This is a genomic window from Streptomyces sp. NPDC028368 (genome assembly GCF_055565615.1).
Window position 1 is genome coordinate 734,022 of sequence record NZ_JBVHTY010000001.1, and the last position, 57,671, is coordinate 791,692.

The following is a 57,671-nucleotide window of genomic DNA, read 5'->3' on the forward strand; positions in this document are numbered from 1 at the left end:
CCGCCAGGTCCGTTTCACGGGGCACAGTCGTAGAGGGTGAAGCTTCCGTCCGAGATGCGGCCGTAGGCGCGCGGCGGGATACGAGTGCAGTTCCGCTTCACCCAGATCGTTGCCGGTGTGGACGGGCGGCGGGTGGTCAGTAGGGCGTAGCGGAGTTGGTGGGTGGAGACCAGGGTGGTCAGCCGCTGGGCGGTCGGATACGGGGTCAGGCCTGTGAAGCCGCCCATGACCAGCATGGGTTGGGAGGTGGCGCGCAGCAGCGGCTCAGCGCCGTAGGCGGCTTGGGTGGCGAGTAGATACCTCTCCCGGGAACGGTGCGCCGTGAGGTAGTTCAGCAGTGCGGCGTCGCGCACGGACGGGGTGTTCAAGGCACCGGTCCCGATCTTGGTCCGGTGGTGGCGCATGTCGAGGTAGCCGGCTCCGACCGGTCCGGCCAGCGGCGACATCGGTGAGCCGGCGTACCGCGGATCCAAGCAGGAGGTAGCCCAGACAGCCGGGGCGAGCAGCGTGGACGCCAGGCCTGCCGCCAGGGCGCTGTGCACCGCCCGCCGCGTGCTGCGCGGCCCGCAGGACCACAGGCCGACGGTCCCGCACAGGCCGAGCATCAGCACCATCGGCAGCAACCAGGGCGCGAACCCCCTGTGCGGACCGTCAATCACCACAGCCCACAGCGCGGTCAGCCCGACCGCGGCGGGCAGCGCCGCCCGGCGCCGGCCGCCGGCGCGGTATCGGTCCCAGAAGAGGGCCGCTCCGCCACCGGTCAGCGCTGCCACGGCCGGGGCGAGAACGGCGGTGTAGTAGCCGTGGTTGCCGTTGGAGGTGCTGAATACCACGACGTGCACCGTCAGCCAGCCGCCCCAGAGCAGGAACCCCACGCGCGGCCCGTCGGTGCGCGGCTGCCCCGCACGCCACAACAGGCCCAGCACCAGGGCCAGTGCGGTGAGCGGCAGAAGCCAGGCGATCTGCGGGCCTACGACGTGGTTGACCAGCATGGTCCAACCGGTGTTGCCGGTGGTGCGGCTGGCGGCGGTGCCGGCGACGGCGCCCAGCGCGTGCGGGTCCTGGCCGAAGCGGCTCAGCCCGTTGTAGCCGAAGACGAGGGTGAAGGGGTTGTTGTTGGAGGTCCCGTCGAGGTAGGGGCGGTTCGCGGAAGGCGTCGCCCACACCAGCAGCAGCCAGGAGCAGGAGACGACGAGTGCGGTGATCCCGGCGAGCAGCAGCCGCCAGGTCCGGTCCAGCCGGGAGCCGGGCGCTGCCAGTTGGTAGACCGCGGCGAAGACGGGAAGGACCAGCCAGGCCTGGAGCATCTTGGCCTGGAAGGCGAGACCCACCCATGTTCCGCAGACGAGCAGCGGCAGCAGCTTCCCGGTGCGGAGCGCCTTCTGCAGCGATCCCGCCGCGAGGACGAGCAGCAGGACGAGCAGGGTGTCCGGGATGGTGTGCCGGTTCAGCGCGACGGTGATGGGGGTGAGGGTGAGTACCAGCGCGGCGAGCAGCCCGGCCAGTGGGCCGGCCCAGGCGCGGACGATCCGGTGCAACGCCCAGACGGCCGCTATGCCCTCCAGCACCTGCGGCAGTGCTGCCGCCCAGTCGTACGGCCCGAAGAGCTTCACGGAAAGGGCCTGCGGCCACAGCGCACCGGGGATCTTGTCCAAGGTGATCCAGCCGCTCGGGTCCAGCCCGCCGAAGACGAAGGTGTGCCAGTTCGCCGCCATCGACCGCACGGCCGCGCTGTAATAGGGGTGGACCCCGGCTTGGCCGATGCCCCAGGCGTAGAGCACCGCGGCCATCGCCAGGATCAGCAGCAGCGCCCACAACTCCCGTTTATCGGCGCCCTGTTGAAACAGCGCGGCCCACCTGCCTCCGCTCGTCCGGTGGGCGCGGTCGCGGTGGCGGTCGGTGGAGTCCCGGGTGACGGGGGTGGTGGCCATGGCGGGGCCTCTCAGGGGCGTCAGGCTGGGGGCGATCGGGGAGCGTCAGGCTGGGGACGATGAGGGGGCGGCGGGTTCACAGGCGGCGGGCCATGCGCAGCCCCTGGGCGTAGAAGCCGTCGCCGTCGAGCGTCGCGCGGCCGGCGAGGTCGCCCATGGTGGGTCCGTTGGCCCTGGAGCGGCTGGAGTAGAAGCGCGGATGCCCGTTGTCGTCCGGTCCCAGGTAGATGCCGCAGTGGTCGATACCGTGCGGCCGGCCGATGTCGATGGCGAAGAAGACCAGGTCACCGGGTTGCAGCGGGCTGATGTCGGCAGGCCGGCGGCCGGTGTTCGGGATCAGCAGCACGCCCGGGGCCCGGCCGGCGATGGCGTAGGCCCGGCGGGGCAGACCGGCCCCCGGCATGTTGGTGGAGTGCATGGGGTATCCCATGCGGTACCCCCAGACCAGGCGCATGAAGCCGGAGCAGTCCACGTCTCCGTAGCGCGCCTCCTCCGGGTCCTTGCGGGTGCCGTCCGGGAAGGTCCAGGGGGTGCCGAGGTAGTCGTAGAAGTCCGACTTCTCGTCGCGGGAGTGGAACGACTCCGGCGACTGCCCGGAAACGCGCGGCCCGAAGTGGGCCTTGCCCGCGTAGCGCAGGCCGGCTGCGGTGCGGCGGTCGGGTGCCCCGTCGCCGTACTGGAAGGCCACGCCGAAGACGTCCGGGCTCCGGTCGGCGAGGACCTTGGGGAACCACTCCCGGAACCACCGCGTGTGCTGCTTGCCCTGCCGCCATCCGTCGGGCATCAGCCGTACCCAGGCGTTGCCGCGCACGACCGCGCCGGTGGTGCGCGGTTCGCTCCAGGTACGGGGCGGGCCGGCCAGCAGTGCGGTGCGCGCGCCGTCGGTGAAGGTGGCCAGCACGCGGCCGTCGGCGGCGCGGACCACCGTACGGGCAGGCGTCCGGCGGCGCTCGAAGCGGTAGCCGCCGGTCGGCACGGGGAAGTCACCGTGCGGTTCGCCGGGATCGGGATGGTGGACGCGGTGCCGTGCGTAGGCGCTGACCACTCCGGCGGTCGCGGCCAGGCCGGCGACGCCGCTCAGGACCTGACGGCGGCTGGGACCGCGGCGCGGGGTGGGGTCGGTGCCCATGGTGACCTCCTCGACGTGCGGATGGGCGGCGGACGGTCCGGCTCGGTCAGCCGGTGGGCAGTGCCCCCAGCAGTAGTCCGGCGACGAGCACCACATACGTGCCGAGGGTCACCGCGGTGGTGGAGATCGCGGTGGCCGCCAATGGTTGGCGGACCAGCTGATAGGCGATCAGGCCGGGCACGATGAAGCCCAGGGTCTGCGTGGTGTACAAGAACGGGAACTCGTGCTGGAGCGCGAGCATCACCGTGGCCTGCAACACCACCGCACACAGCACCACGGCGGCGAACAGTCGCTTCCCGTAAAGGATCACCTGGCGCTGCAGGACCTTGGTCGCGGCGAAGGTGAGCGCCGTGACGCCGATCATCAGTGCGGCCCGCTCCACGTCCGTGACGAGGGTCAGCGCCAGCCAGCCGGGGGTGATCATGCCGCCGGGAGAGAGATTGGTGGTCAGATAGCACACCAGCGAGAAGACCAGTCCGAGGGCGATCCCCAGCGCGGCTGTCTCCGGAGTGACGATGACGGGGATCACAGCGGCTTCCTTGTCGGGTCGTGGGGGGCGTTGTGGCCGGCGGAGGCGGGATTCGGGAGATGCGCGGCGGGCTCCGGGCCGTTCAGCGGCGCCACCCAGCTGTACGGCTCCAGCTCGGGCGGGTGCGCGACCCCGAGCGGTTCGCCGGTGCCGTCCGCGGGCAGCTCGCCGAGGTGCTCGAGGAACAGTTCGCCCTGGCCGTGGATGTTGCCGATGGCCACCAGTGAGGAGTCCGGGCCCAGTTCGGCGAGGAGGGCGTGGGTCAGCTCGGCCGCGTCCCGCCGGTCGCCGCCCAGGTCCACCACGCGCCCCGATGACCGGCCCGGGGGGATGCCGTCGCGGGCGCTCTTGGTGGGGTGCCCGATCAGGAAGACCGTCTCCGGGTTCAGATCGGGGATGATCGCCCCCATCTGCCCGTTGCGTTCCACCCGGTCCGGGCGGCAGTTGATGACCACGTTGAGCGGGCGGCGGATCGCGCCGAGCTCCTCGAGTTGACGGATGTTCATCAGCGTCGACTCGGGATCGTTCGCGGCGAAGACATTGGCGAAGCGCAGCCGCTTGCCGTCCGGTGTGCGATAGCGCTCGACGGAGAGCACGCCGGGATCCGGCGGCGCATCCCACATACCGCGCAGCGCGGTGTCCCGGTCCACGCCGAGCAGCTCCGCCACCGCCAGCGCGATGGCGACGTTCTCCTTGAAGGTGAACCAGCTGAACCCGCGCAGCTCCTCGTCGGTGACCGACTCAGGGTCGACCGCGATCAGACGGCAACTCCGCTTGTCCGCCTCTTCCTTGAGGATGTGCAGCCGCTCGCGCTCGGCGGTGACACAGACCCCGCCGACCGGCATCGACCGGCAGAGCGAGCGGGCCACGTCGTCCAGCGTGGGACCCATCTCCTCCAGGTGGTCCTCGCGGACATTGCACAGCACACCGATGGTGGAGCGGATCAGCTTCTCCTGGTTGACCTCCTGAAGTGCGGGCATCACCGCCATGCACTCGATCACCAGCGCATCCGGCCGGTACGCCGCCGCGCGCCGGACGATGCCGATCTGTTCCACGACATTGGCGATGCCGAACTTGCGGTACACCGGCTCCTCGGTGGCGTCCGGGTGGATGAACCGGGCCGCGGTGCCGGTGGTCTTGGCAACGGTGACCAGGTCACCGCCGCGCAGCGCCCCCGCGCACAGCCGGGTGATGGAGCTCTTGCCGCGAATACCGTTGACCAGCACACGGGTGGGGATCTGCGCCAGCGCCGCGTAGTGGCGCCGCTGTTCCAGCACGCCGGCGACCAACAGCACCGCACAACTCAGCAGCAGCACAACATAGAGGAAAAGCACGTCAGTTGATCCTTTACGGCTCCGGTGCAGTTCCGCACCGGGACGACTGAGCAGGGGCAGAGAACAGGTCGGTTCCATCGCCACGACCCCGGTCCGCGAGTGCCTGCCGGAGCAGTTCCAGACTGCGGGTCACCGACCCGCACTCGTCGTGGTGGACCGGGTACAGCACTGTGCGGCGGTCGCCGCCGGCCAGCCGCTCCGCGTATCCGGTGAGGGCGCGTAGCGGTCTGACCACCACGATGTGCAGCCAGCTCAGGCAGGCGATGCCGGCGCTCAGGGCGAGCAGGCCGGCCAGCATGGTGCGCGCCTGGACCTGATATGCGGTCAGTTTGAGTGCCGCGGCGGGCTCCGCCGAGACCAACCGCCAGCCGAGTCCGGCGGCATGCCCCGTCTGCGCCAGTGGCGCGGCGGCCGCGACCGACGGGCCGGCACCCGGCGTGGTTTCCGCATGCACTACGGCCGACACCGGGCTGCCCGCACTCCCGGGTGCCGACTCGGTCTTGGCCACCAGGCGGGTGAAGTCCTGGCTGGGCAGCGGCTGGAAGGCTTGGAAGCCGACGCTTGCGGCGAGCACCCTGTGGTGTTGGTCGGTGAGCCAGACACTGCCGAGCCCCGGCCGGGACAGCAGACTGTTCAGCGCGTTCACATCGATCTCGGCGAAGAGTACGGCCGGGGCTGCATCCTTGGCGGTCTTGGCGTTCTTGGCCGACGGGATCTGGGCGTAGGCGGCGATCGCGGGAATCCTGCCCGAGGTGTTGACCTGGGTGATTCCGCTGCCGGTTGGCGCATGGACGAGGGTGCGCAGCGGCTCCTCGCCCACCCGGGTCACGATGGCGCCGGCGCGGTCCAGCACATACAGCGAGCGGTACTTGGCATGGCCGGTGAGCGTACGCCGCAAAACGTCCGCAGCCCGCTCCCGCGGCTGCCCGGAGATGTCCGACGCCACCGCCGCGAGGTCGGTGTAACTCCGGCCCAGGGTCTGCCGCACCCGATCGGCGGCGGCCTCGGTGCGTGCCTGCTGGTCGGCAACGGTGGCGGACGGTACGGCTTTGCCGGCCTGCACACGGTTGACCAGGAACATCAGCGGCACCCCCCAGGCGGCGATCAGCAGTACGCAGGCGAGAACCACGGACCGGACACCGGGGCGCCGACGCACCGACAGCACAGGCTCCGGTGCCGCCTCACCGAGCAGTTGGCGGCGTATCGACTCCAGTGCCCCGCCGGCCCTGCCCAGCTCCCCGAACGCGGGAACCGGCACCGGCCGCGCCAACTCCTCCCGCGCCTCCGGGATCTCCGAGGCGCCCTTGGCCAGCCGCGCGGCGGACAGATGGAGCCGTAGCAGCGGACGCTGCACGGTGACCCACAGCGCCACGGCGACCGACACGGCGATCACCACCAGCGCGCCTGCGGCCACGAGGGCGAACCACGTGTGGTCGGGGCCGCCCTTCGCCGGAGGCACGTCCCTGTACGTGAGGATCGTCAGCCCCAGGCCGGAGGTCTCCTCCTTACCGTCCGCCGCGGCGAGCGATGCCCAGCCGGCCACCCTGCGCAACCCGTCGTGGCTGTCACCGAGCAGGCTTCCGGAGGCGTCGACGGTGCGTGGAGCGGTGTTCGCGGCGCGCTCCACCGCGGCAAGCAAGGCATGGTCGCCGGCGCCGGACGCCCCGGCCCGGCCACCGGCGGCAGTGGTGGCGAGCACTTTCCCGTTCCGGTCGACCAATTGACCGGTGCGCCCTTCCCCGTACACCTGAGGGGCGAGGACCTTTTCGGAGACGACCAGCAGGAATACGCGCTCGCCACTCCCCTGGTTCTCGTCCAGATCCTGTGCCTGGTCGGCGTTCTCGTCCTTGTTGTGCCCCGCAGCGGGCATGGCCACCCGGGCGAAGAACAGCAGCCGGGTGCCGGCGTTCCCCGCAGTGACCAGCCGGGGCATGACGTCTCCGGTACGCGCCAGGGCGGGCACGTCCACCCCGGTCAACGGCACCGGTTCGCCGCTGACCGCCAGCCGCTTTCCGGTGTTCGGGGCGAGCAGGGCAGCGCCCTGTACGGAACGTCCGGCTGAAGGCCGGGCCGGCAGAAGGGACTTCATCGCCTGCGCCGGAGTGCTGCCGGCGGCGGGCGCGAACGACGCCGCGGAGCGGCGCAGGGCCGCGGCTCTGGCGTTGACGGAGGTGGCGACGGAGGTGGCGGCATCGGCGGCGATCTGGCGTTCCGCGTCGCTCACGGCCTGGGGTACGTCCCGTTCGCGAACGGTGCCGAGGCCGAGCGCGGAGAACGCGGCGACCGCCAGCAGAATGCAGAGCAGCGCGGCGATCGGCGGGCGGACGCCTCCGAGTAGGGGCATGTCGGCGCGGCGTCGGGTGCGGTGTCGACGGGGCGCGCGGGCAACCGGGTGCAGGGCAGGCGTCCTCTCGGCACAGGGAATCCGTGGAGAGACTCGCGGCATGAGCAAGTCCTCTCACGATAAAATCACAAAATCGTACGCACTTCGTTCTCGCATACGGGCGCAGGTGCAACCGTTCCGCCCAACCCGGGCCGGAGCGAGGTCGCTTGTACGTCTCCCCCATCCGAAGCCAGGGTGTCGGCGTGCAGCCAAGGCACCGCCGCATCACCGACCGCCCGTGGCCGGCAACTCCCCGTACACGCAACGGGCGTTGTGGCGGCCGGGCGCGATCCGGTTTCGGAACACCGCTACGATGAGCGGCTATTCGCCGGTCACGTTTGCGATCGCCATCATGGAGAGGGCTGCCCATGAAACACGCACGGAGAAAACCCCGCAGCCGGTTCCGTGACCGGATCGCCGGTACCACGGGAGCGCTGGCCGTCGTCCTGGGCGCCGGGATCGGGTCGGCCGGCGCTGCCGACAAGACCAGCGCGGCGCCCACGGCCAAAGAAGCGCCCTTGGGCACGCCGGACACCTCGGGCCCGCTGACGCTCCCCGCCCCGAGCGGGCACTACCGGGTCGGAACGGCCAACCTCCACCTGCTCGATAAGAAGCGCACGGATCCGTGGATACCCGACGGCCGGCCGCGCGAGCTGATGGTCTCGCTCTGGTACCCGGCCACGCACACCGCCGGCCACCCCGCCGCGCCTTACTTGGAGCCCGCCGCCGCCGCGCACTTCCTGGCCGCCCGAGGGCTGCCGCCGAACGCGGTGACTCTGCCCACCACCGCCGGCCACACCGGCGCCCCGGTTGACCGCAAGGCCGGCAAGTTGCCGGTAGTGCTGTACTCGACCGGGCGGGGCTCTGACCGCGCTACAGGCACCGCGCTCGCCCAGGACCTGGCCAGCCGCGGCTACCTGGTCGTCACCGTTGATGACACCCACGATGACAGCGAAGTGCAGTTCCCCGGCGGCCGGCTGGAAGTGGCCACGATGCCGCCAGGCATCCCTGCTTCGCGGGTGATCGCCGTCCGGGCCGCGGACACCCGCTTCGTCATCGACCAGCTGGCCGCCATCTCCCATGGCCACAACCCGGACGTGGAGCACGCGCCGCTCCCCCACGGACTGTCCCACGCGGTGGACATGAACCGAATAGGGATGTTCGGCGCTTCCCTCGGCGGAGCAGTCGTGCCGGAAGCCATGCACGCGGACCCCCGAATCCACGCCGGCGCCAACCTGGACGGCCAGTTCTTCGGCCCGGCGAAGACCCGCGATCTCAACCGCCCCTTCCTGCTGTTCAGTTCCCAGAACCACAACCGCAATACCGATTCGAGCTGGTCGACCTTCTGGAAGCACCTGCACGGCGAGCGGCTCGACCTGAAGCTGCGCGGCTCCGAGCACCTCTCCTTCATGGACTACGAGGCTCTCTGGCCCCAGATGGCCGGCCCGCTCGGGCTGGGCCCCGCCCAACTCGTCCAGATGTTCGGCACGATCACCCCCGACCGCGCCATTGAGATCCAACGCACCTACTTGGCAGCCTTCTTCGACAAGGAACTGCGCCACCAGCACAGCGACCTCCTCGACGGCCCCTCCCGCCACTACCCGGAGATCGCCTTCGTACGCTGAACCGACCGGCCGTACGGGCGCGCTGCGCGAGCACCTGCTGGAAACCCTCAGCCGCGGCGGATCCCTCTGCTGGTCTCGTCAGCGGACCGTCGTCGGCAGTGGCGCCGCATCAGGCTGATACCGGGTGGCGTCTGCGCCGGTTCGACCAGTGGAGCGGTCCGGCCGGGGAGGCGACCGGTGCAGTGAGGAAGGCTGCGAGGAGATGCATGCGGGAGGTCCTCCTCGGCGGCAAGTCTCCCCCGTCGACCGCACGGCCGGCGGACGGACAGCAGGGTGACGCCGGCGTCCAGCGCGGCGTGGATCGTGGCGACGCTCTCCGCCTCGTCCGCCGGGCCGTAGTTGTCGGACATGCCCAGGCAGCCCAGGCCCAGCTCCGAGACCTCGGGGCCGTTCGCACCCAGCCGTCGTGACCTGGCTTCCTGGGTCGAGATCACAAGCAGTGCCGAGATCGGCCTGCTCGTCACCTGGATCGGCTACCGCAATGGACCTGTTCGCCGACGGGCTGCGACGGATCGAACAGCGGCAGGAGATGAACTCATCCCGGTCCTTACGTCCGGCGGCCGGGCGGCGCACCCGAATCTCGGTGCCGTGGGTGATGCCGCCCCGGCCCCGGAGGCCCCGTCGAGCAGCAGGAGCGGCTGGTCCTCGACCTGGTACGCGCCGGCGGCGGCCGTGCTGGGCCACAAAAAGGCCGAACACCTGCTCCTCCCGGCAGGGTCCCGCCGGCGCTGTCCATGCCCCGGCGGCCGGGACGGGTCACCGTCCGTTCAGGGAGCGATCCGCCAGCTCAGCTTTCCGGACAGCAGCTTGCGCACCGTCGGGTGGCGCACCGCGTCCGTGCGGTCGGTGGCGCGGGCGGTGACGGTGTGGCTGCGGCCGTCCGCGAGGACGCCGAGAGCACGCGGAACGACCGCGGTCCGGCCGCGCGCAGCCTTCTGCTCGCGGCCGTCGACATACCACTTCACCCGTGCGGAGGCGGGCAGCGAGACCCGGATGCGGTCCCCACGACGCAGCGCGCGGTCGGTGGCGACCGGGCTGCTCAGCACGCTCGCATGGCGATAGAAGGCGGCGATCATCGCCTCACGGCCGGGGAGGTTGAACTCCCGGCCGAGGGACCGCATGATCGAGTTCTCGGTGGGCCGGTTCAGCCCGTACTGGTAGTAGCCGCCGCCCTCGTACGCACCGACCGTGCCGCCGTCCGGCGACTCCTGGCCGAGCCAGCGGTACCACTTCTGCCGCTGGGCGGTCATCTGGTCCGCGGAGAGGGTGGTGAGGTTGGCCCCCGTCGGCTCGGGGCCGGAGTAGGTACCGGACTCGCCGTACTCATACTCGTCGGCGAGCTTGCCGAGTGAGTGACCGGTCTCGTGCACCGCGATCTGGTCGGACCGGTCGTTGTCGGACGAGGCGGTGGCGATCCCTTCGTAACCGACCTGTGAGGAGATGTCGTTGTAGCCCGCGCCGCCGTACTTGGTGGAGTTCGACAGGACGACGACGAGGTCGGCGGCCGGGGCCTTGGAGGCGTACGCCTCGACCTTGCCGGTGTCGACGCAGAGCAGGCGTTCGGTGCCGTCACAGAAGAAGGCCGAGTCCAGCGCGGTGTCGCGGACCACGTCGTTGGTCGGGTCACCGGAGACACCTGAGTCGTTGGACACCGCGTCGACGGCCCACACGTTGAACAGGCCGGTGTACGAGGCATACGGCTCGACCGCGGAAATCTTGGCCCATTTGGCGCGGACGTCGGCGTGGAAGTCCTCCTGCTGGGCGGCGGTGTAACCGTCCCCGACGAAGACGACGTCGAGCTTGTCGCCCACGGGGCCGTTCTGCACGATCGGGGTGACATCGCCGTCACCGGCTGCGATCGCTGCCTTTGCGGACCGGGAGAGCGGCTTGGGGGCGGGGACGGTGGTGTGCCGAGGGTGGCCGCCCGGTCCGGTGAAGTACTCGATCTGCTGGGTACGTTGGCGCTGCGAGGAGGGGTCCGGGGCGACGGGTGCCGTGGTCGCGGCGGCCGTGGTGCCGGCCAGCGCCGCGACGGCCAGGCCGGCGGCCACCGCGGTCCGTAGGGATATTCGTCTGAGCATGGGGGGTTTCCTTCCGCGTCCCGCCGACTGAGCGGGGGTGGAGCCGGATTCAAACGCGCTCAACGTAAAGGGCACGGAGGATACGGGGCAACGAATGATGCCCAAGTGATGTGAGAGAAAGGCGAGTTCAGGCCCGATCCCGAAGAAGGATCGGAACGATTGCAGGAACGGACTTCGGGGTCACCTGCCCGCCCGTCGGCCTCCCCGGCCTCCCCGGCTCACCTGAAGGCGCACTCCTGGCCAACTCCACGCCCGCCCCTACAGCTCTTGGTGGGGGCGGGCCGGCAGGCCGTCGATGCCGGCGGCGTTCTTCTGCCGCTGTAGTCCTCCAGTTCCCGTCGGGGTCACCTCTCTGAACTCTCCGGGCTCCCTGGGGCAGGGGGCGTACCCGGGGCGGCGTGCAGGGCCCCGTGCAGATGGACCAGGCTCCCGCCCGGGGCCCCGATCCGTACGTGCTCCACCACACAGACAATCAACTCGTGGTCACCGAGCCTGAGTTGGCGGTGCCGCGCGGCGACCAGCCACGCGGCACAGTCGTCGAGCAGCGGCACCCCGTGCGGGCCGGTGTGCCAGCGGGTGGGCGGCGCGAACCGGTCGACGCCGACGGCCGCGAACCGCTCGGCCACGTCGCGCTGGGCGGCGCCGAGCAGCTGGATCCCGAACCTCTGGCAGTCCTTGATCCTGGCCCAGGTCGAGGACGTCTCGGCGAGCGCGAAGGAGACCAGCGCCGGTTCGGCGCTCACCGAGGTGAACGAGGTGATCGTCACCCCGGCGGGGCCTGAGGGCGTGGCCGCGGTGAGCACCGCCACGCCGGAAGCGTGCCCCCTCAGTGCGGTGCGCAGCTGACCGGCGCCGACCGTGGGCGCCGCGGTGGTCACGAGCCCGTACCTGAGGGCGTGGTGCCGAGCAGCCGTTCGGGGCGGGGGGCCACGGCCGCGATGGAGCGCGGTGTGCCCGACGCCGTGTCGGGCCGGGTCTTGATGGTGATCCGGGCGGCCAGTTCGTGGGCCAGGGCACGCGCTTCGTCGGCCGACTCGCCACGGACGATGAGCAGCCCGGACCGGTCGTACGACCAGGCGATGGGGGCCACCGTGTCACCGGGCGCGACGGAGAGCTGCAGGGCCACCACCCGCGGATCGGCGCGCACCTCGTCGGCTCCGGTGACGGACTCGACGATGCCCGGCTCGGCGGTCAGGAAACGGATGGCGCCGCCGCCCCTGGCCGGGCCCGGCGTGATGGGCGCGGTACGGTCCGCGTACCAGAGGAAGCCCAGCGCGTCGATGTCGGTCCCGTACACCTCGTGGGTCAGGTCGGTGATCCGGTCGCCGCCGCGCCGGTTGTGGGACTCCACCAGGCGGGGGCCGTCGGAGGTGACGATCACCTCGGTGTGCGAGGGGCCGTCCGTGACGCCGACGGCGTCCAGCATCCTGGTGACCAGCGAATCGATCCGGGCCGTGGCGTCCGCGTCGAGGCCCGCCGGCTGTACGTGCCCGACCTCGACGAACGAGTCCAGCTTCTCCTTGGCCGTGTACGCGACGACCACGTGCTCGCCCGCGAAGCTGAACGCCTCCACGCTGAACTCGGGGCCCTGCAGATACTGCTCCATCACGAACGTGTGCAGCCCGAACTCCGCTGCCCAGGCCGCGACTTCCGGGACCGCGTCGGAGCCCTGCACCAGCCGCACGCCAAGGCTGCCGGATCCGTACCTGGGCTTGATCACCGCGGGCCCGAACTCGGCGACGAAGGCGCGGATGTCGGCCTCGTCGTGCCCCAGGCGGGCGGCGACCCCTTCGATGCCCCGCTCGGCGAGCAGCTCCCGGAAGGCCAGCTTGTCCTGCAGCACGCGGACGGTGTCGAGGCCGGTGCCCGGCAGGCCGAGCGCCGTCGTCGCGGCCGCCGCCGACTCCAGGCCGTCTTCGATGATCGAGACGACCCGGGCCAGCGGCCGGTGCCGGTGCACGGCGGCGAGGAGATCGGCGACGGCCTGCGGGTCGCGGTAGTCCGTGAGGTGGGCCTCGGCCACCAACTCCAGGCCCGACGGGTCGAGTTCGTGCGGGCCGTACACCCAGACGACGTCGAAGCCGGCCTTCCGCGCCTTCTTCAGGGCGGCGACCTGGCCGCCGATGACCGCGATCCGCGGTGCGTTCTCGTGCGTCATGCGCGCAGCTCCCGTCCCGATGCGTTCTCCAGCCAGCGCACGACCTCGACGTTGTCGGCGCCCGCCGGCAGTTCGTCGTGCGCCTTCTCCCACAGCTCCTGGCAGGCGTGGCCGAAGGCGGCGGGGCCGCCCGCGGAGTCGAGCAGCGACGTGCCGATGCGGATGTCCTTGAGCATCAGGCGCAGCGCAAAACCCGAGTCGAAGGTACCGGGCAGCACATGGTCGGGGAGCTTGGTCTGCGAGGCGTGGTTGCGGCCGGTGGACGCGTTGATCACCTCCAGCATCGCCGCGGGTTCGAGACCGAACGCCCGCCCGGCGAGCATGACTTCGGTGACCGCGGCGAGATTGATGGCGGAGAGCAGGTTGTTGAGCGCCTTCAGCGCGTGGCCCGCGCCCGCGGGACCCACCCGGTACACCGTGCCGAGCGCGCCGAGTACGTGCTCCGCCCGTGCCACGTGCTCGGGTTCGCCCGCGGCCATCAGTGTCAGCTCACCCGCGCGCGCGGCGGCCGGGGAGCCGGAGACCGGCGCGTCCACCACGGACACCTCGTGCGCGGCGGCCGCGCGGCCGAGGGCCAGCGTGTCCTCGGGTGCCGAGGAGCCCGTGTCGACGATCAGGGAGCCCGCGGCGAGGTGCGGGAGCAGCTCATCGGCCACCTGCCGAACGGCCGCTCCGTCGGGGAGCATGGTGACCACCACCGGCGCGGCCAGGTCCGCGACGCCCTCCGCCGTGCGCACGCCCGGGTGCTCACCGGCCGCCGCGGCGACGCTCGGATCGGCGTCGTACGCGACCACGTCGAACCCGCGCTCCGCGAGGCGACGGCACATCCCTCCGCCCATGGACCCCAGTCCCGCAAATCCCACCCGCATGATCCGATCCGTTCCTTTCTCGGTACTTGTTGCTCGCGCGTCCAAGCGGACGCGCTCATGCCGTTCCGGCGTGCTCATGCCGTTCCGGCGCGCTCGTGGCGTAGCGCCGCTCTCATCCCGTAACGATGGCGGCCAGTCCCCGGACGAGGAGGACGAGCGCCGCGACGACCGCGAGGACGAGCACCCCGTTGCGCATCCGGCCGCCGCCGTCCACCCGCCGCCGGACCGGCCCCGACAGCGCGAATCCCGCCACCACCGCGGGCAACAGCATGGCCCCGAAGGCCAGTTGCTCGCTCGACAGACGGCCGACGACGGTGAGGGAGCCGAGCGAGAGCAGCGTCCCTGCCGTGTAGAAGACGCTGAGGGTGCCGCGGATCCTGGGCCCGGGCTCCTGGTGGTAGACGAGCGCGATGAACGGACCGCCGATGGACGACGTCGTCCCGGTGAGGCCCGCCACGGCGCCTGAGGCGATCAGCGTGCCCCGGTTCTTGGGCAGCCGGGCCGGGTCGAAGGCGAGCAGCGAGACGACGCCCAGGGTGATGCCCGCCGAGAGCAGGTCGAGAGTCGACACCGAGACCACGAGGATCACGTACGAGGCCGCCACCGTGCCCACGATCCGCCCGGCCATCGCCCAGGAGACGCCGTACCAGTCGGTGTGGGAGATCTCCCGGACCGCCCCGAGCGCGGCCAGGACGGCGGCGACCAGGAGCAGTGACCCCGGCATGAGACTCGGCGCGGCGATCTGCACCACCGGCGCCGACACCAGGGCGAGACCCACTCCCAGGCTGCCCTGGACCAGCGCGCCGAGGAACACCGCGACGGACGCGAAGACCAGGACGGACAGTTCAGGCATCGACGGGCCTCCCTGCGCGCATCCGCTCCCCGGCCGCGCGGGCGACCCGCTCGGCCGCGACGCCCGCCACCACGAGCACCGCCGCGGCCACCAACCAGCCGAGCGAACCCGAGCCGAGCAGCAGCCCGGTGACCATCACGGGGCCGAGGACCCGCTGTCCGGCCACGCTCAGATTGAAGACGGACAGATAGCGTCCGCGCTGCTCCTCGGGGGCCAGGGCGATGGACAGGTCCCACACCGCGGAGTTGGCGATCACCTCGGCCAGGGACAGCGTCACCACGGCGGCGGCCAGCCACGCCACCGCGGGCCCGCCCGCGACGGAGCCGGACGCGGCGAAGCACAGACTGCTCACCGCGAGCACGGCGCCCGTCCACGTCAGCATCCGGGTGGTGCGCCGCTGGCCGGTCGCCAGCTTGCTGACCGGGATCTGCAGCACCACGACGAGCACGGTGTTCAGCGCGAACAGCACGGACACGGTGGCCCGCGGGGCATCCGTGTGCTCCAGGATCCACACGGGCATCGCGACCAGCAGCATCGTGTCGAAGAAGAACAGCAGGAAGTTGAGCCCGGTCAGCGTCAGATAGCGCGCGTCGGGCAACACCCGGCCCCTGACCGGCCGTTCCGCAGCGCCCTCCGGGGCGGCCTCGGCCGTCGGCGCGGCCGGCTCGGACACCCGCAGCACGAGCACCGCACCGCCGAGGAAGGCGAGCCCGATGGTGACCAGCGTGACCCGGTAGGCGGCCTGGGTGTCGCTGGCGAGCGCCACGCCGGCCGCCATCGCGCCGACCCCGAGTCCGCAGTTGCGTACGACATTGACCACCGCGAGCAGCCGGGTGCGCTCCTGACGCTCCGGCACGGCCACGGCGACCAGTGCCTGAAGCACCGGAGGCCCCGCCCGGTCGCACGCCACCGCGCACAGCGTCACCGCCATGAACTGCCAGAAGTCCGTGACGAAGACGTACGCCGCACAGCACACCCCCCGCCCCAGATACACCGCGGCGAGTACCCGCCGTGCCCCGTACCGGTCGGCGAAAACCCCGCCGAGCAGCGAGATCCCCAGGGCCACGACACCGGCGAGGGCGAGCCCGGAGGCCACCTGGTTCGCCGAGAGGTCCACTTGCCGGATGAAGTACGCCATGGAGCTCGCCATGAACAGGCCGATGCCGAGCGACTGGACGAGGGCTGCGGCGGCGAGCCTGCGCCCGCCCGCGGTGAGCTTCACGTCACTCGGTCCCGAAGTCGAAGTCGACCTGGTCCTCGAGCTCCATCTCGCGCACGATGCGCCGTACCCCGGAGAAGTCGCGCACCAGCAGGCCGGTGCCGGCCTGTCGGCGGCAGTCCTCGACGATCTCGTCGGCCTTCTCGAACCCGGCCGCCCGCAGGATACCGGGCCACACCGCGAAGTCCTGCTCCACGAAGGCGTGCAGCGCCGTGGGCAGCGAGTCGACGAAGGTGCGGCGCTGTTCGGCGTTCATGTGCACGTACAGCGCCTTGGCGACCTCGACCATGACGGAGGAGTGCGCGGACTCGTCGCGGGCGTGCAGCCGGGGCACCAGTGCGTGCAGCGGCTGGACGGTCTTGTCGCGGGAGAGCAGTTCCAGATAGGCGTTGACGCTGATCTCCGAGACGGTCGTCCACACCAGCTTCAGCAGGTCGCGCTCCCAGCGCTCCGACGCCTTCGCGTCGGCCTCGAGGAGTCGGCGGTAGGTGACCGTGTGCGGGTAGGCGGGCTCGCCGGTGATCTGCCGGACCTCGCGGGTGCGCTGCATCGCGATCATGTGCATGTACGTGTGCCAGACCTCGTCCACGTGCGTCTGCTGGACGGCGCGCTTGAGCTGGACGCTGTCGGCACCGGGAAAGGCGCCGTGCATGATCATGGCGAAGGTCGGGTTGGCGACGTGCTCCTCGGCCGCGATGACCCGCTCGTTGTAGACCAGCCAGGCCATGGTGAGGACCTTCTGGCGCTGCTCGGGCGTGGCCGCGAGGTACAGGGGGTGCTCGGCGAACGGCAGCAGGTGCTCCGGGTAGTCCGGCAGCCGCTCGTCGTACTCCTCCGGCTCCGATATCTGGTCCAGATCGGTGCGGATCGTGGCGCGCCGCGGCCAGGAGTCGGCGATCCGGCGCAGCACGCTCTCGTCGATGCCGTGCGCGTGGCCGTCCTCATGACCGTCTTCGGGGCCGCCCTCGATGGTCTGCTCGTGCTCGGCGATGCTCAACTCAAGTCCCCTTCGGATGCGCGGTCTTGTGCGTCTCGTGCGGCCGACGCGAGGGAGTCGGCGAGGAGGGCGAGGCCGGGCGCCAGCTCTTCGGCGTCCGCCACGATCGGCGGCATGATCTTGAGGACCTGGCCGCGGGCGCCGGACGTCTCCACCAGGAGCCCGCGCGTGAAGGCGTCCCGTGACACCCGGTCCGCGAGCGTCGGGTCGGTGAAGCCGAGCCCGCGGATCAGGCCGCGGCCGAGCACGGTGCAGCCGAGGTCCGCGAACTTGGCGGCCAGTTCGGTGAGTCGGTCCTCCAGGGCGGCGGCGTTGCGCCGCACCTGCGGGGCGAACTCCGGATCCGCCCAGCGGTCCAGGCAGGCCGTGGCGGTGACGAAGGCCAGGTTGTTGCCGCGGAAGGTGCCGCTGTGCTCGCCGGGGCCCAGCTGGTCGAGCTCGGGGCGGACCAGGACGAGGGCCATCGGCAGGCCGAAGCCGCTGATGGACTTGGACAGGCAGATCAGGTCGGGGACGATGCCCGCCTCTTCGAAGCTGAAGAAGGTGCCGGTGCGCCCGCATCCTGCCTGGATGTCGTCGACGATCAGCAGGATGCCCCGCTCGCGCGCCACTTCGGCGAGCCTGCGCAGCCACGGCGCGCTCGCCGCCGCGAGGCCGCCCTCGCCCTGCACGGTCTCCACCACGAAGGCCGCGGGCAGGTCGATGCCGCTGCCCGGGTCGTCGAGCAGGCGGGTGAGGTAGTCGATGGTGTCGACGCCTTCGCCCGCGTACCCCTCGTACGGCATCCGCGTGACGTGACCGAGCGGCACCCCGGCCGCTCCGCGCTTGAACGCGGTGGCGGACGCGGCGAGCGCGCCGAGCGAGAGGCCGTGGAAGCCGCCGGTGAAGGCGATGATGTCGGTGCGTCCGGTGACCCGGCGGGCCGTCTTGAACGCCGCCTCGACGGCGTTGGTGCCGGTCGGCCCGGTGAACTGCACCCGGTGGTCGAGCCCGCGCGGCGCGAGCACCACCTCGCGGAAGCGGTGCAGGAACGCGGCCTTGGCGCCGGTGTGCAGGTCGAGGCCGTGGACCGGTCCGTCGGCCTGCAGGTACTCGATGAGGGCGGCGCGCACCTCGGGCGGGTTGTGGCCGTAGTTCAGCGCACCGGCGCCCGACAGGAAGTCGATGTACTCGCGCCCGTCCGCGTCCCACATGCGGTGTCCCGCCGCCCGCGTGAAGACGGCGGGAAAGCGCCGGCAGTAGGTGCGTACGGCCGATTCGAGCTCGTCGAAGACGGCCGTTTCCGATCCGGGGGTCGCCGGCCCTGCGGTGACCGGTTCGGCGGTGGTCATGAGGCACTCCAAGGGTCGATGCCGGTGATCTCGGCCGTCTCACGGGGGGTCAGGGCGGTGCGCGGGGAGAGCGGGAACCAGCCGGCCACGCTGAGCCGCAGCAGCTCGCGCATGCGGTGTGCGATCAGCTCCGGGGTGTACCGCTCCGGCACCTCGGCCGCGTCGATCACCGGGGTCGGCGGGAAGTAGCGGCCGCCCGGGACGGGGCGTACGACGGCGTCCCACAGGTTGAGACTCTGGCCGCCCCAGCGGGCCCGGCCACTGAACACCGAGTACAGCGGAAGGCCTTCGGGGTGCGGCCGGCTCAACGCCTGGTTCACGGCCTCGCTGACCATCTCGATGATCAGCCCGCAGCCGCCCGCGGCCCGGGACCTGCGGGCCTGCGCGAAGAGCGCGAGCGCGCCGTCCAGGGCGTCGCCGTGCCGGGCCAGGCCGCCGGTCTGCGGGGTGTAGCCGAGGTGCGCCAGGGTGGGCGTGCCGGTCCCGGCCACCGCCTCGATGCAGTCGAACTCGCCCTCGCCCGCCACCTCGATCTTGACGGCGTCCGCGCCGGCCGCGACGAACCGGTCGGCGGCGGTCCGGGCCGTGGCAGGGCTGCGGGTCGCCCCGTCCGGCAGGTCGGCGAGCAGGAACGGCCTCCTGGCAGCCGGGAATTCGGCGTCCAGCGCCTTGCGCACCTCGGCCACCAGGCCGGTGAGGGTGGCGAGGCCCCACTCCTGCTCGGCGTCGCCGGTCAGCGTGGTGCCGCTGCGACCCAGGTGGGTCATGAAGTACGAGTCGCCGACCATCACGCATTCGACGGGGGCGTCGTGCAGATCCGGCGCGCGCAGCGCCTCGGCGAGGCCCTCCACCTCGTAACCCCGATACGCGTTGATCTTGAGTCCGAGTTGTGCCGGGCTGTCGTACCGGTGCAGATACGGAGCCAGCGCGGCAGCCGCCGCCGGCCTGGCCACGGTGGTGTCAACGGTCACGGCCGCCCTCCCAGTAGATCTTGTTGATACGGCCGATGGCGTCCGTGACGGCCTCTTCGAGTGCCGCGGTGAAGCAGAGCCGGGCCCAGCCCTCGCAGTGGGCGCCGAACACCCGGCCCGGTGCAAGTCCCACGCCCGCCTCGGCGCAGCGACGCACGAACTCCGCGCCGTCGCCGTAGCGGCTCAGGTCGAGGAAGGTGTAGAGCCCGCCCTTGATGCGGGTGTGCGGAATCTCCAGGGCGGCGTCGGCGAGTTGCCACGCCCGCTCCGCCATCGCCCGGCGCCGCGCGAGCTCGTCGGCGGGTGTGGCGAGCGCCCGGAACGCGGTGTACTGCGCGGCCGTGGAGACCGAGTACAGCGTGTGCAGCGACCACTTGGTGAGGATCTCCTCCGCGCCGGGCGGCGAGACCAGGTGGCCCACGCGGGCGCCGGGCATCGCGTACGTCTTGCTGCAGCTGTGCACCGAGAAGGTGCGCTCCGCCGCGCCGGGGACGGTCGCCATGTCGAGGAAGCCGCCGTCGCTGAAGTCGTAGTTCTCGTAGGCGTTGTCGGCGATCAGCCACAGGTCGTGCCGCGCGGCGAGCTCGGCGAGCGCGCCCAGGGCACGCTCGTCCAGGCGGAAGCCCGTCGGGTTGTTGGGGTTGTTGAAGTAGATCGCCCGGGTACGCGGCCCCACGGCCCGCTCGATCGCGGCGATGAAGTCGAAGTCGGGGTCCTGGCTGAGCTCCAGGAAGACCGGCACCTCGCGCGGCGTCCCGCCGGCCGCCCAGACCAGGCCGGTCGCGAACAGCCACTGCGGGGACAGGATGAGGACCTCGTCGCCCGCATCCAGGATGGCGTGCAGGGTCACCGCGATGGCGTGGGTGGCGCCGCTCGTCACCAGGACCTGCCCGGGGTCGACGGGGGTGCCCCGGCGTCGGCTCGCCGCCTCGGCGAACGCCGAGCGCAGCGCGGGGACTCCGGCGGGCGGCGCGTGCTCGTGGGCCGCGATCCCGAACTCCGCACGCTCCCAGGTGCTCGGCCGCGCGCAGGGCTCGAAGACGGTCTTGCCCTGCTGCAACGGCACCGGTTCGGTGTGCGCGCCGGAGCGCAGCAGCCGGTCGACGGCCACCAGCGGGGAGGGGGGTATCTCGCTGAGGGGTCTAGCAAACGACGGCATGGGGGGTGCTCACTCCTGGACTTGGAACGGGCCCGTGCTGAGGGGGAGTTCGGCTGCGGCGCCCCGGGCGGGCCGGTCGATGCCGAGGTTTCCGCGCAGGGTGGCGCTCTCGTACTCGGTGCGGAACAGGCCGCGGCGCTGCAGCTCGGGCACCACGAGGTCGACGAAGTCGTCCAGGCCCTCGGGGAGCACGGGCGGCATGACGTTGAAGCCGTCGGCGGCCTCCCCGGTGAACCACTCCTCCATGAGGTCGGCGACGTCCTGGGGGGTGCCGATGACGATGCGGTGCCCGCGGCCTCCGGTCAGGGACTGGTACAGCTCCCTGACCGTCAGGCCCTCGCGGCGCGCCTTGTCGTAGACGAGCTGCTGGCGGCTGGTGCTGCCCTGGGTGGGCGGCAGTTCGGGCAGCGGCTCGTCCAGCGGGAAGCCCGAGATGTCGATGTCGCCGAGGAGCTGGGTGAGCAGCCCCAACCCGACCACCGGGTCGACCAGTTCCTGCAGTACCGCGTACTTGTCCTCAGCCTCGGCGCGGGTGCGGCCGATCACCGGGAAGAGACCGGGCATCACCTTCATCTGGTCGGCGTCGCGCCCGTAGGCGGCGGCCTGCTGCTTGATGCCGCGGTAGAACGTCCGGCCCTCGTCCAAGGTCTGGGCGGCGGTGAACACCACCTCCGCCCAGCGGGCGGCGAAGTCCTGGCCGTCCGCGGAGGCGCCCGCCTGGATGAGCACGGGGTAACCCTGGGGCGAGCGGGCCACGTTGAGCGGACCGCGCACCGAGAAGTGCTCGCCCTTGTGGTCGAGGATGTGCAGTCCGTCGGGATCGAAGTAGCGCCCGGACTCCTTGTCGTACCCGAACGCGTCGTCGTCCCAGCTGTCCCACAGGCCGGTGACGACCTCCATGAACTCCCTGGCCCGGTGGTAGCGCGACGCGTGGTCGGGCTGGGAGTCGCGGTTGAAGTTCTTCGCCTCGGCGTCCGTCACCGAGGTGACGATGTTCCAGGCGGACCGGCCGGCGCTGAGGTGGTCGATCGAGGCGAACTTCCGCGCGATGTGGAACGGTTCGTTGTACGTCGTCGACGCGGTCGCCGCGAGACCGATGTGCGTGGTGTGCACGGCGAGGGCGGACAGGAGCGTCAGCGGGTCGAACTGGAGGAAGCGTCCCCATCGGCTCAGCTCGTCGGCGTTGCGGTACGGGGTGCGGATGCCCACCCCGTCGGCGACGAAGAACATGTCGAACTTGCCACGCTCGGCTGTGTGCAGGAGCTCGCGGTAGTGAGCGAAGTCCAGGCCGCCATTCGCGCGGGCCGTGGGGTGCCGCCAGGAGGCGACGTGGTAGCCGGGGGCCAGGAGAAAAGCTCCAAGACGGAGCGTACGGCGTGTCACGCCCATAGCAGGTCTCCGGTGTCCTTGCAGGTGAGCAACTTTTGATCTTTGGAACGAGACGGACACTAGATCAGGAGCCGAGAGGGGACACGGTTCTGCGTGCACTGTGGCTTTACCGCGTAAAACTCCTTCTGCTTCTTTTGATCAGCGTGCGGTAACGCCCCGATGACACCGGCGGAACGGCGCAGGCCCCACACCCTTCGGAGTGTGGGGCCTGGTGACACGCCGGGGGCCGCCCTCGTGGTGCGCGCTCAGCGGGGGCGCGGGCGGGAGGCACTGTGCGCGGACTCGTAGTGGTGCTCGGGGCGGCCGGCGCCCCCGTATTTCAGGGCGAGTTGGACGCTGCCGCACTCCTGCAGGTGCTTGAGGTAGCGCTGCGCGGTGGAGCGGCTCACCCCGGTGAGGTCGGCAACCTCCTGCGCGGACAGCGCCTTGCCGGCCCGGAGCAGCACGTCGCGGATGTGCTCGGTGGTCGCCGCCGAGTACCCCTTGGGCGGCACTTCCGCCTGGACCGGTGCGTGGAGCGTGCCGAAGATCTCGTCCACCTCGCCCTGGCCCAGGGAGTCCAAGCGGTCAAGGCGGTCACGCATCTGCGCGTACGACGTCAACTTGGCCCGCAGCGCCGCGAAACTGAACGGTTTGACCAGGTACTGCAGGACGCCGTTGCACAGCGCCGAGCTCACCTGCCCCGCCCCGTGGGCCGCCGAGACCATGATGATGTCGGTCTCGTGGCCGAGCCGACGGAGCCTGCGCACCAGCTGCAGCCCGTCCTCGTCGGGAAGGTAGTGGTCGAGCAGCATCATGTCGACGCTGCCGCGTTCGACGGCCATCAGCGCCTCGGCGGCCGTGTGGGCCCGGCCCATGACGCGGAATCCTGGGATGCGGGACACATAGCGGGAGTGGATCTCGGCGACGTAGAAGTCGTCGTCCACGACCAGGACGTCGATCACGGTGCCGCTCCCGCCGCCACGGGCGGATTCCGGGGCAGTCGGACCGTGAACACGGCACCACCGCCCGGCCGTTCGGCCGGCCGGACCGAGCCGCCGTAGCGTCGCGCGACGCCGTGGACGAGCGTGAGGCCGACCCCCCGACCGCGATGCGGCGGCGCCTTCTTCGTCGACCAGCCCTCGCGAAACACCGCCGCTCGCAGGGCGGTTGGCACACCCGGCCCGTTGTCGGCGACGCTCAGCACCGTGGCGCCTGGCTCCGCCCACATGCCGACCTCGGCGAAGTCGAGGAGCGGCTCGGACCGCCGTTCCTGCAGCGGGTGCGACTCCGGCACGTGGTCTCGCTCCGGTGCACGGTCTCGCTCCGGTGCGGGGTCGCCTAAGTGCTCCGCGACGAACTGCCGGGCCCGTGCGTACATTTCCAGATCGAGCAGGCCCGTGAGGGTGTGCAGGTAATTCGCCAGTTCGTGGTCACGAGCCGATGGCGTTGCGGCGAGAATTCGTTGGTTCTTCAACTTCCCCCCAGTGCATGCGCAAGATCAAAATCGTCAGTTCCCCGTTCTTCCTACACGGTCAGAATGAGCAGAACAATCTTTCCGAGGTAAAGCCGAGGTATGTGCCAGGACGGCCCTGACCTGGGCTCACGCCCCTAGCCTTGATGCCGCACGCAGCCGGTGCGTGCTTTTCAGGAGTCCTGGGAGGTGCTGGTGAGATCTGGAGCAGAACGGAGTGTTCTGGCTTTCGTGGACAGCGACTATGCGGACACTCCGTACGACAAGTGGGCGGCTGATACGGGCGTACGGCCGCACCTCCTGGTCTCCGCGGCCAAATTCCCGCAGTACAGGCACGTACCGGGCGCTGTCTCCCTCCCCGACTACCGCCAGGGCGGCGACGCGGAGCGGACGGCCCTCGACCTCGCCGAGCGCACGCCGCCCAGCGCGGTGATCGCCCGCATGGAGGGCGACTTGCTGCGCGCGGCGCGACTGCGGGAACTGCTCGGCGTGCCGGGCCAGGACTTCGCCAGCACCCTCGCGTTCCGCGACAAGGTCCATATGAAGACCCTGGTGCGCCAAAGCGGCCTCGAGGTACCGGAGTTCGCCCCGGTACGCGTGGCCTTCGACCTCTTCGGCTTCGTCCGCGAGCACGGCTACCCCGTGGTGGTGAAACCGGCCCTCGGTTCCGGTTCCACCGGCACCCAGGTGCTGCGCGGCCCCGCGGACCTGGCCCGGCTCCTCGCCGAAGGCCTGCCCGAACACGCCGAGGTGGAGCGGTTCGTGGAGGGGCAGATGTACGTGGTGGACGGGCTGGTGGCGGCGGGCGCACCGGTGGCCACGTTCGTCTCGCGCTACCTCAACGACTGTCTGTCCTTCCACGACGGCATATACCTGGGCTCGGCACAGCTCACCCGCGACCACCCGCTCACGGACCGGCTCATCGGCTATGCACGCCAGATCCTCGACGCACTGCCCACCCCCGAGTGCGCCACCTTCCACCTGGAGGTCTTCCACACGCCCGACGACCGCCTCGTGCTGTGCGAGATCGGCAGCAGGACCGGCGGCGCGCTGACCGCCCCCGCCATCCGCGCCGCCACCGGCTTCAACCTCGACGAGCAGTGGTTCCGGGCCCAGGTCGCCCCACAGACCCTGACCGATGCCAGGATTTACGGCGTCGCGCCCGGACAGAGCGCGGGCTGGGTCGTCTTCTACCCCGAACGGGGCACACTCGCGGCCCTGCCCGAGGACCCCCCGCCCTTCGTGGTGGAGGAACGCCTGCGGGGCACGGTGGGCACGGCATACCAAGGGGGCGTGAAGTCCGCTCACTACCTGGCCGCTTACGTCCTGACCGGCGCCGACGACCAGGAGGTCGAGCGGCGCGCCCAGGAACTCGCCCAGTGGTACGCCGCGGGGGTGCAGTGGACCGGACGCCACGGCGAGGACGACCACGCATCCCTCAACTGACAACAGATCAAACCCACTTCAGGCCGTACGACACCTGGCGCTTCGGGGCGCTGCGCGACAACGGGCTGCGGCTCACGGTCCCCACCGGCACGCTCCGCCAACACGGAGATGGTGCGCCACCTCAAAGGCATGACCCAGGACCTGTTCATCAGCAACTACAGGGCGATCAAACACTTCCGACGGGCAACCGCCCACACGCCCCGCAAGGCAACCAACCACCCCTCCGCGCCAGTCACGGACAGCTCGCCCACCACCATTCCAGCCACCCGGGACCCCTCCGATCCGCCCCCTCTTGAGTGAGACCCCACCGGGCACGAAGCACCGGAAACCACACATGCCTGGGCAACGGCCACCGACCGCTACCCAGGCATGCGCTGTTCTCGAAGACAGACGTGACTGAGGCGTGCCCGTCACGGCACCACCGCCTCACCAAGCCGACCGCAGGGCCCGAAGACCCCGTGAACGACGAATTACCGGTGATCCCTAAGGATTCAACCGGTAACTCGTGAACGGGAGAGGGGCGATCTCGCGAAAGTCCCAGTAAGTGTCCGAGGGGGGACTTGAACCATACGTACACGCCGGTGATGCGGGGTGAGTTGCGGCTGGCGTAGCCGTGGGTTCGAGTCCTCGGCGGGAGCCGCGATCAAGAGCTGGCCACCACCTCCCCCGTGGTCTGCGGAGATTTACTGGATGCGGCGGTAGCTGCACGGTCGCCGGACACGCGAGTGTGGTGATCACGACAGTGCCGTAGAGCTCCGTTTCAACGTGTGGTGGGTGACACAACGCCGCTTCGCTGATCTGGCAAACATACAGGTCAAATGGGGTTGACCATTCGAGGGCCCTACTTCCGCGTCCGTGCCGGATCGGGGCCGGATCGCTTTGGGATCGAGCAGCTGATGCGGTAAGGCGATGGCGCGCCGACAGGGTCGCGAGGACAGAGCGGCGAATGGCATCTCGGGCTCTGCGCGGGTAGTGCCCCTGGTAGGCGTTGGTGCAGCTCAGCGCTGGTAAGAGTGACTCTATCCACCGCAATGGGTGTAGTGCCATCGCCGGATCGGGTGAGCGCAAACCGTCGCCACCGACGGCAGGTGTTCTCATCAAGAACCTGATTGGTGATCGCTGGCCGGGCTGGTTCTTCATCAGCGGCAAGGGCAGAGTTCGTCATCCGTTGTCGTACCGATCAAGGAGCTTGCCCATCGAGCAGGCCGACTGGATGAGTCCGCCATGCGCCCCGCTGCCTGCCGCCGGAAGCCGGCGACGAACGGCAGGGAACCAGCGCAGGCCGCCTGGAGTGGCTCACCCGTTGGTCACGTGGCCAGCCTGCGCCCCGCCCGTCTGATCAGGCCTTCTCGATGGCCTCGAAGATCTCGGCGCCGGTCTCCTGCTGCCAGGTCGGGAGGTCGGCCACGTAGCCCGGCTTCGGGCCCTCGAAGTGCTTGAACATCGGGACCGTCCAGCACGTTGCGATGAACCGGCGCCCTTGGAACCCGCGGAGCGATCGGCGCGGTGCGCGGGCCTACCAGCCGCGGATCTTACGCCCGTAGTCGGTGTCAGGACCAAGCAGCGCGTCGGCGACCCGGCCGCCGGAGTCCTTGGCGCCGCCGCCGAAGTTCAGCCTACCGGCCGCGTTCGCACTGGCAGCGACGCCGTCCCAGTACTGAGCCTCGCGCTCGAAGCGCACCGGATCGACCAACCTCAACAGCTCCTCGGCGTTCAGACGAGTGCCGCCAAGGGCCCAGCTGGTGGCCTGATGGGCGGCGATACCGAGCCCCGCGAGAACCGCCGGTGCGGAGACCGCATCACGCGCCTCGAAATGCGGGAAGAGCTGGCCGATCAACTGCGACAGCAACGGCACAAGCTCGCGCTCGGCCTGCTCAGCGCTGACCCCCTCGGGCAGCTCGCCCTCGTGCACGGTGCCCGAGGAGAGCCCAAGCCCTCCCCTCCCGTGCAGCGCCGTGATCACCAGGACCCGCAGCGCAGACAGGGTCACGACCTCCGGGTCGGCCTTCGTCAGCTGCCGCTTGCGCGCCTGCACCAGCTTGCCGAACGGGACGATCTTCCCGTCGTGCTCTACCTTCACCGTCGCGGCGACCCGGTGGGCGAGCTGGGTACCGATGTCGCGCTGGTCCATCGACACGGCGAGGTTCTTAGCAACGGGCACACCCTCGACGTTGCGGTCGTAGAAGATCTGCCGCGAGTCCTCGACGCTAAGCCCGAAGTACAGCTCGAACGGCAGCCGTACGCTGCTGAGCTTCTCGTACGTCGTCCCGAACCGCTCCGGGTTGTCGAACAGCTCGTGCCAGGCGGTGACCTGGGTCTCTCCGTCGATGGCCACGACCGGCGACCCCGGGAGCACGGTGACCGTACGGATCCCGCTGCCCGCGATCAGCTCCTCACTCACTGCCCCCGGCTGCCCGTCGAGCCACAGCGTAATGGGCGGCGTGGACCAGGCCGCTCCGTGCCCGCCACCGATGCCGGTGGCAATGTAGGAGGCGTACGAAGTCACGTTCCGCCCCTTCTGCGAGGCCTTCAGCATCCGCTGCACGAGCCCGCGTACCTCGGCGTGTCGACGCACCGCACCGGAGGCGTACTTCAGGGCGCGCTTGTCCTCCTCTGCCCGGGGCGAGGGAACGAGCTGAAGCAGCGTCGGCAGCCCCAGGGTCCCGATCACCGCGTCCGGGCGGAACGGGGTGACTGTGAGCTGGATCCCCTCGACGGTCGTGGTCGGCATGGTGATGGTCATCGTGAAGCCTTGCCAGGCGAGTGGGATGGGGGATCGCGGCTGAGGCCTGGAGAGCGTGCTCACCGCGGCCGGCGCAACGAGAGTGACACCACAGTGTTAGCATTGTCAACGCGCTAACCGATTCCGAAGCGACGACGCCGCGTGTACTCTTGCCCTCATGGAGGACGAAGGATCCGATTCAGCACCAGTCGTCACGGCAGCGCAGATCGCACGGCTCGCCGGCGTCACCCGTGCCGCTGTCGCCAATTGGCGACGCCGGCACGACGATTTCCCCGCACCCGCCGGTGGGACGGCGGCAGGTCCGCTCTTCTCCGTTGCCGAGATCGAGACCTGGTTGGCCGGACAGCGCAAGGGACGAGGAGCCTCGCGGGAGGTCGCCCTCTGGCAGTCCCTGCGCGCCGTGTACAGCGACGACATGACGGCCGCCCTCGTGGATGTCGGCTCACACCTGACTGGGAAAGCCGGCGCGGCACTCCAGAGCCGACTCCGGGAATCCGTCGACGAGCTGGCCGCCGAGCGCACCGCTTCGCAACTCTTCCAGGACCTGATCACCCGTTTCCTCGCCTCAACCGGCCGCAGCAGTGCGCAGGCGTCCTCCTCTCCTCGCCTCATCCGCGCCTTCACGTACTTCGCCGGACCGGTGGAGGGCTTGGTCTATGACCCGGCCTGTGGCGCCGGATCGCTCCTGCTGGCGGTCGCGGGATCGCACGCGACCGGGCGGGCCGGGCAAGAGCTCAACGCCGGCCTGCTCCGACTGGCCGAGCTGACGACTCAGCTCAGCGGCGGCCCCCCGGCCACCCTTCAAGCCGGCGACTCCCTCCGGGACGACCAGCATCCCGATCTACGGGCCCAACTCGTTCTCTGCGAACCACCTCTCGGGCAGAACGACTGGGGCCGTGAGGAGCTGCTGCTCGACGCCCGATGGGAACTGGGCACACCACCCCGCGCAGAGAGCGACCTGGCCTGGCTCCAGCATTGCTACTTCCACACCGCCCCTGGAGGCCGCGTACTCATCGCGCTCGCGCCGTCCGCTGCGTACCGCAGAAGCGGCCGTCGGATCCGGGCGGAACTGGTGCGCCGCGGCGCCCTCACCTCGGTTACCGCCCTGCCCCCAGGCATGGCGACAAGCCACAACCTGCCGGTCCTGTTGTGGGAGCTTCGCCGTCCGGCGTCGCCGGGTGAGGAGGTCCGGTCCGTACGCATGGTCGACCTCACGTCCAACGATCCGGATGGCCCGCTGGAACCTGCCCCGGACCAGGTCGCCGATGTGCCGCTGATCGACCTCATCCGTGAAGAGGTGGACCTCAGGCCGTCCTCGTACGTGAAAGTGGCCCAGCCCGACTACCCGACCGAGTACACCAATCTCCGCACAGCCCTCGAACGTCAACTCCGCGAACTGGCCGTGCTGTTGCCACCGTTGCCACCGGGCCCAGGAGCAGGCTCCATGGACGAGATCACCCCGGTGGGCGTCAGCGATCTGATCCAGGCAGGTCTGGTACGCACAGAGGAAGGCGAGGCAGCTTCCACCAGCGACCAGCTCGACACGGACTACCTGCGGGGATTCCTCCGCAGCGCGGCCAATACCCGCCGCAACACCTCCGCCACGGGCACCTACCGAGCGGACCCACGCGGGGCGCAGCTGCCACAGATGGCCATCGAAGAGCAACGCCATTACGGGGCGGTGTTCCGGGACTTGGGTGAGTTCGAGCGAAGACTCAAGGAACTTGCCAGGATGGGCGATCAAGTCACCCGCCTGGCGTACGACGGGCTGACCAACGGCGCCCTCACGCCGGCAGAGACTGCACACAACGTGACATCACAAGACGCAATACGAGAAGGTGCCGAGTGAGCAACACCAACCAGGAACTTGCCGACTTCATCTGGTCGGTGGCCGATCTGCTGCGCGGCGACTACAAACGCTCGGAGTACGCCAAGGTCATCCTGCCGCTCACGGTGCTGCGCCGCTTCGACTGCGTGATGGAGGAGAAGGGCACGCGCGAGGCCGTATGGGCGCGAAATGACTCGTTCGCAGGTGAGCACAAGGACTCGCTCCTGATCGGAGTTTCGGGGCTCCCCTTCTTCAACACCTCCCGGCAGAGCTTCAAGACCATCGGCAGTGCTGCCAAGAATGTCTACTCCAACCTCAAGGACTACATCCGCGGTTTCTCCCCCGAGGTCACGGAGATCATCGACCGGTACGACTTCCACATCCAGATCGAGCGCCTTGAGGAGGCCGACCTGCTCTACCTGGTGGTCCAGGAGTTCGCGGCGATGGACCTCAGCCCAAGTAAGGTCAGCAACCACGACATGGGTTACGTCTTCGAAGAGCTGATCCGCAAGTTCGCGGACGCCTCTAACGAGACGGCCGGTGAGCACTTCACACCGCGCGAGGTCATCAAGCTGATGGTCGAACTGCTCCTGGGACCCGACGAAGAACTGATCCGCAAGCCCGGCGCGGTCATCGACATCCTGGACCCGGCATGCGGCACCGGCGGCATGCTCGCCGCCGCGGAGGAACACATCAGGGACCTCAAGCCAGGCGCCCGCGTCAACCTGTTCGGGCAGGAGATCAACGCCGAGTCGTACGCGATCTGCCGCTCCGACATGCTTCTCAAGGGGCACAACGCCGGCAACATCCGGTTCGGCAACACCTTCACCCGCGACTGGCACGAAGACCGCAAGTTCAGCTACATGCTGGCCAACCCGCCCTTCGGCGTGGAATGGAAGAAGTCGGAGAAGGCGGTCCGCGAGGAGCACGACGACCGTGGCTTCGACGGGCGCTTCGGGGCAGGACTCCCCCGGATCAACGACGGCTCGTTCCTCTTCCTCCAGCACATGCTCCACAAGATGCAGCCGCTGAAGAAGGACGAGAACGGCAAGGAGATCGGTGGCTCGCGCATCGCCATCGTCTTCAACGGCTCCCCGCTCTTCAGCGGCGGCGCGGGCTCCGGCGAATCGGAGATCCGCCGCTGGATCCTGGAGAACGACTACCTTGAGACCATCGTCGGCCTCCCGGACCAGCTCTTCTACAACACTGGTATCTCGACGTACTTCTGGATCCTCAGCAACCGCAAGCCCAAGCACCGCAAGGGCAAGGTCGTCATGATCGACGCGCGGGGGGAGTGGGTGAAGCGTCGAAAGTCCCTCGGCGAGAAGCGCAAGGAGATCTCCGAGGAGCAGATCGCCGGCATCTGCGCCCTGTACCGCGACGCCGAGCAGATCGCGGCGGACGAGAACCACCCGCAGCACGCCAAGGTCAAGATCCTCCGCAATGAGGAGTACGGCTACCAGCGCATCACCGTGGACCGCCCGCTGAAACTCCGCTTCGAGATCACCGAGGACACGCTGAGGGAGCTGGCGGCTTCCGCGGCGTTCCAGAAGGTGCTGGGTGACAGGAAGATGTCGGAGGAGGACGTAGCCAAGCGCCAGGCGCAGTTCGTGGCGGCGCTCCGTCCCCTGATTGGGGAAGTCTGGCCGACCAAGTCCGACGCATGGGACATGCTACACAAAGCGGTCGCCTCGGCCGGCCTGATCTGGCCATCCGGCGCAGCCTTCCAGAAGGCCCTGCGCGACGCGGTGGGCGTACGTGACCCAAAGGGCGAGGTCCAGTACGCGAAGGCCAAGCAGCCGGAACATGACCCTGACCTTCGCGACGCCGAGAACGTACCGATGGACCAGAACATCGACGACTACTTGGCGGAACAGGTCACCCCGCACGTCAAGGACGCATGGATCGCGGAGCTGAAGAATCCGAAAACAAAGCTGACCGAGCGCTACAAGGTCGGCTATGAGATCCCGTTCACGCGACATTTCTACGTGTACGAACCGCCACGACCCCTCGCGGAGATCGACAAGGAGCTCAAATCCCTTGAGGCCGAGATCCAGGCGCTGCTGGGCCAGGTGACGGGATGACTGGACGGCCTACCACTCTGCGCACAGTCGCAGAAGTCGCTCTCGGCCGCCAACGGTCGCCGCAGCATGCGCAAGGACCCCACATGACGCGCTACTTGCGAGCGGCCAACGTCAAGGACGGCGTACTGGACCTCAACGACGTCCAGTCGATGAACTTCTCGCCGTCGGAGCAAGTCACCTTCTCCCTGCAACCAGGCGATGTCCTGGTCAGCGAAGGGAGTGGAAGCCTGACAAGCGTTGGAGCGTCGGCCGTGTGGCGGGGCGAACTCGAAGGAACCGTCTGCTTCCAGAACACCCTGCTGCGTCTCCGTCCTCGTAGCGGTGTGGACGGAGATTTCCTGGGTTGGTGGGCTCGTTCCGCCTTCGGTTCGGGTGCTTTCGCCTCCATCGCGACAGGGGCCAACATTTACCACGTCAGCGCTGAACGCGTGCGGGCGCTGTCAGTAAACCTCCCCTCGCAGGACGAACAACGCCGTATCGCAGAATTCCTCGACGCAGAGACCGCCCGAATCGACAGACTCGTATGCTTGCGGACGGAAAGCGTGGAGCTCCTCAAGTCGCAAGAATCAGCGCGTATGGATTCCGAGGTCCGCGGCGCTAAGAGCAAAACGAAAAAGCCTGCAGAGTACGCCCCTTTCGGTGAAATTCCGAGCCATTGGAAGGAGGGCAGACTCCGATCGGTTGACTGCGAGGTCCAAACTGGCCCTTTCGGTAGTCAACTACATGCCGAGGACTACGTAGCAGACGCCTGGCCCGTAATTAATCCCGCAAATATTTCGCCGTCAGGCTTGACCGCAGACCGGCAAGTAACGGTTTCCGATCAGACTAGAGACCGACTCTCTCACCATATCCTGAACCCGGGAGACGTGGTATTTGGCCGCCGAGGTGAGCTCGGCCGAGCTGGCATCGTGATCGATAGCCAAGCTGGATGGGTGTGCGGAACAGGCTCACTGCGCGTTCGATTTCGAAATGAATCATTCAACTCCGGCTACCTGCGTCGATTCCTTTCTATTCCCTCCGTTCGCTACTACTTCCACTTCAACGCGATCGGGAGTACCATGCCGAACCTCAATAGCTCCATCCTTCTAGGAATGCCGCTACTATTCCCCGGAGTCCAAGAGCAGGTCGAGATTGCGACGGAGTGTGACCGGATTGAGAGGGAGGTCAGACTTCGCACTGAATTGGTTGAGCGCCAGACCAATTTGCTCAAGGAACGCCGTCAAGCCCTGATCGCTGCCGCCGTGACCGGCCAGTTCGACGTCTCGACCGCCTCCGGACGAGGAGTTGACACCCCGTGACTATCGACCGCGGTGACTCGGCACCATCCGTCCGTGACGCCCGTAACCTCCAGTCCGGAAAAGCGAGGAGCCTGATTCCCATGGCGCGCGTAGACACCGAGGGAGCGTTCGAGAACGCCGTCGAGGCTGGGCTCCTCGCGCAAAGATGGAAGCCGGGCCTAGCCAAAGAGTACAAGCATGAACTCGGCATTGAGACTGCCGATTTGGCCGCCTTCCTGCGCGCCTCACAGAAGGACGCCTGGCTTCGGCTCCAGGCCGAGTACGGCGAGGACGAGGGGGCCTCGATCGTGAGGTTCGCCAAGCGCGTGGCGCAGCAGATCGACGCCCGCGGCGTACTCGACGTCCTCCGACGCGGGGTAAACGACCGCAACGTGAAAATCCAGCTCGCATACTTCCGGCCCGCTCACACACTCGCCGCCGATGCCCTGGACGAGTACAACGCCAACCAACTCACCTTCGTACGGCAGTTTCACTATTCGACGAAGACACCTGCCAAGTCCGTCGACATGGCGCTGTTCGTGAACGGAATCCCCACCGCCTCTGTCGAGCTGAAGAACCACCTCACGGAACACCCGCAGAGCGTCGAGGACGCCATCCGCCAGTACCGCACCGATCGCGATCCGAAGGAGCTGTTCTTCGCCAAACGCACGCTCGTGCACTTCGCGGTGGACCCGACCCTGGCATTCCTCACCACCCGCCTGGCCGGGAAGAAGACCCGCTTCCTGCCGTTCAACACCGGCTCCGGTGGCCCCGGTGTCACCGGCGGTGCGGGCAACCTGCAGACCACGGACGAACAGGACGGCACGTACCCAGTCTCATACCTCTGGAAGCAGATCTGGAACCGAGACAACTGGCTTGAGCTGCTGGAGCGTTACCTGCACGTCGAGGACAAGCAGGCAAAGGCCGGCAAGTCCCCTTCGCACCGTCCCGGCAGTGCGCACAACCAGCCGTTGATCTTCCCCCGCTACCACCAGTGGCATGCCGTACAGCAGCTCACCGACCACGCGACCCGGCACGGGGCCGGGGAGAACTACCTTGTCCAGCACTCGGCCGGTTCGGGCAAGTCCAACACCATCGCCTGGCTCGCCCACCGCCTGTCGTCCCTGCACACCCCGGAGGATCCGGCACAACTCGGCGAGACCATCCGGGCGAAGGGCGCCGAACCCAATGAGCCGGTCTTCGACAAGGTCATCGTCATCACCGACCGCCGAGTCCTGGACAAACAACTCCAGGACACCATCTTCCAGTTCACCCACACGCCCGGTGTCGTACGACGCATCGACGAAGACTCCACCCAGCTCGCCGAAGCGCTAACTGGGTCCACCGCGCGGGTCGTCATCACTACCCTGCAGAAGTTCCCGTTCATCCTGAAAAAGGTCGGCGGGCTCGGGAAGCTCCGCTATGCGGTGATCATCGATGAGGCGCACTCCTCGCAGGGCGGCGACGGCTCCGCAGCGCTGAAGAAGGCCCTCGGCTCCAAGGCTGTGGACGCGGACGGCGACCCACTGACCGCCGAGGCCCTGGCGCGCGGGCAACAGCCGAACATGTCTTTCTTCGCGTTCACGGCCACCCCCAAGCCTAAGACGCTCGAACTCTTTGGTACGCCCGACCCGGTCACCGGCCAACCGGGCCCCTTCCACGTGTACTCGATGCGCCAGGCCGTCGACGAGGGCTTCATCCTCAACGTGCTGGACACCTTCATCACGTATGGCACCTACTTCAAACTTCGCAACGAAGCGGCTGAGCAGGTCGAGCAGCAAGTGGACCCGCGCAAGGCGCGCTCCAAGCTTGTGCGTGCGGCGCTGCTGTCCGAGGCATCGCTGGCGCAGCGGGCGAAGATCATGGTCGATCACTTCCGCTCCCACAGCGCGGGCAGCCTCGGTGGCCGGGCCAAGGCCATGGTCGTCACGCCTAGCCGCGAGCATGCGATCCAGCTCTTCCTCGCGATCCGCAAGTACGTGGACGAGCGGGGCGCCACGGACTGCACCCCGCTGGTCGCGTTCTCCGGTGCACTGACAGTTGATGAGGTCGAGTACACCGAGTCCAAGCTCAACGGCTTCCCGGAGAAGGAACTACCAGCCCGGTTCGGGTACGTGCGCGCCGACGACTCGAACCCGCCGTCCGTACCGAAGCCCGAGTACCGCATCCTCGTCGTCGCGGAGAAGTACCAGACAGGCTTCGACCAACCGCTACTGACGACGATGTACGTGGACAAACCGCTCGCCAACGTCGCAGCCGTACAGACACTGTCCCGCCTGAACCGGACACACCCGCTGAAATCCCAGGAAGACCTGTTCGTCCTTGACTTCGCCAACAAGTTCGAGGTCATCAAGGACGCTTTCCAGGCCTACTACGGGACGTCTCTGACCGAGCCGACCGACCCCAACCTGCTGTTCGACCGGCAGGACGAGGTCATGGGCTACCAGCTGCTCGTGGAAGCCGAGATGGACGCGCTGGTCAAGGCGTACTTCGCAGCCTTCGACGACGGCCGCGCCACAGAGGACCAGGTCGAGAAGGCGCACGCGCGGCTCTACCACTACACGGCCCCGGCCGTGGACCGCTTCAACGGTCTCGCGGCCCAGGAGCCGGAAAAGGCCGAGGAGTTCCGCCGGGCCCTGGAGTCGTACGTCAAGGCGTACGGCTGGCTCTCGCACATCATCGGCTTCGAGAACTTGGAGCTCGAACGATTGTTCCAGTACGGGCGGTTCCTGCTGCGCCGGCTTCCGCGTCCCGACGGTACCGCGGCCGCCGACATAGGCGAGACGGTGCCCAGCCACATGCTGGTCAAGCAGACCGGAACCCCAGAGCTGAAACTGGAGGCGGTCGGAGCCCAGGTGCTGCCGGGTCTGGTCGCCCAGGCCGCAGGTGCGGCGGTGGAGGTTGAGGAAAAGTCACTCGCCGAGGTCATCCAGTCCATCAACGATGAGCTCGGCGCGGAACTGTCCACCGCAGACCAGATCTTGCTCGGGCAGCTCGTCGTGACGATCGCAGAGAACACGGACATGCAGGAGATGGCCCTGGCCCAGGATGAGGAGACCTACGGCCGGGAACTCGCGAAGGACATGGACGACTTCGTGATCAAGCAGGCGCAGTCCAATGACGCGCTGATGGTCCGCTACTTCGACGACGACAAGGTGAACCGCCTCTTCAGGCGGGTTGCGACAGCCCAGTCGTACAACTTGATCCGGCGACCGGCCCGCCGCGAGGCCGACCGGCAGGCAACTGCCGAACGGGCGGCGGAGTTGAAGAGCCGTGGATCGAAGCCCACCGGGCCTGCCGGACCTCCTGCACCGTAATCTGCACTGACGATCAGCACGAGGGAGAGGGGTGCGGCATGGGGGACGACACGGCACCGGCCCAGGACGCGGGGCGGTTCGAGAGAGCGCTGGCCGGGCGGTATCGGCTGAACACGCTCATCGGCGCGGGCGGCATGGGCGAGGTCTGGCAGGCATACGACGAGAGCCTGGACCGCCGCGTCGCCGTCAAGATGATGATCGACGAGCAGCCGCACGCGTACGTCGTCCGGAATGCCGCCCACCATGAGGCGATGGAGACCCGGCGCCGACGCTTCCTTCGTGAAGTGCGTACGACCGCCGGACTCCATGAGCACCCCGGTATCCCGGCGGTCTACGACACCGGATTCGACGAGGCGAGCGGGCGGTTGTACGTGGTGATGCAACTGCTTAGGGGGCGCGAGCTCCAAACCCTCATCGACGAGACGGACTACGACTACGAGCCGCTGCCACTTGCTTGGGCAGCGGCCATCGGAGCACAGATCGCCTCCGCCCTGGACGAAGTCCACCGCCACGACGTCGTACACCGCGACATCAAGCCGGCCAACCTGATGCTCACCCCGGGCGGGGTGGTGAAGGTGCTCGACTTCGGTGTCGCGGCCCTGCTCGGTTCGGGATCGAACCCCCATCTGACCCAGCCCGGGATGACCGTGGGCACCCCCGCCTACATGTCCCCCGAGCAGAGCCTGGCCAACGCGGTCGGCCCGGCCGCCGACATCTACGCACTCGCCTGCGTGATCTATCAACTGCTCACCGGCCACACGCCTTTCACCGAATCCGACGGCAAGTCCGTCACCTGGCACCAGGTGAACACCGACGCCCCGGCCGTCGGTGAGCTGCGCCCGGACGTACCCGGCGTCATCGAGCGACTGCTGCTGGGCATGATGAAGAAGGACCCCGAAGACCGGATGTCGGCGGCAACGGTCTACGAGGCCTTGCTGCCACTGGCCTCTCAGGGGGCCCCGGCCGGCACTTCGCCTCTGGTCGCCGCCAGCGGGCTCGAACTAGATCCGTGTACGCCCTTCACCCGCCCGTTCGGCGGATCGGTCCGCCGCGGGCGCGGCCGAGCGAGGGCTTACACGCCGACCGTGCTGGACACCCAGGCTGCGGCGGGCCCCGGCGTACTGCCCCTGAGCGATGCCGAGGCCGAGGAAGCCGCCGAGCGCGCGTCGGAACTCGTCAGCCAGAAGCAGTTCACCCAGGCAGCCGATGTACTGACGGATGCACTGGCAAGAGCCACGGACAACGCTCTGGTGGACGATCTGACCCTGTCCCTCGCGCACGTGAAATTCCTCGCCGGGGCGCACAGCGAGGCACTCGGCCTCTTCCAGGAGGCCGCGAAGGGGTTCGGCCGACGGTTCGGCTCGGACGACGTCGAGGTGCGGCGGTGCCTCTATTACGAGGCCGAGTGCCGCATGGAACTCGGCGAGACCACCGCTGCCGTCACGGCCTTCACTGCATATGCGCAGGACGGCCCGGACGAGGGCGACGAGGATGCCGTCGATCTTCATCTGGAAGCGCTCGCCCAGATCATGCGCCTGGAGGCGGGATCGGAGCGGTTCTCGCAGGCACGGGCCGCCGCGATCAACCTTCGCGACGCGACGCGACGCTATCGCGGGCCGCAGGCTCCGGAGCTCGCTGACATCGACGGATTTATCGAGCGGCTGGGGCGGTTCGAGTAAGCGGCGTGGTAGGGACCGCCCGGATGCGGTCCCTACCACCCGTACGACCGCTCAGTGCTCCGCCGCGTACCCGACGCCGGACAGCGGATCGGGCCAGGGCCTCCTCCTTGTCGCGGCCGTGGTTGCCCATGGGGGGACGCAGCCGCGCCCCCGCATCGGGAAAGCGGTTTGGGTCGAGCTGGACACCGATGCCGGCCCTACGCCGTAACTCATCCGGTCAGTCCTCGTCGTTCTGGCTGTCGAGCCACTCGGTGGCCAGCTCGTACAGATTCCGCTTGCCGTCCGGAGTCCAGCGCGCCGGCGCCTGCACCGACGTCGGGGCCTCGTCCCATCCGGCAAGTTCCCAGATACGCAGGACCAACTTGTTGGCGGAATACAACTGACCATCGTACGCCCAGAGAAGCGGCTTGCTGCGGTCGTTCTGCCAGGTCGCCTGCACCCTGCGGGAGTCGGCTGCGATCCATTCCTTCACGGCACGAGCCTCGGGAACATTGCCCGGGATGTACGTAAGCGGAGTACTGTCCGCAAGCAGTCCTGCATTGATCAAAGTTGGGACCGTGTCGGGACGCCTCGCCCTCCGACTCTTCTGAGCGGGTGGCTGGTAGTTCTCGGGGAGCTCTGGTACAGGTCGGCCACTGCGCACATCTGGCAGGACGAGGCGGGCAAGCTCGCGGCATTTGGTCTCGTTGGTGAACGTACTCGTAAGGAACGATGTAGGGCCGAACCTCGCATCGACATGGTGGATCAGCCACGAGAGTACGGCCCCGGTCAGGCCGGGCACCGCCGCGACCGCCACCGCCAGGTTGTACCCCGGTTCGTCGATGTCGTCGATGTCGAGAAGCTGGAACACCAGGTGGGCGACCAGCAGGTCACCTCGCTGAGCCGCATCCGCGGCCCGTCCGTACACACGCTTGCGCAATGCGTCGAGCGCCTCACCCACGGCCCGGTGGATGCATACGCTGCGCCATATCCGAAACGCACTCGGGATTTCGCCGAACAGCCGCGGATAGGCCCCACTCCTGCCCCGCTCCCACAAGAGGTCCGTGTCCCGCTTGGCGCGCACGGTGAGCTCGGGAGTCCGATGGGCGCAGGCCAGGGCGATCGCCGCGTGTACCACGGAGCATCCGGATTCCGGAGCGGGATCAGCTTCCCCACGCTTGAAGACGTACAACTTCTGCAGTGAGAGGTCGAAGTCCTCGCGGATCAACTCTTGGGCATTGTCCAGGGCCACGAAATCCCGTTGGGACACGTCGTTCTGGGTGTTCGTGGTCTCCGTGATTCGAGCTGCGTACCGCCCTCGATCGCCTCCGAGGGAGATGACCTTGACGGTGACATCGGCGTCATCAACAGTATCCGGGGTCAATTCCCTCGCTTTGTGGATCTCGGTCACCGTCTGAGCCCCGTTGACGACGCTAGCGCGACTCAGCCGCAACTCGACCGTCTCATCTGGGCGTCGCCTCCCCGGCCAGTTGGGCTCGATCTCGTCACACAGAATGGTGATGCCGTTGTTGAAGTACCAGAAGTTGTCCGGTTCTTCGCTGAGGGTGGTCTGGATGCCGGAGTTGATTCGTGTGAGCCCCAAGGACTTGCGGATGTTCTCGTCATAGAGGCGATCCCCATGGTCTTCGTACCACTGCGCGACCTCGGAAGCCGCGACCGACCCCTGATAGGCCACGAACGGCATGTCCCTCTTGATCCACTGAGGCATGCGGACAGTGATGTCGACCGGCTCCGGAGCGCGGTCATTCTTCAGCTGCTGGAGCAGCTCAGCCGCCCCCATGAGCCGGTAGTCCAGCATCGGCCCGAGACCGAAATGGTCATCGGCCGCCCGTTCCAGGACCGCTTCCGTATCAGCGTGGAGCGGGTCGTTGCCGACGACCGCGATCACCAGGGTGATCTTGAGTCGAGTGTCCGTCAGAGCCGAATCCAACCGGGCGGCGAAGGGCAGCAACTTGTCATTGAACAGATCGAACCGGCGCTGTTCCAGCAGGCCCAACCCGTCGATGAAGGCACGTGCGGCGTGGGTGTCAAAACCGGCCGTACCCGAGTCCTTCCACTTCGCCTGGACGAGCCAGACTTGAGCGCCGTCGGTCACGGCAACAGCGTCGATGCCGTTGTCCCGGCTACCGTCGATCACGGCATCCGCACATGCCTTGTGATCCCAGCCTGTTACCCGGCGAATAGCAGTCGCAGCAACCGCTCGGGAAAGAAACGCCCGATCCCGCTCCACCTCAGAATTCCGCTGGAGGTCGCTCTCGTCGATGAGTCCCCGGTATCCCCGGATCAACGCCTCACGGATCTGGTGCAGCTCTAGCGTCGTCGTCTTGATGGGTCCCCGCCCCGTATTGCCCACAGCCAGCTCTCTCCGCCCGCTCACGTACCCTGATGGCCGCGCTAACCAAGGTTATCCTCGCCTGTCTCTTCCTCGCTGGCTCCTCCGCAGACATCGGCTCCTGCTTCGGCAACCAGTCGTGGTGAAGCTGGTACGGACGCTCAGGGAGGACGGACCTCGGTGCGCCGCCTCCACCACGGGCGGCGGACTCGGCCTGTCATCGTGGTGCGGCCCGCGGACTCGCCAGGTTGTTGATCATGCCACCCTTCAGAATCACAAAGAACCCCACCGAAGTAGGCTCCTGCGGGTGTCCGAGGAGAAGATGAACTCTCCGCTCGGGCACCAGCCCTGTGGTTCGCTGACCTGTGGGAATGCCTGCCCTGGGTCAGGATCGAGCATCCCGGTGTCCCGTCCCAGGTGGTGACGCCGGCGAGACGGCGCGCCGGGCCACCGTGGGACGGCTACTTGCCGAGGCGTTGGGCGCCCAGCGGCGACTGGCCCTCGCTCACAGCACCGATGTGTACCTGTCCAGCCGCTCCCTGGCCGGATATCTTCGTCTGCGCTCCAGCTCTGCTCCCCGCACCCGCGGGGATGGTGCCAGCTCAGGATCCTCGCCCCGGACGGGGTGCAACTGCACCGGCCAGGGTGACCGGCAGTTGCGTCAGCGGACCGTGATGCGTGAGGGCTGGGTTCCGGCCCCCGGGTCGCGGGAGCCAGGGAGATGCTGGGGCGGAGAGGGCGGTGTTGCGGGGTCGAGGACGATGGTGCCGGCTTCGCGGGCGAGGAGGCGGTGTGTGCTTTCCCAGGTGCGTGTTCTGCTTCGGTTGCGGCGCTCTTCCCAGCGTTCCTGGAGACGCATGCCAGCGAAGATTGCGAAAGCGCAGAGGAGGATGGTGACGATCAGCGCGTAGATCGGGGTGTAGTGGTCGTCGAACATGGATCGGCGTCCGTCGACTTGGCGGGCGTTGATGCCGAAGAAGCCGAAGAGCAGGCCGAGGGTTCCGCTGACGGTGGTGACGAAGGTGACGGCGACGACGGTGCGGACGCGGCGGCGGTCGGCAGCTCGCTGCTCCATGCTTTCGACGGAGGTCAGCTCCGCGGCGATGGCGTTGCTCAGGCGATTGAGCATCTGTCCGATGGTGGCTGCGCGTTCGGTGATTCCTATGGCGGCGAACAGTTCCTGGTGGAAGCTCTCGACGCGTAGGGCGGGGACGAGCGTGCCGATTTCTCCGCCGGCCTCGACGCTGTAGCTGAGTTCAACTTCGAGTTGGCTCAGTCCGTCGGAGATGTCTTCCAGTTTGGTGCGTCGGTCGTGTGCACCGTCTTGACCGATGGCGCGGTGCCGGAACCGTTGCACGTAGGTGTAGGCGACTGCGCGGATCTCGCGGAGGCGGGCTGCGGAGGCCACGGCTTGCACAGCGGACAGCAGGACACAGTTCTCGATGTAGTCCTGGTGGCCGCAGATGAGGCTCACGTACGGGCCGAGCGCGCCCGTGGTGGTAGGGCGCCGATTGAGTTCAGCGGGGTAGCGGATCGAGCTGTGTTCGGTGCGGTAGGGCAGGTCAGTGCGGTAGATGACGCGCTGGACCATGTCGTCGTCCGGAGCGTGATCCGGGGTGTCGACGCTGCGGAAGGCCAGTTGGTGCCGTTCGGGGAGAAATCCTGGAACCGTCCCCTCACCGTTCGGGGTGCAGCCGATCCGGTCCGCCGCAAGCTGCTCGAGCGGCAGCCCTGCACAGGTGATAGTGGCGTAGTAGAGGTCCTCAAGCAGCGGGATGGCCTCGATGAGAGTTCCGGGTACATCCAAGGTCAGGGTGACAACTACCTGACCCGAGGGAACAACGAAATGCCACAGCTGCGCCGAGACCGGTGCCCCGGCGCGCCAGCGCTGACAGGTAAGACTGGAGCAGTCGAGGACTTCACGTCTGAGGACCCGCGGTAGTTGCTGGTCGGATGTGTTGTAGTACCTCGCCAGCCGTCCCAGGTTCAGCACGTCTCCTGGGCGCCCCGCAGCCTGGCCGACCTTGGCCGGGTCATAGGTCCAGGAGGTCGAATAGACGGTTGTCAGGCGGAGGGTCTCTCGGGAGGCGTAGGGGTCGAACGGTAACGCGCTCTCGCCGTCAGAGTGCGTGCCAGCGCCGCTCACGGTCTTCCTTCCGTAGAGAGTCCATGCGGATGGCGAATTCTGCCGCTGCTGGTCCGGAATGGGCGTTCTGCATCAGCCAGGTGGTCATACCCAGCTCCCGCACCGTACGAAGCGACTCGTATCCGTGCCAGCCAGTGACATCCCAGTCGTAGGTTCGGCAGAAGGTGGCGTAGTCGGTGGCCGACAGGCCGAACCTGTCGACGGCAGTCGCGGTCGGAATGAGATCCCAGGCACGGGGACCGATCGCGACGGCTTCGTAGTCGATGAGGAGTACCTGGCTGCCACGTGCCAGCAGGTTCCCCCGGTGGGCATCGCCGTGGATCGGGCCCCCAGTGTCCTCGGCCATGGTGCTGCGGAAGGCTGCTTCGCTGCGGTCGCACGCTTCGGTGAGGAAGTCCACGTCCTGTTGTTCGATGCCTTGGGCAAGCGCGAGACGGCGCCGCATGATGGGGAAGGGATCGAGGCTGGGGAGAGCGAAGTCAGGGCCGGGCAATGCGTGGAGGTCACGCAGTAGGCCGGCGAGATCCACCAGAGAGGGCTCGACCTGGCTCGGTGGTACGTGCTCCCAGAACGTAACGAGCCTGCCCGCTGCCCGGACCAACTGCGGTAGCTCGTCGAGGGGCCGGACTGCCGGGAAGTCGTGGGAAGCGAGCCAACGCGAGACCGCCAGCTCCTTGACGACCTTCTCCTTGATGTCTTCGGTATCGGCCCGGGCTACCCGAACCGCGACTCCCTCAGACGGCAGCGCATAAATCGCGTTCTCGCCCAGTCGCAGTAGTTCGGCCTGCTCGGAGTGCAGGCCCACTTGGCTGCATGCCAACGCCAAAGCTCGAGCTGCGCTCGCTTGCGTTAACCCCTCGTGCTTCACGACAGCATCCATCCGCAACAGCCTCACGGCCACGGCTCTGCCCTGTCAAGGGCGATATGCGACGAGGTAGTTGACGCTGGTATGGGGAAAGCCAGAGAGGAGCATGCGCTCATTTCCGGTGAGCCAGGCGCGTAGAACGGCAGTGCGCAGGATGGGGCCGTCGTGGGCGCCGCCAGTGCCCGTCGAGCGCGGGTCGAGGTCGTGTGCGGCCGCCGTCGGCACCGACGAGCAGCGCGTGGTGAGCGCTCGCGGCGGCACCAGTCGGGTGGGGAAGGTCCATGGCGCGGCGACGCTTGGTGCAGTCGCCGACGATCGCGATCCGCATCCCGCCTGGACGGCGTCTTCGCCTTCCAGGCCGGGGGCGGGTGCAGCCGACCGCAGCGCGAGGTTGACCGAGATCAAGATGCGGCCAGCGCGGCGGACGTGGGACTCCGGTCTTGCCCCGGTGGCAGGAGGCCCGCCCTCGGCATGTACCAACGGTTCGCCGGATGGAGCGAGGACTCGACTTCCATCGCCGAGAGGTAGCGCGCTGTTGAACCGTGGCGGACGCAGCTGGATCGATTCGCCTCTGGCACTCCTCGCCTCAACGCATGAGAACCATCCCAGGCCTGTGTAGATCCGAGCAGACGAATACGGTTGTCAGCTGCTGCCCTGGACTGCGATCGATGCACGCGAAGAGGTAGGAGAGTCATCCCGGACGCGTGCGTCCTCGTTCCCGTTCGCTCAGTGGCTCATCAGCCGGTGCGCTGTGGCCGACGCCGTTCGTGTGACGTTCGCAGCCCCGGGCGGATTGGGGGTCGTTCGGCAATTGGTCACCTATGCTCCCCACCTACATCCGAGCAGGTCAGAGCCGGTGCTGAAACAGACCGCTGAGTTAATTGATCCGGTGCACTTGACGCCTTAGGCTCCTTCTGCGGTGCGATTACAGTGATCATCTACCTGCACCGCTACGGGGGGAAGTGCGTGACGTACGACCAGGATTGGGACCGTCGACTCAATCCGTTCCGCTACAACGCGGACGGATCGCTGACCGATGTGGCCAAGCGGCAGAACGTGACGATGGAGCTCAACTCTGCCGGCGGTAAGGGCGGTGGAGGAGCAGGGCACGGGGGCCAGCAGACATCGGTGGTAACAGCCGTTCTGACCAAGGCATCTGCCGCGCTGGTGGATCTGCGCACCGACACGGACAAGGTCGATCAGAAGGCCGTGGACGGAATCTTTGATGCATCGGCGAGTGCGCTCGATGGCTGGCAGTCCGCCGTTGGGCTGGACAGCCTGCGTAGGCGATGGGGAGACGGGGCCGGCCACCTCAGTGTGATGCTGTCGGATGCCTCCAGCAAGCTCCACAACTCAAGCGTGTTGTACACGGATGCCGATCGCACCGAGAAGGCCAGGATGGACTCGCTCGGCGGCGGGAGGAGCTGATTATGGTTACATTTTCTGCCCTCGTCCATGCTGATCTCGGCAAGCTCCAGGCCGCAGCGGACGAGTGGAAGCTGCTGCCGAAGAAGTACCAGGGGCTGCAAGAGCTCTTCCAGGCTCGGGTCACCAAGCCCTTGCAGTCCGGGTGGTCGGGTAACGCCGCTGAAGAAGCGCAAGCATCGCTCGCCAAGATCAAACAACAGTACGAAGCGGCGGCAGTAGAGGCGCAGGCCATCGCGGCGCTGCTTCGGGATGTGCATGCGGAGTTCAGCAGTGCGCAGAAGAAGCTCCGCCGGATCCTCGATGAGGAAGCGCCGTCAGAGCACCTCAAGGTGGCGGGCGATGGCACAGTCACCGACGTCAAGGCCCAGCCCGACGGCCTTTCGGGCTGGTATGACCTCCCTAAGTACGAGGAAGAGCGCCAGGCAGCCGTCGATGCAATGAAGCACCGCATCGCGAAGGTACTGCGGGAAGCCACCGAAGCGGACGAAGCCGCGAACTGGGCGATGCGCCAGGACTCCAACGGCAAGAACGACGACTCGTTCAACAAGCAGGTCTACACGTCTTTGGATGCGGCACGAGGTGCTCAGAAGGACTTCGCTGAGGCCCTCAGGCTTGCCAAGAAGGGCGGCGACGATCTGTCCAACGCCGACCTGGAGCGCTTGGGAACCATCCTGTCGAAGCGCAAGAATGACATGGTGTTCGCGGAGAAGTTTGCTCTGTCCATGGGCCCCGAGGGAGTGTTGGAGTTCTGGCGTGAGGCGACCGGACCGGCCTCGCTAGGGCACGAACGCAACGCCGCCCTCAAGAAGCTGCAGTCGGGACTGGGCACCACCATCGGCATGGCCACCCAGAGTGACAGCATGGCAATGGACGGCTGGAAAGAGAAGATGCTGGCGCTCGGCCCGCAAACCATAGATCCGGGCGACGCCGGCGGTCCGAATGCCAAGGGCTACCAGCTGATGAGCAGCCTCATCCGAAGCGGCAGCTACGACACAGACTTCCTCCATCACTACGGTCGAGGCCTCGTAAGCTACGAGAAGGCCAGAGAACCGTTGACTCCCGGGCAGTTGTGGGCTCCGGACACCACAATGTCACGGATCGACTACTCCGGAGACGGTCCGGGAAGCGACCCGATGACGGGCTACATGGATGCGCTGAGCAAGAATCCCGAAGCTGCTACCGGCTTCCTTGACCCCGGAGATCCGCGCGAAAACGGCAATCTCAAGTATCTCGTGGACGGCCGGGAATGGGTGGAGGACGGCTTCGACAAGAAGACCGGTCAGGGTTCGCTGGCACTGGCCATCGAAGCCGGATCCACGGGGCATCAGCCAGGGCAGGAGGATGGGGTGCGTGAGCACACTTATTCGCAAGCCAGGATCATGCGTGACAGCATCAACATGCTCGACGGTGGCTCCAAGGAAGAGACGCTGCCCGACGGCATGCAACGTCCCATTGCCCATGCCCTTGGCGACTACGTCTCCGACACACAAGACATCCTCTCGGGCGTCAACGACGGATCAGCGGAACACGATGGCGAGAAGGCCTCGGGGGTGTGGTCCGACAAGGAGACGGGCCATGTGCGCATGGCCGTTGACAGGAACTCACTGATCCGGGTCATGCGTGGGGCGTCGGATGATCCTGAGGCCTACCACGTACTCCAAGAGGCGCAAACCGTTCACACGGCAGAGCAGTTGGCTGATCTAAGGCATGGGGCGAGCGCAGAGACCGCCAAGGAGTTGATGACTGACGCGGCTAAGGCTACGGGCGCCATCGACGCCATCCAAGGCGACGTCATCCTCGACCACCGTGACGAAGGGCGCTCTGACCATAAGTGGTGGATAGCGAAGGCCGGCTATCACGTGACTGCGGGGAGCGTTACCAAAATTCCTGTCGTTGGCGACATAGCGGTTCGCGTCACGGATGCGGGTGCTGCCGCCTGGCAAGAGCAGATGGATGCTGCCACCGATGCGCGTGCCGCCGAGGAGATTGCGGACAACACGCTCAACGGAGAAGCGAGCAAGGGCGGGAAAGCCAGCATCAATGCGATGGTTGCCAAACTCTACGAGAGCCGAGGAATTGAGCCGGATACGCCGCACGTGAACTTCGTCCAGCAACAACTGCAGGGGATTTACGAGGATGGTCGTACCGACGTGCAAGATGTTCTTGGACGAGGAAAGAACAACAACTGATGATGGCTGACACCACGGATCACCGCCGCATCGGGGACCCCGATCTTCGAATTGTCCGACGGAGTCGCAAGCGGCGGCTGATCGCCGCAGGCATCGTCTTCGTGGTAGGGGTGCCCGGTATCTTCTACTTCAGTGGGGCGTATGACCGTTGGCGAGACGGCCGGAGCCTGGCCGACACTTGCAGGGGCAGCGTTGACACCTCGGAGGTCAAGGAACTGCTAGGCGTTGACCGTCTTCGCGGGCGCGACATCGAAGCAGATCAGGGCAGTAACCCACGCGCAGGTCAGCTCCACAAGTGCTCTGTACGTGACCCCGACGCCCGTGCATGGCTATCCGTAGCACTGGACTGGAACTCTGACGCGGCGGGAGCTCTTCACGACTTCGGCGGCTTCCCAGCATACGGTGATGCGGGAATGGCGATCCCGCTAGGCCACGGGTGGGAAGGCGTGATGGATGATGCGGGCTCGAAGGAAGATCTCGTCGCCACGGTTAACATGCCCTGCACAAATCGCCGCAGCGATCCGCAGCATTCCTCACTGATTGTCACCGTTCGGGGAATGGCCATGCGTTCCATGAACGGATCCACTCAACGGGCGCGTTTTGCCCGCACGACTGTGAAGACGGCACAGAATGCAGCTAAAGCATGGGGATGCAGCATCAAGCCCGGGAGCGCCATCGCCCACGTGCCGGCGAACACTGCACACTCGATAATATCGGGTAAGGCTCGAGGGACCTGCGCGGGCATCGAGACAGCTATTCGTGAAAGTGTCACGGACCTCAAGACCCCTATCGAGAATTGCTATTTCAGCCCCAACTCGGGCCCCTCCTATCGCCTCAGCGCTTTCTACGGACCCTTCGCTTCGGCGCTTCCGGAGCAGCCCGACTATGGCGATGAAATCTCCCGGGATAAGCCCACCGGACAAAAGGAAAGTACGCTCTGGGCATCCGCCGAGTGCCCTTCCGGCGGCCGGGCGTTGTACGTTGCGACCCAGCCTCCGGACGAGATTCACTACTCGAAGATGAATGTGAAGATGGCACAGGTCGCGCTCAAGGAATTCGCGACCAGGTCCGCCAAGCGTCACGGCTGTACCGCTCTCAAAGTGCCGTGAGAGCAACTGATCAGCGCGGTACCGATCCCTGCTCCAGCGGACAAGACGAAGTCGCGCTCGTTCGCATATGCGCGATTCTGCTCCTGTCGGGTGTATCAGGCGGGCTGGGCTCATACCCAGAGTTGCCAATCAGCCAGGTCACCGACGCATTCCGGACAGATACACGGCGCCTTGGTCACGACCAAGAAGCCGGTTGACCGGGTGTTCTAATGGACGGTTACATGGGTCTGCTGTGTGACGTCAGCACCTTGCACAGCTCTTAGCGCAACATCGGGGGAGGGGAGTTACAGATGGCCGAGGAATATCGAGTCGATCTGAGCGCACTGCAACAGGTGATCACGCGACTCAACGCGCTTGTGGACGCCATGGATGGGGTCGGGACAGCTGCGGAGTACAAGACTGAGCTGCCTGAGGGATACCTCGGGCAGGGCTTCACTCAGGAAGCTGGACTCCGGGCCGCGCACGGCGGCATGAAGCGGAACATTGCCGATGCGGTCGCCGAGTTGAAGAAGATGATCCAAGAGGTCAGCGAGAACACGAGGATCGTTGAAGTGGGATACCACAGCCGTGAGGACGAGGTCCGCGAGTCCTTGCGGTGAGGTGAATTTCCTGAAGCATGCGCACGCGAGTCGGTACAACGGGGAGGAATGAAAGATGGTCCGCGGGGGCGGGGAGACCCACTTTTCAAGCCATACGCTTGAATCGCTGAAGGCTATGGTGCGTGACGCGCAGCCGGGCAAGGTCGATGAAATAGCCGATCACTGGATGTACGTGCATGACCAGCTGTCCGGCGAGGCACCGGACGGCTGTGTGCGAGATCTGCTGGACAAGGCTGTGGCAGATGTCCTGGAGTACTGGCACGGGGCCGCCGCGGATGCTTTCGCCAAGCGGGCGAAGACCTTGAGTGCGAGCCTCAAGAGCTGCTCCCTGTATGCGAAGAACACGTCACACACCCTGAAGGCCGCAGCAATCGATCTGCGAGACACCAAGCGCGCCGTCACCCAACTACAGGACACCGAGAGCGAGAAAGAAAGCGGAGACATCGGCACGTCAATTTTCTCGGCCGCCAAGGACGGCGTGGACCGCGTAGGGGATTGGTTGAGCGGCGGCGGCCGCGACGACAGTGGGCTGAATCGCGACATTGCCAACGGAATGAGTGCTGACAAGGCGCGAGCGAAGCATGCAGACGAGCTGTCGCGCGGGCGGGAGATCGCCTTGCAGGCAGCCAATTACATGGAGAAGCTGGGGGCTTCGTACAACGCCAAGGCGAATCTGCTGCAGGACCAGCCTGTTGTTGAGAAGAATAAACCCGTCTCTTCGCCGGGTGTGCTTGTTCCGCTGCCGACCGCGCCCGCTAGTGGCTCTCAGCCTCTGGTGGGGCCACAGAAGGCGAGACCGAGTTCCTCAGTGGGTGGCCGCGGTACGGCAGGGAGAGCTGCACCGCAGGGTGATTTGCGCTCGCCGAACGCGACGCAGACGGGAGGGACGGCTGGCCAAGATACCTCCCGAGGTGAGACACATCAGCCGATGCCGAAAGCGCCGCGCGCTGGTACTGCGTTGGATGGTGTGCGTGGTGGCGTGCCCACACCCACGCCCCCTCCTGCCACTGGTCCAGGTGGGCAGGTCGTCGGAGGGCCCGTCGGCAATCCCGGTTCGGGGCCTGGTGGCCTGGGGATGCCCCCTGGCGGCTGGCCCACGGTTGGCGGGCGTGGCACGAGCGGCGGAAGAGTTTCGCGTCCCGCCACACCTGGAGTTGGGAACACGCCTCCTGGCGGACGCGGGGGCTCGAGAGGGCTCGGAGTGCCAGGTGCCCCCGGACAGCAAGGTCAGGCAGGGCGTCCGCCGATCGGTGGTGCCCTCGGCCCGGGTGGCTCTGGGAATTCCGCCAGCCGTGGGCGTCAAGGAGGGCTGGCGCGACGCCCCGGCGGCGTTGTCGGAGAGCCGGCCAATCCCGGAATGCCGGGACGGGGCGCTCAAGGTGGCTCTGGCCTGCATCGCAGCCGTGGCGGATCCCTGCAGAGCGGTCCGGAGGGCGGCTCTCGTACTCGGGGCCCGATGGGCGTGACGCCCGTCGGGCGGTCTGGGCGGGACGAGAAGGAGCGGCGGCGGTCTTCACGTCCCGATTATTTGATTGAGGACGAGGAGACCTGGGCATCACAGCGTGATGTTGTTCCGGGGGTCGTCGGCGCGTCCTCTGATGAGATCAGCGGCGCTGACGTGCCGGACGAGCCCAACCGTGAGGCACGGTCGGATAGTTCGGAAGGAAGCGGCAGAACGTGACGTTCAAGCGATGGATGAGAGCGGCCGGTGGAACTGCGCTGTTGTGCATGGTCAGCGTCGTGCCTTGGGGGGTGGCTCCGGCTGCGGCTGATTCCATTCGCGATCACCAATGGGCCTTGTCGTCGCTCGATGCGGATGCGGCGGCGAAGGTGTCGGCAGGTCGGGGGGTGACCGTCGCCGTCGTCGATACCGGCGTCGACGGAACACACCCCGACCTTGCCGGCAGTGTGCTGTCCGGTAAGAACTTCCTTAAGTACCACGGGCGTGCCGACCGTGAAGCGGAGAGCTCTCACGGCACCGGGATGGCCTCTCTGATAGCTGGTCATGGCCATGGCCCAGGCGGTCAGGCAGGCATCAAGGGGTTGGCTCCGGCGGCACGGATTCTGCCTCTGCGTGTGACGACGGACGATAACCTCGGAATCGGGAAGGGCGGTCAGGACTCCCCGCTCTCGCAGGGTATTCGCTACGCGGTTGACCACGGGGCGTCAGTTATCAATATTTCCGTGGCCTCCCCCGTCGATATCCCAGGGTTGGAGGACGCTGTCCGGTATGCGCGGCAGAAGGACGCCGTGTTGGTCGCCGGAGCCGGGAATGATGGCGCTGGAACCCCCCGCTTTCCTGCGAGCTATCCCGGGGTGATCTCGGTGGGTGGCGTCGATTCATCAGGTCAGATCTGGAAGATGTCGAACTACGGATCGAACACCTTGCTCGCGGCTCCTGGGGTTGCCACGTATAACGCGGGCCTGGACCACGAGTACCAGGTAGGTGACGGCACATCCGGGGCCACCGCTTATGTCTCGGCCGCCGCTGCCCTCCTCCGCTCGAAGTTCCCGAACCTCACAGCCGGACAGATCGCCAACCGTCTGGTGAAGACTGCAAAGCTGCCGGCTTCAGTGAGCGATGCGAAGCTTCCCGACAAGTACTACGGCTACGGCGTCATCCGCCCGTACCGTGCCCTGACCGAGGACATCCCCGCAGGCTCGAAGAACGGCCCGTTGCCGACCCCATCGGCTTCTTCACCCGCAGCGCCTAGCCCTGCTGACCCGGCTGATCCGGCCAAATCTTCCGCCAAGGACCTTTCGGCGTACGTCGTCTGGGGTTTCGTCGGCGTAACCGTACTGGCGCTCCTGACCGTACTGACGGTGGTCATTGTCCGGCGTAGGCGCCCCGTCGTGCCGCCGCCGTCACCGTGGGGCGAACATCCGCCCGGCCCTCCATTCCGGCAGTAAACGGGGACCGTTGGCAACCGTCACCATCAAGCGCCCTCCGCGCGCGACGCCCCCTGTGTACCCCAATGGGGAGCTGCAGCTGAAGGCGCCGCCCACGCTGCCCGAGCGCAAGGCCGAATCCGTTCTTTTGATGCTGCTGCCTATGATGGGAATGGGCAGCAGCGCGGCCTATTTCTTCTGGCCCGGCTCACCACCATTCATGAAGGTCATGGGCGCTGTCACGGCCGTCTCCGCTGTGGCCATGGGGTTGGCGCAGATTGTCCGCGCTAGGCGCGGCCCCGCGGTAGGCATGCACCACGCGCGTCGGGACTACCTGAAATACCTGGCGCGTACCCGGGAACAGGTTCGGGAGACTGCGCACTCGCAGCGTCTGGCCGAATGTCGCATATTCCCCGAGCCAGGACAGCTGTGGGCGGTGATCGCGGGACGCAAGAGGCTGTGGGAGCGGCGTCCCGGTGACGATGATTTCGGGCAAGTGCGTGTCGGTCTGGGGCCGCAGATCTTGGCTACTCGGCTCGTGGTGCCGAAGGCCGAGCCTGCCGAGGAGTGGGAGCCGCTCTCCGGCCATGCGCTGCGGCACTTCGTCGAGGCGTACGAGTACCTCGAAGGGCTTCCCCTGGCGCTGTCTTTGCGGGCGTTCCCGCGGTTGACGATCCGGGGTGACGCCGACACCGTCCAGGCGGCCGCTCGGACCGTGGTCTGCCAACTGGCGGCGCTGCACTCGCCGGACGACCTGTGGATCGCGGTCGTCGCAGGTCCAGGGGCGGCACCGGAGTGGGATTGGATCAAGTGGCTGCCGCACGCCCGCGCGGCCCGGCACGGAAGCGCCGGCAACCTGGGCGGCTTTCGACTGCTGGTCTATTCCTCGATCGGCGCCCTCGAACAGGGGCTCTCCGGGGATCTCTCCCGGCGTCCCTCCTGGGAACCGGACGCCCAGCCCCTGCTCGACCGACCGCACGTGGTGATCCTTCTGGACCCCGATCCCGCGACGCCATTTCTCTGGCCGTTCGACCGGGACGGCTTTCTGGGCGTGACCGTCATAGAGCTCGAATCGAGGATCGACTCCGAGCAGCGGCGCCCTGGGCGCGGAGGTGGGTCCGATGGGCTGGATCGGCGACCAGGTCTGGCCGTCGGGCCCAATTCGCTCCATCTCATCTCCAATGTCGGCTCCGTCTACACCGGCATTCCGGATGCCCTGACCGCAATAGAAGCCACGGCAGTCGCACGTGCCCTCTCCCCTCTGCGGATCATTGACGACGAGGACGAAGACCCGCTGCTGGGAAGTCTCGATTTCACCGACCTGATGGGCATCGACGATCCGACAACTTTCGAACTGCCCTCGTCGCAGCGAGTCCCGCACGACCGCTTGCGGGTCCCGATCGGAGTCGACGCGGACGGCAAACCCATCGTCCTCGACCTCAAGGAGGCCTCCCAGGGCGGAATGGGGCCGCACGGTCTGTGCGTCGGCGCCACGGGATCCGGCAAGTCCGAGCTGTTGCGCACGCTGGTCCTCGGCCTCGCGTCAACCCACAGTTCTGAGACGCTGAATTTCATCCTGGCCGACTTCAAGGGTGGAGCGGCTTTCGCCGGACTGGCCAACCTGCCGCACGTAGCCGCGTTCATCAGCAATCTCGCCGAAGACCTCACCCTCGTCGACCGTATGGAGGACGCTCTTGCCGGCGAACTTCTCCGTCGCCAGAAACTGCTCCGGGCAAGCGGCAACTTCGCAAATATCGGCGCCTATGAGAAGGCTCGATCAGCAGGGTCACCACTGCATCCGCTGCCGACGTTGCTGATCGTCCTGGACGAGTTCAGCGAACTGCTGGCGGCCAGACCCGAATTCATCGACACGTTCCTGCAGATCGGACGCATCGGCCGCTCCCTCGGCGTACATCTGCTGCTGGCCTCACAGCGTGTGGAAGAAGGACGCATGCGAGGCTTGGACACCTACCTTTCCTACCGACTCGTTATGCGGACCTTCTCCGCCGAAGAGTCACGGATCGCCCTCGGCTCCCCCGAAGCGTTCTATCTGCCCAACGTTCCCGGAGCCGGGCTCCTGAGCCACGGCACAGAATCCCCGACGCAATTCAAGGCCGCATACGTCTCCGGGCCGCACCGTCCCCGGCTCACAACGACCCCCGGATGTCGCGGAGAGCTTTCGCCTGTGTTGTTCACCGCTGAGTCCGTTCTTGTCGATTCCGGCGCGTCTGTCCCGCCCGATGACGAGCCCCGGCAAGATGACACGGCCGACCCTTCCGTACTGGACCTTTTGGTGCAGCGTCTGAGAGATCAGGGGCCGCCGGCACAGCAGGTCTGGCTGCCCCCGCTGGAAGAATCACCTTCCCTCAGCGGCCTACTCCCAGCTCTCACGGTCACCTCCGAACGTGGTCTGCACTCTGCCGAGTGGCGGGAGATGTCGCTGGTCGTTCCGCTCGGCATCGCAGACATCCCCTTCGAGCAGCGCCGCGAAATCCTCACCTTCGACTTTTCCGGCTCACACGGACACGCCGCAGTCATCGGCGGTCCGCGTTCCGGAAAGTCAACCCTGCTGCGGACCTTGGTCACGTCTTTCGCGCTGACGCACACCGCCCGCGAAGTGCAGTTTTACTGCCTGGACTTCGGCGGCGGCAGCCTCTCGTCTCTCGCGGATCTCCCGCACGTCGGGGGCGTCGCATCCCGGCTGGAGGCGGCCAAGGTACGGCGGACCATCGCCGAGATACGAGAGATCCTCGACGAACGGGAGGATTTCTTCCGAGCCCGCCACATCGACTCCATCCGGACCTACCGCGGACGGCGTGCCGTAGGGCATTACCCCGACCATCTGTGGGGAGACGTCTTCCTGCTGGTCGACGGCTGGAGCACCTTCAAACGGGAGCACGAACAGCTGATCCCTGACATCGAGGCGATGGCCATGCGCGGGCTCGCCTTCGGCATACACCTCGTCCTCACCGCCGGCCGATACAACGAGATCCGCCCGGCACTCAAAGACCACCTCGGCACCCGCCTGGAACTGCGGATGGCCGATCCGCTGGATTCCGAGCACGATCGCAAACGCGCACGCAACGTCCCCACAAACCGTCCGGGGCACGGCCTCGCCCGGGGCGGACTGCACTATGTCACCGCCCTCCCCCAATCCGAAGGCATAGGCCCCACACCCGACGAGTCAGGCGACGTCTCGAACCCCGCCGACCTGATCACAGCTATCGCGGCCAACTGGTCCGGCCCGGTATGCCCACCAGTACGCCTGCTCCCCGACCGCCTGCAAGCCGACGCCCTCCCCAAGGCAAGCGAAACGCCTGACCTCGGCTTCGCCATAGGCCTCGACGAGGTGTCCTTCACCCCGGCGTACGTCACCTTCGACAACGCCCCGCTCCTCGTCATCTACGGCGAAAGCGAGTCGGGGAAAACGACGCTCCTCCGCCTGCTCGCCCAACGCATCGCCGAACGCCATCAGCCCCACGAAGCCCTGGCGATCGTCGGCGATTACCGGCGAGCCCTGCATGGTCAACTTCCCGAGGACCACGTGCTGCACTATGCGCCCGCAGCCCCGTCCCTCGAAGAGGGCCTCAACCGCCTCGTCCCGCTTCTTGAGGCCCGGATGCCCACCGAGGAGATCACCGCTGAGCAGATGCGCGGCCGCAGCTGGTGGCACGGCCCTCAAATCTTCGTCATCATCGACGACTACGACCTCGTCGCCCTGCCCTCCGGCAACCCCCTCGAAGCCCTCGCCGAACATCTCCCCTATGCCGACGACATCGGCCTCCGTGTGATCGTCGCCCGCAGCACCGCCGGCGCGGCCCGCACGTCCTTCGACCCGGTCACCCGACGACTCAAAGAACTCGGAGCGACGGGCATCATCCTGTCCGGAGACCCCGACGAAGGACCGCTGATAGCAAACACGGGAGCTGTGGCCCTGCCACCCGGGCGGGCCCAGCTCCTCACTCCCCGACAACGTCCCCGCATCATCCAAACTGGCTGGTCTGCCCCCAACTGAGTGAGGCGGGCCCGCTGGATCACCGCCGCCCAGAACGAGCAGACCGCCGCCCGTCAACAGCTCACCACAGCAGCAGACACTCAGCAGGAAGTCCTCACCGAGGAACAGATCCAGCACATGATCAAGACCCTCGGAAACATGTCCGACCGGATCCAAGCCGCCGACCCCGAAGATAGAGCACCGCTCTACGCCGACTTCGGCCTTGAGCTGGAATATCACGCAAAGCAGCGGATCGTGACCGTATGGTCACAACCCGCTGACGTGTGCGTAATTGCGTGTCCGAGGGGGGACTTGAACCCCCACGCCCGATAAAGGGCACTAGCACCTCAAGCTAGCGCGTCTGCCATTCCGCCACCCGGACCAGGTGTGATCTTCGCGGGGCGTTCCCCGCGGCGACATGGACAACAATACCAAGGTTTCGGAGTGCCTTTCACCTGCGTATCCGTCCGGGACATAACCTCGATTTATGGGTAATGAGGGACAAATCACTCAGCTCTGGGGGCCGCGTCGGCCGCGGGTGTTGTCGCCGTTGCGGGAACATCTGCGGGACACGTTCTGGTTTGCGCCGACGGTGGGGCTGGTGGGTGCGGTTCTGCTGTGGGTGGGGGCCTCTGCGGTGGATGCGGAGATCGTGTCGACGTTGCAGGGCGAGCGGGCGTATGACGAGGTCAGGGAGCTGGTCTCGATCGCGGAGGACGCCAGGACGATCGTGACGACGGTCAGCTCGGCGATGATGACCTTCATCGGTGTCGTCTTCAGTATTTCGCTGGTCGCGGTGCAGATGGCGAGCGGGCAGCTCACGCCGCGGGTGGTGCGGATCTTCATCCGGAGCCGGATCACCAAGGCCACGCTCACGGTCTTTCTGGCCACGTTCTTGTTCTCGCTGCTGGTGCTGACCTCGTACGAAAGCGAGAGCAGCGCGCGGCAGGTCACTACCGTGCCGGTGGTGCAAAGTCTGCTGACCATGGTGTTGGTGGCGTTGAGCCTGTTGTTGTTCATTGCGTATGTGTCGGCCACCTTGCGGCTGATGCAGGTGGGGCCGGTGGCTGACCGGATTGCCCGGGAGACGCTTCGGATGCTGGTGAGGGAGGCGTCCGAGGGGCGGGGTGGGGTGGCGTTGCCGGCCGAGACCGGGCGGATTACGCATCGGGGGCGGGCGGGGGTGCTGCTGGATGTGCATGTGGCGCGGCTGGTGCGGGTGGCGCGGCGGCAGGGGGTGGCCCTGCGGCTGATTCCGCGGATCGGGGATTTCGTGATGCCGGGGACACCGGTGCTGGCCGTGCACGGTGGGGCGGGGCCGCCGCGGCCGACGCTGCGGTATGCGGTGTCGGTGGGGGTGGAGCGGACGTTTCACCAGGATCTGGGGCTGGGGCTGCGGCAGCTGTCGGATATCGCGCTGCGGGCGTTGTCTCCGGCGGTGAATGATCCGACGACGGCGGTGCAGTGCCTGGACCGGATTGTGCAGATCTTGGCGGCGCTGGTGCACCGGCCTCTGGGCACGGTGCAGCATCGGGACCGGCGGGGTGTGGTGCGGCTGACGCAGAACCTGCCGGGGTGGACGGATCTGGTGGATGTGGGGCTGACCGAGATCCGGCAGTCCGCGGTGCGCAGTCCGCAGGTGACGCGGCGGCTGCTGGCGGGGATGGACGATCTGTTGCTGCTCGCGCCGGAGGGGCGGCGGGAGCCGTTGAAGCGGCACCGTACGCTCCTGCTCCAGGCGGTGGAGCGTACGGTGCCGACGGCGGTCGAGCGGCGGTTTGCCTCATTGCCCGACCGTCAGGGAATCGGGTAGGAACGCGCCGGTAAAGCCGTCCGGCAGAGCCGTTACGGCATCAGGTGGTAGTCGGGGAAGTTGCCCGGCAGGCGTTCGCCGGACGGGCCTTCGGTCACCGCACGGACGAGGAGTTCGCCGCCGACGAAGGCACCGCTCCAGGAGTTGCCGAAGCCGCCGAAGAGTTCCTCGCGGTCGCCGCGGGAGCGAGGCTTGCCGTGCCCGACCTTGAAGGCTCGGATCTGGGGCGCCAGGCGGGAGTAGGTGTCGGGGTCGTCGGTGGAAAGGCTGGCCACCAGGGCGCCGTTGCTGGCGTTCATGGCGGCGAGGAGTTCGGCCTCGGTGTCGACGAGAACGATCGTGTCGATGGGGCCGAAGGGTTCGGCGTGGTGCAGGGGTGAGGACGGGGGCGGCGCCAGGAGGGTGGTGGGCGGGAGGTAGGCGGAGGTGTCCTGGGAGGGGAGGAAGTGGCCGTCGGCCAGGCTGCCGCGGTGGATCGGGACGGCACCCCGGGAGATCGCCTCGGTGGTGAGGTCGGCGAGT

General features: G+C 67.7%; 37 protein-coding genes, 1 tRNA gene and 1 pseudogene (1 of these 39 only partly in view). 14 read left to right on the forward strand and 25 right to left on the reverse strand.

Translation table 11 applies throughout. The features are described 5' to 3' along the window. Positions 1 to 14: 14 nt before the first annotated feature. The 5 genes from ACZ4S3_RS03285 to ACZ4S3_RS03305 form a co-directional block, all read right to left on the reverse strand. Entirely contained in the window at positions 15 to 1,931 is a 1,917-nt protein-coding gene (locus ACZ4S3_RS03285) for an ArnT family glycosyltransferase (RefSeq protein WP_467925067.1), read from the reverse strand. 76 nt (positions 1,932 to 2,007) lie between these two features. Next, positions 2,008 to 3,060: an NlpC/P60 family protein gene (locus tag ACZ4S3_RS03290; RefSeq protein ID WP_467925069.1), complete on the reverse strand. Its 1,053-nt coding sequence runs from the start codon at positions 3,058 to 3,060 to the stop codon at positions 2,008 to 2,010. 46 nt (positions 3,061 to 3,106) lie between these two features. Then, positions 3,107 to 3,589: a poly-gamma-glutamate biosynthesis protein PgsC/CapC gene (locus ACZ4S3_RS03295; protein WP_467925071.1), complete on the reverse strand. Its 483-nt coding sequence runs from the start codon at positions 3,587 to 3,589 to the stop codon at positions 3,107 to 3,109. Beyond that, positions 3,586 to 4,923: a poly-gamma-glutamate synthase PgsB gene (gene pgsB, locus ACZ4S3_RS03300; RefSeq protein ID WP_467925073.1), complete on the reverse strand. Its 1,338-nt coding sequence runs from the start codon at positions 4,921 to 4,923 to the stop codon at positions 3,586 to 3,588. The genes ACZ4S3_RS03295 and pgsB overlap by 4 nt, the downstream gene beginning before the upstream one ends. A 13-nt stretch (positions 4,924 to 4,936) precedes the next feature. Beyond that, the gene (locus ACZ4S3_RS03305) at positions 4,937 to 7,267 is read right to left on the reverse strand and encodes a cache domain-containing protein (protein WP_467925075.1); all 2,331 of its coding nucleotides are present in this window, start codon (positions 7,265 to 7,267) and stop codon (positions 4,937 to 4,939) included. A gap of 407 nt (positions 7,268 to 7,674) precedes the next feature. Here ACZ4S3_RS03305 and ACZ4S3_RS03310 point away from each other — a divergent pair, with 407 nt between their 5' ends. Next, positions 7,675 to 8,931: an alpha/beta hydrolase family protein gene (locus ACZ4S3_RS03310; RefSeq protein ID WP_467925077.1), complete on the forward strand. Its 1,257-nt coding sequence runs from the start codon at positions 7,675 to 7,677 to the stop codon at positions 8,929 to 8,931. 266 nt (positions 8,932 to 9,197) lie between these two features. Here ACZ4S3_RS03310 and ACZ4S3_RS03315 read toward each other — a convergent pair. The 14 genes and pseudogenes from ACZ4S3_RS03315 to ACZ4S3_RS03380 form a co-directional block, all read right to left on the reverse strand. Then, positions 9,198 to 9,362 (reverse strand): annotated as a pseudogene (locus tag ACZ4S3_RS03315) (aldo/keto reductase); the annotation flags it as partial. 336 nt (positions 9,363 to 9,698) lie between these two features. Further along, entirely contained in the window at positions 9,699 to 11,012 is a 1,314-nt protein-coding gene (locus ACZ4S3_RS03320) for a M64 family metallopeptidase (protein WP_467925079.1), read from the reverse strand. A 344-nt stretch (positions 11,013 to 11,356) separates the two neighbouring features. Then, a complete protein-coding gene (locus ACZ4S3_RS03325) occupies positions 11,357 to 11,890 on the reverse strand; it encodes a flavin reductase family protein (RefSeq protein WP_467925081.1) in 534 nt (177 codons plus the stop codon). Beyond that, complete coding sequence (locus ACZ4S3_RS03330) at positions 11,887 to 13,170, reverse strand: ATP-grasp domain-containing protein (protein WP_467925083.1); 1,284 nt, start codon at positions 13,168 to 13,170, stop codon at positions 11,887 to 11,889. Before ACZ4S3_RS03330 ends, ACZ4S3_RS03325 begins: the two co-directional genes overlap by 4 nt. After that, complete coding sequence (locus tag ACZ4S3_RS03335; RefSeq protein ID WP_467925085.1) at positions 13,167 to 14,039, reverse strand: NAD(P)-dependent oxidoreductase; 873 nt, start codon at positions 14,037 to 14,039, stop codon at positions 13,167 to 13,169. Before ACZ4S3_RS03335 ends, ACZ4S3_RS03330 begins: the two co-directional genes overlap by 4 nt. A 112-nt stretch (positions 14,040 to 14,151) precedes the next feature. After that, positions 14,152 to 14,892: a TSUP family transporter gene (locus ACZ4S3_RS03340; protein WP_467925087.1), complete on the reverse strand. Its 741-nt coding sequence runs from the start codon at positions 14,890 to 14,892 to the stop codon at positions 14,152 to 14,154. Further along, entirely contained in the window at positions 14,885 to 16,114 is a 1,230-nt protein-coding gene (locus ACZ4S3_RS03345; RefSeq protein WP_467925089.1) for an MFS transporter, read from the reverse strand. The genes ACZ4S3_RS03340 and ACZ4S3_RS03345 overlap by 8 nt, the downstream gene beginning before the upstream one ends. A gap of 1 nt (position 16,115) precedes the next feature. Next, a complete protein-coding gene (locus ACZ4S3_RS03350; RefSeq protein ID WP_467925091.1) occupies positions 16,116 to 17,108 on the reverse strand; it encodes a diiron oxygenase in 993 nt (330 codons plus the stop codon). Then, positions 17,105 to 18,439 carry a diaminobutyrate--2-oxoglutarate transaminase gene (ectB, locus tag ACZ4S3_RS03355; protein ID WP_467925093.1) on the reverse strand — a complete coding sequence of 445 codons (1,335 nt, stop codon included), beginning with the start codon at positions 18,437 to 18,439 and terminating at the stop codon, positions 17,105 to 17,107. The genes ACZ4S3_RS03350 and ectB overlap by 4 nt, the downstream gene beginning before the upstream one ends. Beyond that, entirely contained in the window at positions 18,436 to 19,410 is a 975-nt protein-coding gene (locus tag ACZ4S3_RS03360; protein WP_467925095.1) for a 3-methyl-2-oxobutanoate hydroxymethyltransferase, read from the reverse strand. The genes ectB and ACZ4S3_RS03360 overlap by 4 nt, the downstream gene beginning before the upstream one ends. Continuing rightward, positions 19,400 to 20,569 (reverse strand): pyridoxal phosphate-dependent aminotransferase, encoded by a 1,170-nt coding sequence (locus ACZ4S3_RS03365; protein WP_467925097.1) that lies wholly within the window; start codon positions 20,567 to 20,569, stop codon positions 19,400 to 19,402. Before ACZ4S3_RS03365 ends, ACZ4S3_RS03360 begins: the two co-directional genes overlap by 11 nt. A gap of 9 nt (positions 20,570 to 20,578) precedes the next feature. Beyond that, on the reverse strand, positions 20,579 to 21,958 hold the full coding sequence (locus ACZ4S3_RS03370) for an LLM class flavin-dependent oxidoreductase (RefSeq protein WP_467925099.1): 1,380 nt from the start codon (positions 21,956 to 21,958) through the stop codon (positions 20,579 to 20,581). Between the two features lie 245 nt (positions 21,959 to 22,203). Beyond that, positions 22,204 to 22,902, reverse strand: a complete 699-nt coding sequence (locus tag ACZ4S3_RS03375; protein WP_467925101.1) for a response regulator — start codon at positions 22,900 to 22,902, stop codon at positions 22,204 to 22,206. Next, on the reverse strand, positions 22,899 to 23,414 hold the full coding sequence (locus tag ACZ4S3_RS03380) for a sensor histidine kinase (RefSeq protein ID WP_467925103.1): 516 nt from the start codon (positions 23,412 to 23,414) through the stop codon (positions 22,899 to 22,901). The genes ACZ4S3_RS03375 and ACZ4S3_RS03380 overlap by 4 nt, the downstream gene beginning before the upstream one ends. Positions 23,415 to 23,642: 228 nt before the next feature. On the opposite strand from ACZ4S3_RS03380, the gene ACZ4S3_RS03385 reads away from it, so the two are divergent. Beyond that, positions 23,643 to 24,857: an ATP-grasp domain-containing protein gene (locus ACZ4S3_RS03385; protein ID WP_467925105.1), complete on the forward strand. Its 1,215-nt coding sequence runs from the start codon at positions 23,643 to 23,645 to the stop codon at positions 24,855 to 24,857. 1,516 nt (positions 24,858 to 26,373) lie between these two features. Here the strand turns inward: ACZ4S3_RS03385 and ACZ4S3_RS03390 are convergent. Beyond that, positions 26,374 to 27,600 (reverse strand): ParB N-terminal domain-containing protein, encoded by a 1,227-nt coding sequence (locus ACZ4S3_RS03390; protein WP_467925107.1) that lies wholly within the window; start codon positions 27,598 to 27,600, stop codon positions 26,374 to 26,376. Between the two features lie 157 nt (positions 27,601 to 27,757). Between ACZ4S3_RS03390 and ACZ4S3_RS03395 the strand changes: the two genes are divergently transcribed. The 5 genes from ACZ4S3_RS03395 to ACZ4S3_RS03415 all read left to right on the forward strand — a co-directional run bounded on the left by ACZ4S3_RS03395 (position 27,758) and on the right by ACZ4S3_RS03415 (position 37,785). Continuing rightward, a complete protein-coding gene (locus ACZ4S3_RS03395) occupies positions 27,758 to 29,449 on the forward strand; it encodes an N-6 DNA methylase (RefSeq protein WP_467925109.1) in 1,692 nt (563 codons plus the stop codon). Beyond that, a complete protein-coding gene (locus ACZ4S3_RS03400; protein ID WP_467925111.1) occupies positions 29,446 to 31,512 on the forward strand; it encodes a type I restriction-modification system subunit M in 2,067 nt (688 codons plus the stop codon). The genes ACZ4S3_RS03395 and ACZ4S3_RS03400 overlap by 4 nt, the downstream gene beginning before the upstream one ends. An 83-nt stretch (positions 31,513 to 31,595) precedes the next feature. Next, positions 31,596 to 32,810 (forward strand): restriction endonuclease subunit S, encoded by a 1,215-nt coding sequence (locus tag ACZ4S3_RS03405; RefSeq protein WP_467925113.1) that lies wholly within the window; start codon positions 31,596 to 31,598, stop codon positions 32,808 to 32,810. A gap of 80 nt (positions 32,811 to 32,890) precedes the next feature. Beyond that, positions 32,891 to 36,106 carry a type I restriction endonuclease subunit R gene (locus ACZ4S3_RS03410; protein ID WP_467925115.1) on the forward strand — a complete coding sequence of 1,072 codons (3,216 nt, stop codon included), beginning with the start codon at positions 32,891 to 32,893 and terminating at the stop codon, positions 36,104 to 36,106. Positions 36,107 to 36,144: 38 nt separating this feature from the next. Continuing rightward, the gene (locus ACZ4S3_RS03415; protein ID WP_467925117.1) at positions 36,145 to 37,785 is read left to right on the forward strand and encodes a protein kinase domain-containing protein; all 1,641 of its coding nucleotides are present in this window, start codon (positions 36,145 to 36,147) and stop codon (positions 37,783 to 37,785) included. A 217-nt stretch (positions 37,786 to 38,002) separates the two neighbouring features. Here ACZ4S3_RS03415 and ACZ4S3_RS03420 read toward each other — a convergent pair whose 3' ends face one another. The 3 genes from ACZ4S3_RS03420 to ACZ4S3_RS03430 all read right to left on the reverse strand — a co-directional run bounded on the left by ACZ4S3_RS03420 (position 38,003) and on the right by ACZ4S3_RS03430 (position 43,143). Further along, positions 38,003 to 40,138: an AIPR family protein gene (locus ACZ4S3_RS03420; protein ID WP_467925119.1), complete on the reverse strand. Its 2,136-nt coding sequence runs from the start codon at positions 40,136 to 40,138 to the stop codon at positions 38,003 to 38,005. 640 nt (positions 40,139 to 40,778) lie between these two features. Beyond that, the gene (locus ACZ4S3_RS03425) at positions 40,779 to 42,263 is read right to left on the reverse strand and encodes a hypothetical protein (RefSeq protein WP_467925121.1); all 1,485 of its coding nucleotides are present in this window, start codon (positions 42,261 to 42,263) and stop codon (positions 40,779 to 40,781) included. Beyond that, complete coding sequence (locus ACZ4S3_RS03430; RefSeq protein WP_467925123.1) at positions 42,238 to 43,143, reverse strand: phosphotransferase enzyme family protein; 906 nt, start codon at positions 43,141 to 43,143, stop codon at positions 42,238 to 42,240. Before ACZ4S3_RS03430 ends, ACZ4S3_RS03425 begins: the two co-directional genes overlap by 26 nt. 915 nt (positions 43,144 to 44,058) lie before the next feature. Here ACZ4S3_RS03430 and ACZ4S3_RS03435 point away from each other — a divergent pair. From ACZ4S3_RS03435 to eccCa, 6 genes are all read left to right on the forward strand, one after another. Then, positions 44,059 to 44,556: a hypothetical protein gene (locus tag ACZ4S3_RS03435; RefSeq protein ID WP_467925125.1), complete on the forward strand. Its 498-nt coding sequence runs from the start codon at positions 44,059 to 44,061 to the stop codon at positions 44,554 to 44,556. A 2-nt stretch (positions 44,557 to 44,558) separates the two neighbouring features. Next, the gene (locus ACZ4S3_RS03440; RefSeq protein ID WP_467925127.1) at positions 44,559 to 46,745 is read left to right on the forward strand and encodes a DUF6571 family protein; all 2,187 of its coding nucleotides are present in this window, start codon (positions 44,559 to 44,561) and stop codon (positions 46,743 to 46,745) included. Between the two features lie 2 nt (positions 46,746 to 46,747). Next, positions 46,748 to 47,854 (forward strand): hypothetical protein, encoded by a 1,107-nt coding sequence (locus ACZ4S3_RS03445; RefSeq protein ID WP_467925129.1) that lies wholly within the window; start codon positions 46,748 to 46,750, stop codon positions 47,852 to 47,854. A 290-nt stretch (positions 47,855 to 48,144) separates the two neighbouring features. After that, a complete protein-coding gene (locus ACZ4S3_RS03450) occupies positions 48,145 to 48,453 on the forward strand; it encodes a hypothetical protein (protein ID WP_467925131.1) in 309 nt (102 codons plus the stop codon). A 1,677-nt stretch (positions 48,454 to 50,130) separates the two neighbouring features. Beyond that, on the forward strand, positions 50,131 to 51,363 hold the full coding sequence (mycP, locus tag ACZ4S3_RS03455; protein ID WP_467925133.1) for a type VII secretion-associated serine protease mycosin: 1,233 nt from the start codon (positions 50,131 to 50,133) through the stop codon (positions 51,361 to 51,363). Between the two features lie 10 nt (positions 51,364 to 51,373). Beyond that, positions 51,374 to 55,357 carry a type VII secretion protein EccCa gene (eccCa, locus tag ACZ4S3_RS03460; protein ID WP_467925135.1) on the forward strand — a complete coding sequence of 1,328 codons (3,984 nt, stop codon included), beginning with the start codon at positions 51,374 to 51,376 and terminating at the stop codon, positions 55,355 to 55,357. A 276-nt stretch (positions 55,358 to 55,633) separates the two neighbouring features. On the opposite strand, the gene ACZ4S3_RS03465 is transcribed toward eccCa, so the two are convergent. Then, positions 55,634 to 55,718: transfer RNA gene (locus tag ACZ4S3_RS03465), tRNA-Leu, on the reverse strand. A 105-nt stretch (positions 55,719 to 55,823) separates the two neighbouring features. Between ACZ4S3_RS03465 and ACZ4S3_RS03470 the strand changes: the two genes are divergently transcribed. Further along, positions 55,824 to 57,149, forward strand: a complete 1,326-nt coding sequence (locus tag ACZ4S3_RS03470) for a DUF2254 domain-containing protein (RefSeq protein ID WP_467925137.1) — start codon at positions 55,824 to 55,826, stop codon at positions 57,147 to 57,149. A gap of 32 nt (positions 57,150 to 57,181) precedes the next feature. On the opposite strand, the gene ACZ4S3_RS03475 is transcribed toward ACZ4S3_RS03470, so the two are convergent. Continuing rightward, positions 57,182 to 57,671, reverse strand: partial view of an aldehyde dehydrogenase family protein gene (locus tag ACZ4S3_RS03475; protein ID WP_467925139.1) — the end only. It continues 1,070 nt past the right edge of the window; only the last 490 of its 1,560 coding nucleotides appear in the window; the start codon falls outside the window, past its right edge — the gene reads right to left on this strand; the stop codon is at positions 57,182 to 57,184.

What these genes read in the sequence shown, in the direction of transcription:
- ACZ4S3_RS03390 (WP_467925107.1), bottom strand. Translation starts at nt 27,600, where the DNA reads ATGACCATCACCATGCCGACCACGACCGTCGAGGGGATCCAGCTCACA.
- ACZ4S3_RS03330 (WP_467925083.1), bottom strand. Translation starts at nt 13,170, where the DNA reads ATGACGCACGAGAACGCACCGCGGATCGCGGTCATCGGCGGCCAGGTC.
- ectB (WP_467925093.1), bottom strand. Translation starts at nt 18,439, where the DNA reads ATGACCACCGCCGAACCGGTCACCGCAGGGCCGGCGACCCCCGGATCG.
- ACZ4S3_RS03285 (WP_467925067.1), bottom strand. Translation starts at nt 1,931, where the DNA reads ATGGCCACCACCCCCGTCACCCGGGACTCCACCGACCGCCACCGCGAC.
- ACZ4S3_RS03365 (WP_467925097.1), bottom strand. Translation starts at nt 20,569, where the DNA reads ATGCCGTCGTTTGCTAGACCCCTCAGCGAGATACCCCCCTCCCCGCTG.
- ACZ4S3_RS03370 (WP_467925099.1), bottom strand. Translation starts at nt 21,958, where the DNA reads ATGGGCGTGACACGCCGTACGCTCCGTCTTGGAGCTTTTCTCCTGGCC.
- ACZ4S3_RS03340 (WP_467925087.1), bottom strand. Translation starts at nt 14,892, where the DNA reads ATGCCTGAACTGTCCGTCCTGGTCTTCGCGTCCGTCGCGGTGTTCCTC.
- ACZ4S3_RS03445 (WP_467925129.1), top strand. Translation starts at nt 46,748, where the DNA reads ATGGCTGACACCACGGATCACCGCCGCATCGGGGACCCCGATCTTCGA.
- ACZ4S3_RS03405 (WP_467925113.1), top strand. Translation starts at nt 31,596, where the DNA reads ATGACGCGCTACTTGCGAGCGGCCAACGTCAAGGACGGCGTACTGGAC.
- ACZ4S3_RS03440 (WP_467925127.1), top strand. Translation starts at nt 44,559, where the DNA reads ATGGTTACATTTTCTGCCCTCGTCCATGCTGATCTCGGCAAGCTCCAG.
- ACZ4S3_RS03305 (WP_467925075.1), bottom strand. Translation starts at nt 7,267, where the DNA reads ATGCCCCTACTCGGAGGCGTCCGCCCGCCGATCGCCGCGCTGCTCTGC.
- ACZ4S3_RS03395 (WP_467925109.1), top strand. Translation starts at nt 27,758, where the DNA reads ATGGAGGACGAAGGATCCGATTCAGCACCAGTCGTCACGGCAGCGCAG.
- ACZ4S3_RS03310 (WP_467925077.1), top strand. Translation starts at nt 7,675, where the DNA reads ATGAAACACGCACGGAGAAAACCCCGCAGCCGGTTCCGTGACCGGATC.
- ACZ4S3_RS03320 (WP_467925079.1), bottom strand. Translation starts at nt 11,012, where the DNA reads ATGCTCAGACGAATATCCCTACGGACCGCGGTGGCCGCCGGCCTGGCC.
- ACZ4S3_RS03290 (WP_467925069.1), bottom strand. Translation starts at nt 3,060, where the DNA reads ATGGGCACCGACCCCACCCCGCGCCGCGGTCCCAGCCGCCGTCAGGTC.
- ACZ4S3_RS03415 (WP_467925117.1), top strand. Translation starts at nt 36,145, where the DNA reads ATGGGGGACGACACGGCACCGGCCCAGGACGCGGGGCGGTTCGAGAGA.
- ACZ4S3_RS03470 (WP_467925137.1), top strand. Translation starts at nt 55,824, where the DNA reads ATGGGTAATGAGGGACAAATCACTCAGCTCTGGGGGCCGCGTCGGCCG.
- ACZ4S3_RS03410 (WP_467925115.1), top strand. Translation starts at nt 32,891, where the DNA reads ATGGCGCGCGTAGACACCGAGGGAGCGTTCGAGAACGCCGTCGAGGCT.
- ACZ4S3_RS03335 (WP_467925085.1), bottom strand. Translation starts at nt 14,039, where the DNA reads ATGCGGGTGGGATTTGCGGGACTGGGGTCCATGGGCGGAGGGATGTGC.
- ACZ4S3_RS03450 (WP_467925131.1), top strand. Translation starts at nt 48,145, where the DNA reads ATGGCCGAGGAATATCGAGTCGATCTGAGCGCACTGCAACAGGTGATC.
- ACZ4S3_RS03430 (WP_467925123.1), bottom strand. Translation starts at nt 43,143, where the DNA reads ATGGATGCTGTCGTGAAGCACGAGGGGTTAACGCAAGCGAGCGCAGCT.